The organism is Pseudomonas sp. NPDC089407, from assembly GCF_044900445.1.
Taxonomy (GTDB): domain Bacteria; phylum Pseudomonadota; class Gammaproteobacteria; order Pseudomonadales; family Pseudomonadaceae; genus Aquipseudomonas.
The window spans coordinates 113310-169555 of sequence record NZ_JBJDNB010000007.1 but is presented as its reverse complement, the minus strand read 5'-3'; the positions used below and the strand labels follow the sequence as shown (position 1 = coordinate 169555).

The window sequence follows — 56246 nt, the reverse complement described above, 5'->3', positions numbered from 1 at the left end:
ATGTGGCTGTCGAACGAAATGATGCGTTCTTGCAGGTCGTTGGCCTGGCGGGTCACCTCACGCGAGTAGCCGGCAGGGGTAGCGAAATAGTGCCAGGCGGCAAACCCGGCGCCAGCGGCAACCGCCGCGGCCAGGCTGATAAACAGGGCTTTCTTCCAGCGTGGAGTCGTCATCTTGGTCTCAGTAGGTTCACCGTCGAGGGATGGGCACAGAGGCCGCCGCTACCTGCAGTGAACGAACGTGCATGCAGGAAATTTACTGCAAGCAGGGGGCCGCTTTGCGACCCAATCGCCGGCAAGCCAGCTCCCACAGGGACTGCGCCAGACGAGGGCTAGCGCAATGCTGTGGGAGCTGGCTTGCCGGCGATTAGGCTGCAACGCAGCCCCGTTAAATTTCGCAGGGGGTGCAACGTTCTAGCCTTGGACGGGCCGTGCTCCATGGCCGCAATGAATGCACAGGTATGCAATGACGATTTCCCGACGCGGTTTCATCGCCGGTGTGGCATTGACGGGTGTGGTGGTACCTGGCGCCCTGGGTGCGCTGTATGTGAAGCGCCAGCAGGAGGCCGAGGCATTCCCGGAAACGCCAGGCGAAGCCGTGGTCGAGCTGGCCGATGCCCGGCTGCAGCAGTTGGGCGACACCCTGCGCGGCATCTGGCGCTTCACCTTGCAGGGCAAGGATGCCGGTTTGGCCGGTTTGCCCAGCGGCGAGCTGGAGCTGTTCCTCGATGTGGCCGCCAGCGGCCGTGCGTTGCGCGGTTATCTGGACACCCCGGCGCGCCTGCGCGGTGACGCTGAACCGCGCTACCGCGTAGTCGGCGACCTGTTGGCCGACAAGCCGGGCACCTTGCGCTGGCGGCTATTCTCCGAGCAGGCGCGCTATGAGTGCCATATTGTGCTCGATGAAGTCTGGGGCCGCTTCGGCAATGCCGGGCCGGCCACCCTCAATGGCAGCCTGGCACGCATGGACCGCGCGCTGAGCTTGCCCGTGGAAGACAACCGCTTCCTGGCCTTGAAACGCACCTTTCCCGAGGCGCGCGAGCGCACCCCGCTGAACCCGCAGCTGCTGGCCTGGCTGATCGCCCCGGAGCATCGTCTGTTCCACCAGCTGTGGCATTCGTCACGGGACAAATGGCACAAGCTGGACAAGCGCAAGCAGGGCGCCCTGCGTGGTCTGGGCTGGCAACCGGGGCCACGTGACCGCGAGCGTGATGCGCGTGGGCGGCACAAGGACCGCAACGGTTCGGGCGAGGATTTTTTCTTCATGCACCGGCACATGCTGGGCAGTGCCCGTGCCCTGCAGGACCTGCCTTCCTGGCCGCGCTTCCCGCTGCCGCAGCCCGAGCTTGAGCGTGACCGCGCAGGTTTTGCCCGTTACTTCGACAACCATGACGGCAACGCCCTGCCACCCACCTGGCTGGCCAGCGGTGACGACGAGTACACGCAATGGGTTCGCGACATCAAGACGCCGGACACGTTTCACGCCAACTTCCAGGTGTGGGAATCGCGTTATACCGACCCGGACTACCTGAGCACCTTGACCCTGGGCCAGTTCGGTTCGGAGGTGGAACTGGGCCTGCACGACTGGTTGCACATGCGCTGGGCATCGGTGCCGCGTGACCCTTCCAACGGCATGCCGGTGCCGACGGCGCGCACACCGGACGACTTTGCCGAGCGCTGGTTTGCGGCGCAGAACGATTTCCTCGGTGACCCGTTTTCCTCCCATGTAAACCCGGTGTTCTGGCACTTCCATGGCTGGATCGACGACCGCATCGAGGACTGGTTTCGTGCCCATGAGCGGCTGCACCCGGGTGAGGTGCGCCGCCTGGAGGTCAACGGCGTGCCGTGGTTCGCTCCGGGGCGCTGGGTGGAAGTGGCCGATCCGTGGCTGGGGCCGGACACCCATGGCTGCTCGACGGTGCCCGGGCTGCGGCCCGGGCGCAGCGTGGAGATGGACCCGGAGACCATGAAACTGGCGCTGCGCATCATCTACAGCGATGAAGACCTGTTCGACAAGCTGCGGCCCAAGGTGCCGCAGCGGCCGTGGTATGCGCGTAATCTGAAAGTGCGCAGGTAATCGTTGCCTGACCCGGCCCTATCGCCGGCAAGCCAGCTCCCACAGGTATCCCACTAATAATTGCAAGGTTTGTGGAATACCTGTGGGAGCTGGCTTGCCGGCGATAGGGCCAGGTCAGTCAGACTCTACTGCCCGACCTGCCACCCCCCACCCAATGCCTTGTACAACGCCACGCTGCCTTGCAACCGGGCCAGGCGCAATTGTGCCTGCTGGTCCTGTGCCACATACAAGGTGCGTTGGGTCTCCAAAACGCTCAACAAGGTCTCGGCCCCCGCGCCATATCGCTGCTGTGCCAGGTCGGCGGCCAGTCGCGCCTGCTGGACTTCTTCATCCTGCCACTGCCGTTGGCGGTCCACGCCGTGGATGGCGTTCAGTGCTTTCTCGACATCGGCAAAGCCGGCCAGGATGCTGCTGCGGTAAGTCTCCAGCAGCTCCCCCTGTTCCGCCTCGGCCAGCTCGCGGGCAGCGCGCAGCCGGCCGTTATTGAAAATCGGTGCGACCAGGCCGTTGGTGAGGGTGTAATAGGCGCTGTCGAACAAATGGGCAAAGGCGTTGGCACCCGCCCCCAGGTTGGCCCCCAGGGTCAGCTTGGGCAGCATGGCAGCACGGGCGACCTGCACGTTGGCACTGGCCGCGGCCAGCCGCGCTTCTGCTGCGGCAATGTCCGGGCGACGGGTGAGCAGCGCGCTGGGGACGCCGCTGCCAATGGCTGGCCATTGCAGGGCTGCGATCGTTTCCTGGCTGGCCGGCAACAACTGCACGGGGTCGCCGAGCAGGGTCGCCAGGGTGACGCGGGTGTCTTGCCACTTCTGCTCCAGCAGCGGTAGCTGGCGTTGCTGGGTGGCGACCAGGCTGCGCTGCTGGGCCAGCTCCAGGCGCGTGGCCGAGCCGCTGCGCTGGCGTGCCTCGACCAGGCCCAGCACGTCCTGGGCATTGCGCAGGTTGAGGCGGGCGATACGCAACTGCTCTTCCACGGCCAGGCCCTGCAGGTAACTGTCAGCCACCGCACTGACCAGGGTCAGCTCCACGGTCTGGCGGTCGAAACGGCTGGCGTCGAGGCTGCGCAGGGCGTTGTCGCGGGTCGCGCGTAGGCCGCCCCAGAAGTCGATCTCGTAGCTGGCGCTCAGCTGCATGTCGAACGAGGTGCTGGTGGGCTGGTTGCGGCTGACGTCGAGCTGGTCATTGCCGTCGCCATGCAACAAGCGCTGACGGCTGCCGTTCAGGCCCAGTTGCAGCTCGGGCAGCATGGGCGCACCGGCAATGACTGCGCGGGCCTGGGCCTGGCGTACGCGTGCGGTGGCGGCGGCCAGGTCGTGGGCGTTGTGCAGCGCGTGCTGCACCAGGCGATCGAGCTCACGGCTGGCGAAGGCGTGCCACCACTGGGCCGTTGGCGAGTGTGCCGAGGCCGCGGCAACTTGGCCTTGCCAGGCAGGGGGCGCGGCGATGCCGCTGGCGGGTGGGGGCGGCGTGCTGCAGGCAGCTAGGCCAATGCACAGGGTCAACAGGCTGATGCGGCTAGGCAATGTCATGGGTTATTCGCTGGTAAGGGCTTTGACCGGGTCGAGGCGGGCGGCCTTGCGCGCGGGCATGAAGCCGAACACGATGCCGGTGACGACGGCGCAGGCGAAGGCGCCGAGCATGGCAGGCAGGGCAAACGCCACGGCCACCTCGGCCAGCATCAGGCCGCCGCCGATGGCCAGGGCCAGAACAATGCCGGCCAGGCCGCCGACCATCGACAACATCACCGCCTCACTGAGGAACTGGCGCAGGATGTCGCGCTGGCGCGCACCGGTGGCCATGCGGATGCCGATTTCGCGGGTGCGTTCGCGCACGGTCATCAGCATGATGTTCATCACACCAATGCCGCCCACCAGCAGCGAGATCGCGGCAATGGCGCCGAGCATCAGCGACAGGCTGTTCTGCGTGCGCGCTTCGGCCTGAATCAGCGCCGCGTCATTGGTCAGCTCGTAGTCCTGGCGGCCGTTGTGGCGTTGGCGCAACAGCTGGTCGATGGCGGCTTCGGCCTGGTTGACCCGGGTGGAATCGAGGGCGGCGACGGCGATGTAGTCCGGGTCGCGCTGGCCGAACAGGCGTATCGCGGCGGCGGAGTAGGGCACGGCGATGCGCCCGTCGCTGTCCTGGTCACCGGAGCTGGCGCCTTTGCCGGCGAGGATGCCGACCACCTGGAACGGCACGTTGCCGATCAGCAGGTATTGCCCCAGCGGGTCGCGCCCGGGGTCGAGCATTTTTTCCCGCACTTTCTGGCCAATGACCGCCACGGCGGCGGCATTGGCTTCGTCGCTTTCGCTGTAGAAGCTGCCTTGCACCGCCGGCCAGTTGAAGATTTCCGGGAAGTCGGTGTTGTTGCCGCCTACGTAGAACTTCTGGCTGTTGTTGCCATGGCGCACCATCAGTTTTTCGCCGATCACCGGCATCACGTGCTTGACCTGCGGCAGTTGGCCAATGGCCGCCACATCGTCCAGGGTGATGGTGCCGGCGGGTTCGCCCAGTGTCGCCGGCTTGCCGTTGAGGTAGAGGATGTTCGAACCAAAGGCCGCCATCTGCGCCATGACCTGTCGCTTGCTGCCTTCGCCCACGGCCAGCATCACCACCACCGAAGCCACACCGATAACGATACCCAGCAAGGTCAGGGCGGTGCGAAAGCGGTTGACCCACATCACTCGCCAGGCGGCCTGCAGGGCTTCGAGCAATTCGCCTTTCCAGGCGCCGCGCAGGGTGGCACCGCGGTCCAGGCGCTGGCGCAGCTGGTCGGCTTGCAGGCCTTGTGTGCTGTTGGCCGGGGCATTCCCGGCAGCCGAGTCACTGATGATCAGGCCGTCGCGTATCTCGATCACCCGCTGCGCCCGCGCCGCCACTTCGCGGTCGTGAGTGATCAGAATGATCACGTGCCCCTGGCTGGCCAGTTCGTCGAGCAACGCCATCACCTCGGTGCCGCTGTGGCTGTCGAGGGCACCGGTGGGTTCGTCGGCAAGAATGATATGGCCGCCGTTCATCAAGGCGCGGGCAATCGATACCCGCTGCTGCTGGCCACCCGACAACTGGTGCGGGCGGTTGCCGGTGCGGCTGGCCAGGCCCAGGCGGCCGAGCAGGGCGCTGGCCCGGGCGTGGCGCTCGCTGGCATCGATGCCGGCATAGATGGCCGGCATTTCGACGTTTTCCTGGGCCGAGCCCGAGGGGATCAGGTGATAGCCCTGGAACACGAAGCCAAACGCTTCACGGCGCAACCAGGCCAGCTCGTCGCTGCCCAGGTCGGCCACGTCCTTGCCGGCAAAGCGGTAGCTGCCGGCGCTGGGGCGGTCGAGGCAGCCGAGGATGTTCATCAACGTCGACTTGCCGGAGCCGGAGGCGCCGACGATGGCGACGAACTCGCCGGGGTGGATGGCAAGGCTGATGCCGTGGAGGATGTCGACCCTGGGGGTGTCGACGCCGCCGTACGATTTGCGGATGTCGACCAGTTCGATCAGGGGTGTGCTCATTCAGCCTCCACTCACGGCAGGGGCGCCGATGACCAGGCGTTCGCCTTCGCTGAGGCCGTCCAGCACCTGCACTCGCAGGCGGTCGCTGAGGCCGGTGCGCACCTTGCGCGGTTCCACCTTGCCGTCGCCGGTCAGGACATGCGCCAGGCGCAGGCCGTCACCGTCCTCCAGCGCGGCCAGCGGCACGGTCAGCACCTGGCTGGCCTGGCCGGCGACGAAGAACACTTGCGTGGTCATTTCGGCCATCAACGCGCCGTCCGGGTTGTCGACATCCAGCAGTACGCTGTACTGCACCACCTGGCTACCGGCGCTGCCATTGCTGACGCTGGCCGGGCTGCCGCCCCCCTGGCTGGCCTGCTCCAGCGGCTTGGGCGGGATCGGCAGTACTTGGCGCACGGTGCTGGCCCAGCGGCGCTTGCCGCCGGCCAGCGTGGTGAAATAAGCGCTCATGCCTGGCTGGACCTTGCCGATGTCGGCTTCCGACACCTGCGCCCACACGGTCATCGGCGAAAGCCTGGCGATACGCAGGATCAGCGGGGTTTGCTGCTGGGCATTAAGGGTTTGCCCTTCGCGGGCATCCACGGCCACGACGGTACCGTCCATGGGGGCGTAGATGCGCGTGTAGCCCAGTTCGGCTTCGTCACTGCGCAGGCTGGCCTGGGCCTGGCGGATCTGTGCCTGGAACATGTCGATGCGTGCCTGGGTGACTTTCAGCTGCGCCGCGGCAGTTTGCACGTCCTCGTCGCGGGTGGCACCGGCGGCGGCCAGGTCGCGCTGGCGCTTGAGCTGCTGTTGGGCCAGCAGGTATTGCGCACGCTGCTCTGCCAGCTGGGCCTTGAGGTTGTCGATCGAGAAGCGCCCGGCATCCAGCCGGGCCTGCTGGGTCGAGGGGTCGATCTCGACCAGCAACTCACCCTTGCTCACCGTGTCGCCGACTTCGACGTGCAGCTTGTGGATCTGCCCGGATGCCTGTGCGCCGACATCCACGTAGCGCCGCGGTTGCAAGGTGCCCAGTGCTGTCACACTGCTTTCGATATCGGCGCGGGTCACGGCAACCGTGCTCAGAGGCTGCGCGCCGTAGGGCAGGGTCTTCCAGGCCAGCAGGCTGCCCAGGCCCAGCAGGCCAAGGCCAGTGAGCAGGGCACGGCGACGGGGGGTGGTTAAAGGTCTCATGCTGACATCCAGCCAAGGGGGTGCCAGATAGACGTAAGGGGGGGGGAGGGATTTAGCGGAGATTGGGTGGGGGCTGACTGGTGTATGGCTACAGGGTTGTGGCGCCTGGGAGATCGAGCGCCGCCCGCGCGGCGCTCGATCTCACAGGCAGCAAATATCTATAGACATACCCTTGTTGCTGAGAATAATTATAATTTGTAAGATCGCACGTTGACATCACTCGGTCCGCAGGACGATCTCAGGTAACGTCGTGGAACATTACTATCGCGAACTGGTGGGCTTCCTTTCCGCGCGTCTGGGTAGTCGCCAGGCCGCCGAGGACGTGGCGCACGATGCTTACCTGCGGGTGCTGGAACGCACTGACGCCGAGCGCATCGAGCATCCTCGCGCCTTCCTCTACCGTACCGCACTCAACCTGGTGGTCGACCGTCACCGGCGCCATCTGGTGCGTCAGGCCGAGCCACTGGAGGTGCTGGACAGCGATGAGCGCTGGCACACAGCCGCGCCTGCCCACGCCCTGCAGCTTGACCAGCGCCTGGCGCTGATGCAGCGTGCGCTGGACGAGCTAAGCAAGGTCTGCCGCGAGTGCTTTCTGTTGCGCAAGCTAGATGGCCTGTCGCACCAGCAAATTGCCCAGCACCTGGGCATCTCGCGCAGCCTGGTGGAAAAGCACATCGTCAATGCCATGAAGCACTGCCGGGTGCGCATGCGTGAGTGGGATTCCTGAGTGGCGAATTAAAGACGATTGCAAATTCCGTCACTCAATTACTTGATTTCTGCGCATTTCCCGACTTCTATCAAAGAAGACCGCTGTCAGGCGTGGCCTTGGCAGTAGCCGTTACTGGCGCAGTAGGTCATGGAATGCACCCATTACCCAACTGCCCAGGTCCGTCCATGGCAAACAAGACCCTGCGCATCCTCATCGCCGACGCACACCCGTGCCAGCGCCTGCAGTTGGAGCGGCTGCTCAATGGCCTGGGCTATTACCGGATAGCCCCGGTGGACAGCTTCGAGGAGTTGCAGCGCCTGGTGCAGTGCGCCTTACAGCCTTTCCACCTGTTGCTGGGCAATATCGAACTGGCCAGCCATGCCGGGGTCGACCTGGAGCGCTTTTGCCGTGTCAGTTCGCAGATCCAGCACGCCCTGCTTTACCACTCAGCCCAGTTGAAAGTACCTGCGGTGTCGCAGGTCGAGCGCCAGGCGGTCAGCCTGAGCCTGCCCCAGGCGCCCGATAGCGAGGCGCTCGAGTCATTCATGGCGATCATTGACGCGCCGCTGCTGGTCGGCAAGTTGCCGCTGCCGGGCACCCTGTCGGGCAATGCTGCGCGACCGCGGCCACGGGCCAACTTCGCCCATACGGTGTTCAACCGCTAGCGCTGCAACAGCGAAGCACGGCGGGGCCGCGTTGCGGCCCATCGCCGGCAAGCCAGCTCCCACAGGGATCGCGCAATTCCAGAAGTTTGCACGCTCCCTGTGGGAGCTGGCTTGCCGGCGATGGGCTGCAAAGCAGCCCCAATGTGCTGACTGATCGGCATTGGGGGCAACAGGGCGGCTATTTGATATGCTCTTGCCCTTTGCCGATTTGCGGATTCTGCCATGACTGCCATCGATACCGCTCGCCCGCCCCGGTTCAGCCGCGGCGACCACCGGACCTTGGGCCTGGCGGCGTTGGGCGGCGCGCTGGAAATTTACGACTTCATCATTTTCGTATTCTTTGCGCTGACCCTCAGCCAGCTATTCTTCCCGCCCGAAATGCCCGAATGGCTGCGCTTGCTGCAAAGCTTCGGCATTTTCGTCACCGGTTACCTGGCGCGGCCACTGGGCGGCATCCTGATGGCGCACTTTGCCGACCACCTGGGGCGCAAGCGGGTGTTCAGCCTGAGCATACTGATGATGGCCCTGCCGTGCCTGCTGATCGGGGTGATGCCGACCTACGCCGACATTGGCTACGCCGCGCCGCTTATCCTGCTGGCCCTAAGGATCCTTCAGGGTGCCGCCGTGGGCGGTGAAGTGCCAAGCGCCTGGACCTTCGTCGCCGAGCACGCGCCCAACGGGCGGCGCGGCTATGCCCTTGGCTTTCTGCAGGCCGGGCTGACCTTCGGCTACCTGCTGGGGGCGTTGACCGCGACCCTGCTGGCGCAACTGTTCAGCCCACAGGAAATCCTCGACTACGCCTGGCGCTACCCGTTCCTGCTGGGCGGCGTGTTTGGTGTGATGGGTGTGTGGTTGCGCCGCTGGCTGAGCGAAACCCCCGTGTTCCTGGCCCTACGCGCGCGCCAGGAGCAAACCGTGACGTTTCCGCTACGGCGTGTGCTGGGCGAGCACCGCCGGGCATTGATCCCGGCCGCGCTGCTGACCTGCGTGCTGACTTCGGCCGTGGTGGTGCTGGTGGTGATCACCCCGACAGTGATGCAACAGCGCTTCGGCATGACTGCCGGGCACACCTTCGCCCTCAGCAGCGTGGGCATCGTCTTCCTCAACATTGGCTGCGTGCTGGCTGGGCTGCTGGTCGACCGTGTGGGCGCCTGGCGTGCGCTGATGCTCTACAGCCTGTTGCTGCCGTTGGGTGTCGGCGTGTTGTACGCCAGCCTGGTGGGGCAGTGGGGCATGACCTGGCTGGCCTATGCACTGGCGGGGTTGAGCTGCGGCGTGGTGGGGGTAGTGCCGTCGGTGATGGTCGGCCTGTTCCCGGCGGAAATTCGCGTGTCTGGGATTTCCTTCACCTACAACATCGCTTACGCGCTATGGGCCAGCACCACACCGCTGGCACTGATTGCGCTGATGCCGTGGAGCCCGTGGGTGTGTGTCGGCTTTTGTCTGGTCATGGGGGCGGTGGGGCTGCTGACAGCCTTGTATTTCGGGCGTCGTGAGCCATTGGTGTTTGCGGCGGAGCCGATGCCGGTCATGTGTGGTGACAAATGAACATGTAGCGGTCTTGGGGGACTGAGGCAGACTCCATGCATCTGACGTGGCCTGCAGTTGATGATTTGCTCATCGTGTCCTTCAAGGAGTTGTATTCATGAGGTGTCCAATATGCGGCGGTTCGGAGCTTACGCCTGACATTCAGGGCATGCCCTTTAGCTACAAAGGCGAGACGACTGTAATCCCTGATGTAAGTGGCGATTACTGTTCTGCATGTGGCGAATGTGTACTGAGCCATGATGAAGCCATGCGTGTCAGTAATCTGATGACGGCATTCGAGCGTCAGATCAATGCAGCTGTTGTGGATCCTTCCTTCATTGCCTCCATGCGCAGGAAGTTTGACCTCGACCAGCGTGAAGCGGGGGAAATTTTCGGTGGTGGGGTCAATGCGTTCTCCCGTTACGAAAACGGCAAGACCACGCCGCCAGTGGCGCTAGTGAAACTGCTCAAACTGCTGGATCGCCACCCCGAGCTTTTCGAGGAAGTGCGCACGGCCTGATGCGGTCCCGGTTTCCGAACGATGCCACCTTTGTAGGAGCGGCCTTGTGTCGCGATCGGGCTGCGCAGCAGCCCCATGATCTCAGCATTGGCACAAATTGCTGGGGCCGCTACGCGGCCCGATCGCGACACGAGGCCGCTCCTACATGGGCCAACAAAAAGCCCCCGGCTCTCACGAACCGGGGGCTTTTTGTTGGCGCAAGGGCAGAGTGCCTTACATGTTCGGGTAGTTCGGCCCGCCAGCGCCTTCAGGGGTAACCCAGGTGATGTTCTGGGCCGGGTCCTTGATGTCGCAGGTCTTGCAGTGCACGCAGTTCTGCGCGTTGATCTGGAAGCGCTTGTTGCCGTCTTCCTGGGTGACCACTTCGTACACGCCCGCGGGGCAGTAACGCTGGGCCGGCTCGTCGTACAGCGGCAGGTTGCTGGCGATCGGCACGTTCGGGTCGGTCAGCTTCAGGTGGCAGGGTTGTTCCTCTTCGTGGTTGGTGCTGGAGAGGAATACCGAGCTGAGCTTGTCGAAGCTGAGCTTGCCGTCCGGTTTCGGGTAGTCGATCTTCTGCGAATCGGCGGCCAGCTTCAGGCAGGCGTAGTCCGGCTTGGTGTCGTGCAGGGTGAACGGCAGCTTGCCGCCGAACCAGTTCTGGTCAACATAGTTGAACGCACCACCAAGCAGTGGGCCGAACTTGTGGATGGCCGCGCCAAAGTTACGGCTGGCGAACAGTTCTTCATGCAACCAGCTGGCCTTGAATGCGCTGACATAGCCGTTCAGCTTGTCGCCGCCTTCGCTGCCGGCAGCCAGTGCGTCGGCGACGGCCTCGGCGGCGAGCATGCCGGACTTCATGGCGGTATGGCTGCCTTTGATCTTCGAGAAGTTCAGGGTGCCCAGGTCGCAACCGATCAGCGCACCGCCGTCGAAGACCATTTTCGGCAGCGAGTTCAGGCCACCTTTGGCAATTGCACGGGCACCGTAGCTGATGCGCTTGCCGCCTTCGAGGTACTGGCTGATCACCGGGTGGTGCTTGAGGCGTTGGAACTCGTCGAACGGCGACAGGTACGGGTTGGCATAGGAAAGGTCGACGATCAGGCCGACCACCACCTGGTTGTTTTCCAGGTGGTAGAGGAACGAACCACCGGTGTTGTCCTTGGCCATTACGTCGAGCGGCCAGCCAGCGGTGTGCACCACCAGGCCCTGCTCGTGCTTGGCCGGGTCGATTTCCCAGATTTCCTTCAGGCCGATGCCGTAATGCTGGACGTCGGACTCGTTGTCGAGGTTGAAGCGCTTGATCAGCTGCTTGCCGATATGGCCGCGGCAGCCTTCGGCGAACAGCGTGTACTTGGCGCGCAGTTCCATGCCCGGGGTGTACAGGCCGTCCTTCGGGTTGCCTTCACGGTCGACACCCAGGTCGCCGGTCACGATGCCGCGGACGACGCCGTTGTCGTCGAACAGCGCTTCCTGGGCAGCGAAGCCCGGGTAGATTTCCACGCCGAGGTTTTCGGCCTGCTGGGCCAGCCAGCGGCACAGGTTGCCCAGCGAAATGATGTAGTTGCCATGGTTGTGCATGGTCTTGGGCACGAACAGGTCAGGCACCTTGGTGGCACTGCCGGCATCCTTGAGCACGTAGATGTCGTCGCGCTTCACTTCGGTGTTCAGCGGGGCGCCGAGCGCTTTCCAGTCGGGGAACAGCTCGTTCAGCGCGCGCGGTTCGAACACCGCGCCGGAGAGGATGTGGGCGCCGACTTCAGAGCCTTTTTCCACCACGCAGACGCTGATTTCGCTACCGGCTTCGGCGGCCTTCTGCTTCAGGCGGCAGGCGGCGGACAGGCCCGCCGGGCCGGCGCCGACGATGACCACGTCGAATTCCATGTATTCGCGTTCCACAGGTTCTCTCCTACTCATCAAGGCTCGTGCTGTTGCTTTGTCTTATGGGTGCTTGCGCGCAGTGGCTCATCACGGGAGCGAAACTGTAGCTGCGCAAATGACGGACTACACCGTTTTGTCTTGGCCGCGCATTATATCTACACCACTTGGCGGGTCCAATACAAACGTTTGTTTGAATTTGCCGCAGGCCAGTAAAATCACAGGAACGCGGCTGGAGGGTGACCGATTTGCCGTATTGACCGGATTGGGTGTTACGGTCAAGATACGAGCGGTTTTACGTTCGCCGTAGGCTTGCAGCCGGGCGCAGGTACACCTCTAAAGACCAGGTGTGGAGCAGGGTTTTGCGGGCTTAGGCCGGTTTGTAGTGGAGTTTACACGCCACGACAGGAAATGACCCGTGAGTATTTGTCGCAAGAGTCCGGACAAGACTGTTCGGTCACAGTGAGGATACTGCCCCCGGTACGTTTTTAGAGGTGCCCTTGTACCCACGCGCATCGCTGGGCTCTGCCCCAGGCGACTATCTATTCACCGGAGAGTAACGAGGAATCCATGAAGGTTCTTGTAGCTGTCAAACGAGTGGTCGACTACAACGTCAAGGTTCGCGTCAAAGCGGACAACTCCGGCGTCGACCTTGCTAACGTCAAGATGTCCATGAACCCCTTCTGCGAAATCGCCGTCGAGGAAGCCGTCCGCCTGAAGGAAAAAGGCGTGGCCACCGAGATCGTCGTGGTTTCCGTCGGCCCGACCACTGCCCAGGAGCAACTGCGTACCGCCCTGGCCCTGGGTGCCGACCGTGCCATCCTGGTCGAAGCTGCCGATGAACTGAACTCCCTGGCCGTGGCCAAGGCGCTGAAAGCCGTTGTCGACAAGGAGCAGCCGCAGCTGGTCATCCTCGGCAAACAGGCCATCGACAGCGACAACAACCAGACCGGCCAGATGCTGGCTGCGCTGACCGGCTACGCCCAGGGCACGTTCGCCTCCAAGGTCGAAGTCGCCGGCGACAAGCTGAACGTCACCCGTGAAATCGACGGCGGCCTGCAGACGGTGGCACTGAACCTGCCTGCCATCGTCACCACCGACCTGCGCCTGAACGAGCCACGCTATGCGTCGCTGCCGAACATCATGAAGGCCAAGAAGAAGCCGCTGGAGACCGTCAAGCCTGACGATCTGGGCATTTCTCTCGTTTCGACCAACAAGACCGTCAAAGTTGAAGCGCCGGCTGCCCGCAGCGCTGGCATCAAGGTCAAATCGGTGGCCGAACTGGTCGAGAAGCTGAAGAACGAAGCGAAGGTAATCTAAATGACTATCCTGGTTGTCGCTGAATACGAGAACGGTGCCGTAGCCCCGGCCACCCTGAACACTGTCGCCGCTGCCGCCAAGATCGGTGGTGATGTGCACGTACTGGTCGCTGGCCAGAACGTCGGTGGCGTTGCCGAATCCGCCGCCAAGATCGCTGGCGTGGCCAAGGTGCTGGTTGCCGATAACGCTGCCTACGCCCATGTGCTGCCGGAAAACGTCGCGCCGCTGATCGTCGAGCTGGCTGCTGGTTACAGCCACGTGCTGGCCCCGGCCACCACCAACGGCAAGAACATCCTGCCGCGCGTTGCCGCGCTGCTGGACGTGGACCAGATCTCCGAGATCATCTCGGTCGAGTCCGCCGACACCTTCAAGCGCCCGATCTATGCCGGTAACGCCATTGCCACCGTGCAATCGAGCGCTGCGGTCAAGGTCATCACCGTGCGTACCACCGGTTTCGACCCGGTCGCTGCCGAAGGTGGTTCGGCTGCCGTTGAAGCGGTGGGCGCTGCCCACAACGCCGGCATTTCGGCCTTCGTCGGCGAAGAGCTGGCCAAGTCCGACCGCCCAGAGCTGACCGCTGCCAAGATCGTCGTGTCTGGCGGCCGTGGCATGGGCAACGGTGACAACTTCAAGCACCTGTACAGCCTGGCCGACAAGCTCGGTGCTGCCGTGGGAGCCTCGCGTGCCGCCGTCGACGCCGGTTTTGTGCCGAACGACATGCAGGTCGGTCAGACCGGCAAGATCGTTGCGCCACAGCTGTACATCGCCGTCGGTATCTCCGGCGCGATCCAGCACCTGGCTGGCATGAAGGACTCCAAGGTGATCGTTGCGATCAACAAGGATGAAGAAGCGCCGATCTTCCAGGTGGCCGACTACGGTCTGGTCGCTGACCTGTTCGAAGCGGTTCCGGAGCTGGAAAAGCTGGTCTGATCCGGCTGCTTCACTTATAAAGAACCCGGCCCTGCTACAGGGGGCCGGGTTTTTTTTGGCCTGTACCGGCCCTATCGCTGGCAAGCCAGCTCCTACAGGTACAGCACTGCCCTCGAGCGCTGCGCTGTAACTGTGGGGGCTGGCTTGCCGGCGATAGGGCCGGAGCAAGCATTAGAAGGAGTGACGGATGACGTTGTGCGGAATGGGCAAGGCGTTGGCATGTGTGGCGTTGCTGGTGTCACCCGTGGCGATGGCCGCAGGTAAATGCGAGCGCCTGGTGGCAACCGGCAGCCCTGATGCGCCGCCTTATTCGTGGCAAGACCCGAAAGACCCGAAACACTTGATCGGCGCCAACGTCGACCTGTTGCGCCAGGTGGCTGGCGAGCTGGGTGTAAAGGTTGAGGTGTTGAATGCCGGCCGCCGCGACCAGGCGCTGGAAGAAGTGCGCAGCGGGCGCATGGACCTGCTGCTCGACACGCCCATGCAGGTGGAGCAACTGACTGCGCTGGATTACATCCACCCGCCATTGCAGCTCAACGAGTACCTGGTGTGGACCCGCCACGATGCGCAACTGACCTTCGACGGCCCGGCCGATCTGGCCCGCTACCAGGGCAGTTTGTCCGAGCGCGCGCGGTTGACCCCGGCGTTTACCGCTTTCGCCAAGGCCCAGCTCAAGCTGGTGCCGGCGCAAAACCTGACCCAGGCGTTCCAGAAGCTGGTGCTCGGCCAGGTGGACTATGTGCTGGCAGGCCGCTACTCCGGCATGGCCATGGCGCAGAGCCTGGGCATGAGCAATGACCTGATCGCCCGCGGCCTGCCGGTGGATCGCCCGGGGCTGTACCTGGCGCTGTCGCACAACTCCGCCTGCAATGACAGCTGGTTGCGTGGGCAATTGGCGAAAAAACTGACAGAATTGCCGATCTCCGGTGCGTCAGAGGCGGTACTGCAACGTAATGTCGAGCGCTGGAAAGCGCAGTTGCAGGTACCGGCGGACGCCCCCAAACACTAGGAAGATTGCGTGAGAACCCAACCACTAATCCTTGCCCTGGCCGTGCTCGGCCTGGCTGGCTGCGCCAATGACCCTGCCCCTGTCGAGCAGATGCGCATCTCCGAGCAGGCGCTTGAGCAGGCCAGGGCCGTTGGCGCCACCGAGCAGGTCGAAACGCTGAAGCTGGCGGAAGACAAGCTGGCCCGGGCCAAGAGCAACATGCTGACTGAAGACTACCGCGATGCGCGCATGCGCGCCGAGCAGGCCGAGCTGGATGCACGCCTGGCAGAAGCCCAAGTACTGAACCAGAAGAGCGAAGAGCAATTGCAGTTGCTGCAGTCGCGGGTCAAGCGTTTGCGCAAGCAGCTGGAGGTGCAGCCATGAGCCGCCGTTCGCCATTGGCCGTAATGGCCTTGCTGATGCTGGCGGCGGGCGTGCAAGGTTGCGCCAGCCAGCGCAGCAGCGCTGCACTGGATGATGCCACTGCCGCCTTCCAGAAGGTCAAGGATGATTCTGACGTGTTGCGCAGTGCGCCGCGTGATGTGATTCGCGCAGGCGAGTCGCTGGCGCGCGCCGAACGCCTTTCCAGCTACATCGGCACCGGTTCTGATGTACGCCATTACGCCTACCTCAGCCAGCGTTACAGCGAGATTGCCAGCGAGCATGCCAAGCTGGCGCTGAGCCAGGAGCGCCAGGCCAAGCTCGATCTGGAGCGTCAGCGCCTGCAGTTGGCATTGCGCGAGGCCAAGTTGGCCAGCGTGCAGCAGCAGGGCAAGTGGGTCGAGTCGCAGATTGCTGCGCTGGCCTCGGAACAGGCCGACCGTGGCCTGGTAATGACCCTGGGAGACGTGCTGTTCGACACTGGCAGTGCCGACCTGAAGAGCTCCGCCAGCCGGACCGTGCTCAAGCTGGTGCAGTTCCTGCAACTGAACCCGCGCCGGGTGGTGCGTATCGAGGGCTATACCGACAGCACCGGTGCCCCCGAGGACAACGTCAAGTTGTCGCGCGATCGGGCCCAGTCCGTGGCCGACATGCTGGTGGACCTGGGCATCGACGAGAAGCGCCTGCAGGTGGAAGGTTATGGCGACCAGTACCCGATCGAGGCCAATGCTTCGGAGCGGGGCAGGGCGCAGAACCGCCGGGTCGAAATCGTGTTCTCGGATGAAAAAGGCAAGCTCGCGCCGGCGCGCTGAGAATGAGTGGTTCGCCTCGAATCCGTCAGCGCCTGTGAAATCGAGCGCCGCCCGCGCGGCGCTTCGCGGGGCAAGCCCGCTCCCACATTTGTTTCGGGCTAGTCCCTCCTGTGCCAGGCGCGCGCGACCGCCTTGTCTGTACGACGCGATATTGAGGCATGCGCTAAAGGGTTCGCGCGCAAATCGCACAGGAATAATTGGCCCGAAACAAATGTGGGAGCGGGCTTGCCCCGCGAAGCGCCGCGCGGGCGGCGCTCGATCTCACAGGCGCCTAAGATGTTGTGGCGACCCTGCCATCTGTCCCAGTACACTTTGCAACTGTTACGGTATCCTCTACCGTCAGTGAGTCGCACAAGAATAACGAGCCCGTCCGCGCGTCGAGATCCAGCCATGACCAACCTGCTGCTGTACCAGCGTATCGCCCAGCAACTGGCCGATGACATCCGTCGCGGTGTCTACCAGCCAGGCGAGCGGGTACCCTCCGTGCGCAAGATGAGCGCCCAGCTCAATGTCAGCCATGCCACGGTGTTGCAGGCCTATGCCAACCTCGAAGACCAAGGTTTGATCCGGGCGCGGCCGCAGTCGGGCTACTACGTACACCAGACCCCGGCCCTGACCGCGCAAACCCCGGACATCGCCAGGGTGGAGCGCCCTGGCCTGGTAACGCGGGCCAGCATCATCCAGCAGGTGTTGACTGAAGCACGCCGCGACGGCGTATTCCCGTTCGGTGCCGCAGTACCGCATGTCGATTACCTGCCAGTGCGCGCCCTGCACCAGCAGATTGCCAAAGTGACGCGCTTCCATAGCCCGCGTGCCTTCAGCTACATGTTCAGCCCAGGCTTCGAGCCGCTACGCCGGCAGATCGCCATTCGCATGCGCGATGCTGGCGTGCTGGTCGACCCGCGTGAAGTGATCGTGACCCATGGCTGTGTCGATGCGCTGCAGATGTCGCTGCGCGTGCTGACCCGCCCTGGCGACCTGATTGCCGCCGAGTCGCCCACCTACTATGGCTTGCTGCAGTTGGCGGACTTGCTGGGCCTGAAAGTGATCGAGATCCCCAGCGACCCGTCCACCGGCATCAGCCTCGAAGCCTTGCAGCTGGCGGCCAACCAGTGGTCGATCAAGGCCCTGGTGCTGACGGCGCGCCTGAGTAATCCGCTGGGAGGCACGGTGCCTGAGGAGCGGCAGAAACAGCTGCTGCGCCTGGCATCGGACTTCGATATCCAGATCATCGAAGACGACATCTACGGCGAATTGATGTTCGAACAGGGGAAGACTAAGGCGCTCAAGGCCTTCGACCGGCTCGACCGGGTGATCTACTGCTCGAGCTTCTCCAAGACCCTGTCTCCCGGTGTGCGGGTGGGCTGGATGATCGCCGGTCGATATCAGGACGAGATCCAGCGCCTGCAAACCTTCACTACCCACTCGGCCTGCAGCGTGACGCAGATGGGCGTGGCGGCCTACCTGGAAAATGGCGGCTACGATCGGCACCTGCGCTACATACGCCAGGAGTATCGCAAGAACCTCAGTGCCTATCAGCTGGCGGTGCAGCAGCACTTCCCCGAAGGTACCCAGATGACCCGGCCAACCGGCGGTTTCATCCTTTGGGTGAGCCTGCCCGGGCGGGTCAATACGCAAGAGCTGCATGTGCGCGCGCTGGAGCAGGGCATCAGCATTGCACCGGGGCTCATATTCAGTAACACAGAGCAGTTCAACCACTGTATCCGCCTTAATTGCGGCATTCCGTGGAACAAAGAGGCCGAGCGCGCTGTGATTACGCTGGGTTTGCTGGCACAACAGTTGTGCCGGGAGCCTGCACTCACACTTTTGTAAGGCTTGCCAGCAGCCTGTGGAACAGAGAGCATACGCACCTTTCCTGTCAGTCTGTCCATTTGCCATGAATGCCTTACGCCGTCTTGTTCTGATCCTGTGCCTTGCGCCGTTCTGCTATGCGGGCGGCGCGGCCTTGGCGGCGCCGCCGGCCAGCCAGGCGCAGCCAGCCCAGGGCAAGCCGGTGCAGAAAAAGCCGGCAACCAAGCCTGTGCAGAAACCGGCGGCAAAGCCGGCTGTCAAGAGCAAGGCCAAGCCTGTGCACAAGCCGGTCAGCAAGGCAGTTGCCAAGCCATTGCCCAAGGCAAAGCTCGACCTCAGCCTGCCAACCGATATGGTCGACAACCTTGAGCCGAATGTAGGTACACCTTCGCCCATCCAGCGTCGCAAACCTTTGCTGCCACCGATGTTTGCCGATAAGCCAGAGAGCAGCGACAGCCCGTTCCAGCTCAATGGCCGGCTTATCAACAACGAAATGCAGCTGCAGTTGCGCAATGACAGCCGTCATGACGTGGAAGGGGCGGCCATCGATTTCGAGTATCGCCAGTAGGCGCAAACTGACTGCAGGGTCACGGCACATTTCATCGTGCCAGCAATTTCAAACGCCTGTTTGAGCGGTTACTATCCAGGGACGTTCGTCCCGTTTTGTTCCAGGGAGTCCTGATTTTGGTGAATAACCATGAACTGCCGTGAGGGCTGCGGTGCCTGCTGCATTGCCCCGTCCATTACGTCTGCCATGCCGCGCATGCCTAATGGCAAGCCGGCGGGCGAGCGCTGCCTGCACCTGACTGCAGCCAACCTCTGCGACCTGTTCGGCAAGCCTGAGCGGCCGGCAGTGTGTGGCGGGTTCAAGGCGGATGCCGAGGTGTGCGGCAGTGACCGTGACGAGGCGATCAGGATTCTTGGCTGGTGGGAGCAGATGACGGCGGCGTAATCGGCTGGATCTTCGACAACAAGGATAAACATGATGAGATCGTTCAAGCGTATTGCACTGCTGTGTGGCGTGGGTGTTCTGCTGTCGCCTGCGGCCTGGGCCGAAAACTGGCAAGTGGCCAAGGACGAGGAGGGGATCAAGGTATCCCTCAGCGAAGTGGCCGGGTCCAAGTACAAGGCCTATCGCGGTGTGACCGTGATCAAGGCGCCGCTGGCCAAGGTCGAGGCGCTGCAGGAAGACGTATCCGGGGCCTGTGCATGGATTCACGAATGCAAGTCGCAGAAGCTGCTCAAGCATGAAGGTGACCAAAGCTGGACCTATACCCAGTTCAATACGCCATGGCCGGTGACGCCGCGTGATTCCGTGCTGCATATCACCACCGTCAAGGAGGCAGATGGCAGCCTGACCCGTAACCTGAAAGAAGAGCCGACTTATCTGCCGGAGGAAAAAGGCTTTGTGCGGGTGGCGAAAGTCGAAGGCTTCTGGAAGCTGGTGCCCAAGGGTAACAGTACTGAAGTGACCTACCAGGTGCACACCGAGCCAGGTGGCAGCGTGCCGGCGATGGTGGCCAACAAGTTTGTGGTGGATGCGCCGTTCAATACCCTGAAAGGGCTGCGTGAGCGGGCCGAGAAAAACTGAGGTTCGCCTGATGGAATGCTATCCCATGTAGGAGCGGCCTTGTGTCGCGATAGGGGCGCGAGCGGCCCCAAAATATCAGCTTCGCAACAGGTCTTGCCGGGGTCGCGGTGCGGCCCGTCGCGACACAAGGCCGCTCCTACAGGGATGTGCGACAGACGATCAATAAAAAGGCTGCCCGAGGGCAGCCTTTTTGCGTTCGGCCATGACAGCTTACTTGCGGTCCTTCAGCGCTACGATGTCGCGCTTCTGCTCGCCGGTGTACAGCTGGCGCGGGCGGCCGATCTTGTACGGGCTGGAGAGCATTTCTTTCCAGTGCGAGATCCAGCCAACGGTACGTGCCAGGGCGAAGATCACGGTGAACATGCTGGTCGGAATGCCGATTGCCTTGAGGATGATCCCCGAGTAGAAGTCGACGTTCGGGTACAGCGAGCGCTCGATGAAGTACGGATCGGTCAGGGCGATCTCTTCCAGGCGCATGGCCAGTTCCAGCTGCGGGTCGTTCTTGATGCCCAGCTCGCGCAGGACTTCGTCGCAGGTCTGCTTCATCACGGTGGCGCGCGGGTCGCGGTTCTTGTACACACGGTGACCGAAGCCCATCAGCTTGAACGGGTCGTTCTTGTCCTTGGCCTTGGCGATGAAGGTGTCGATGTTCGAGACATCGCCGATTTCATCGAGCATGGTCAGTACAGCTTCGTTCGCACCGCCGTGGGCCGGGCCCCACAGTGCAGCGATACCGGCGGCGATACAGGCGAACGGGTTGGCACCCGACGAGCCGGCCAGACGGACGGTGGAGGTGGAAGCGTTCTGCTCGTGGTCGGCATGGAGGATGAAGATCCGGTCCATTGCCTTGGCCAGCACCGGGCTGATCGGTTTGATCTCGCACGGGGTGTTGAACATCATGTGCAGGAAGTTTTCCGCGTACGACAGGTCGTTGCGCGGGTACATCATCGGCTGGCCCATGGAGTACTTGTAAACCATCGCGGCCAGGGTCGGCATCTTGGCGACCAGGCGCACCGCGGAAATTTCGCGGTGTTGCGGGTTATTGATGTCCAGGGAGTCGTGATAGAACGCCGACAGGGCGCCGACCACACCGCACATCACCGCCATCGGGTGAGCGTCGCGGCGGAAACCGTTGAAGAAGGACTTCAGCTGCTCGTGAACCATGGTGTGGTTCTTGACGGTGCTGACGAACTGGGCCTTCTGCTCGGCATTCGGCAGTTCGCCGTTGAGCAGCAGGTAGCAGGTTTCGAGGTAGTCGGACTGTTCGGCGAGTTGCTCGATCGGGTAGCCGCGGTGCAGCAGGATCCCTTTGTCGCCGTCAATATAGGTGATCTTCGACTCGCACGAGGCGGTCGCCATGAAACCGGGGTCGAAGGTGAAGTGACCAGTGGCCCCTAACCCGCGGACGTCGATTACATCAGGACCAACGGTGCCGGTTAAAATGGGCAGCTCGACGGGGGCAGCGCCCTCGATGACCAACTGCGCTTTTTTGTCAGCCATGTGGCCTCCTATTAATGCTTGAAATCATCAGACAGACCCCCCACGCAGGGCCCGCACCACTATAGAGGGATAAATTCAGATGTCAATTTGCCTAAAGGCTTGTTGAATCAGGCATTCAAGCCTGATTTTTCCCGAAATTCTCGCCCATTTACGCCTTTTGTTCGCTAAAGGCAATGCGCTATTTGGGCTACCCCGTCACGTTGTCATAAGCAGCCTAACTGTCTATACTCGGCACCCGACCGCCAGGGGCTTGCAAGCCCGAACTGCTGGGGGTCGCCGTTCCCTGGGTGGTGGGTACCTGACCAGTACACTTACCAACAACTTTGCCCTGATTCGCTAGGGGCTCTTCAGTGTGAAAAAAGCCGTGAAAAGCCAACGACCTGTAAACCTAGACCTAAGGACCATCAAGCTTCCTGTCACTGCGTACACGTCCATCCTGCACCGTATCTCCGGCGTCATCCTGTTCATCGGCCTTGCCATCATGCTTTATGCACTGGGCAAGTCGCTGGGTTCCGAGGAAGGCTTCGGTGAGGTGAAGGCGTGTCTGACCAGCCCGCTGGCCAAGTTCGTGACCTGGGGCCTGCTGTCCGCCCTGCTTTATCACCTCGTGGCAGGTGTTCGTCACCTGATCATGGACATGGGCATCGGTGAGACGCTGGAAGGCGGCAAGCTGGGCTCGAAAATCGTGATCGTCATCTCCGTGGTGCTGATCGTTCTGGTGGGAGTTTGGGTATGGTAACCAATGTCACGAACCTGTCGCGTTCGGGCCTCTATGACTGGATGGCGCAGCGCGTTTCTGCGGTCGTTCTCGCGGCTTACTTCATCTTCCTGATCGGCTACGTGGTCGCCCACCCAGGCATCGACTACACCCAGTGGCATGGTCTGTTCTCCAACAACGCGATGCGAATCTTCAGCTTGCTGGCTCTCGTTGCCCTGGGCGCTCACGCCTGGGTCGGCATGTGGACCATTGCAACCGACTACCTGACGCCTATGTCGTTCGGCAAGTCGGCAACTGCGATTCGTTTCCTGTTCCAGGCGGTATGCGGCGTTGCGATGTTCGCTTACTTCGTCTGGGGTGTGCAGATTCTCTGGGGTATCTGATCCATGGCTAGCATTCCAACCATTTCCTTCGACGCCATCATCATCGGTGGCGGCGGCGCCGGCATGCGCGCTGCGCTGCAACTGGCTCAAGGCGGCCACAAGACTGCCGTAGTCACCAAGGTCTTCCCGACCCGTTCGCACACTGTATCCGCCCAGGGCGGCATTACCTGCGCCATCGCTTCGGCCGACCCGAACGACGACTGGCGCTGGCACATGTACGATACCGTCAAGGGTTCCGACTACATCGGTGACCAGGACGCTATCGAATACATGTGTCAGGAAGGCCCGGCTGCGGTCTTCGAGCTGGACCACATGGGCCTGCCGTTCTCGCGCACCGAAACCGGCCGTATCTACCAGCGCCCCTTCGGTGGCCAGTCCAAGGACTTCGGTAAAGGTGGCCAGGCCGCCCGTACCTGTGCCGCATCCGACCGTACCGGTCACGCGCTGCTGCACACCCTGTACCAGGGCAACCTGAAAGCCGGTACCACCTTCCTCAACGAGTACTATGCCGTTGACCTGGTGAAGAACCAGGAAGGCGCCTTTGTCGGTGTGATCGCAATCTGCATCGAAACCGGCGAGACCATGTACATCAAGTCCAAGGCCACCGTTCTGGCCACTGGCGGTGCGGGCCGTATCTACGCCTCTACCACCAACGCCCTGATCAATACCGGTGACGGTATCGGCATGGCCCTGCGTGCCGGTGTACCGGTGCAGGACATCGAGATGTGGCAGTTCCACCCGACCGGCATCGCCGGCGCCGGTGTACTGGTTACCGAAGGTTGCCGCGGTGAAGGTGGTTACCTGATCAACGCCCACGGCGAGCGCTTCATGGAGCGTTACGCGCCGAACGCGAAAGACCTGGCCGGCCGCGACGTGGTTGCCCGTTCCATGGTCAAGGAAATCATCGCCGGCAACGGCGTGGGCCCGAACAAGGACCACGTACTGCTGAAGCTGGACCACCTGGGCGAGGAAGTGCTGCACAGCCGCCTGCCAGGTATCTGCGAACTGTCCAAGACCTTCGCCCACGTCGACCCAGTCGTCGCGCCGGTCCCGGTTGTTCCAACCTGCCACTACATGATGGGCGGCGTTGCCACCAACATTCATGGCCAGGCCATCACCATGGACGAAGAAGGCAAGGATCACATCATTCCTGGCCTGTTCGCCGTAGGTGAGGTGGCGTGCGTATCGGTTCACGGTGCCAACCGCCTGGGCGGCAACTCGCTGCTCGACCTGGTGGTGTTCGGCCGTGCTGCCGGCCTGCACCTGGAGAAGGCGCTGAGCGACGGCATCGAGCACCTCGACGCCAGCGACACCGACATCGACGTTGCCCTGAACCGCCTGAACAAGCTCAACGAGCGTTCCACTGGCGAAGACGTTGCCAGCCTGAAGCGCGAGCTGCAGAGCTGCATGCAGAACTACTTCGGTGTATTCCGTACTGGCGAATACATGCAGAAGGGTATCGAGCAACTGGCCGGTCTGCGTGACCGTATCGCCAACGTCAAGATCAACGACAAGTCTCAGGCCTTCAACACCGCGCGTATCGAAGCGCTGGAGCTGCAGAACCTGCTGGAAGTCGCCGAAGCTACCGCCATCGCGGCCGAAGCCCGTAAAGAGTCCCGCGGCGCCCACGCCCGTGAAGACTTCGAAGACCGTGACGACGAAAACTGGCTGTGCCACACCCTGTACTACCCGGGTGAGAAGCGCGTTGCCAAGCGCGGCGTCAACTTTGCGCCGAAGACCGTTCCGGCCTTTGAGCCAAAAATCCGGACTTACTAAGGGTGGCTGCTATGTTGAAAGTCGAAGTTTACCGTTACAACCCCGACACCGACTCGGCGCCCAAGATGGAGTCGTTCGACGTCGATACCGGCGGCAAGGACCTGATGGTTCTCGATGTATTGGCGCTGATCAAGGAAAAGGACGAGGGTTTCTCGTACCGTCGCTCCTGCCGTGAAGGCGTGTGCGGTTCCGATGGCATGAACATGAACGGCAAGAACGGCCTGGCCTGCATCACCCCGCTGTCGGGTGTGGTCAAAGGCAACAAGCTGGTTCTGCGTCCGCTGCCAGGCCTGCCGGTCATTCGTGACCTGGTGGTCGACATGAGCATCTTCTACAAGCAGTACGAGAAGGTGAAGCCGTTCCTGCAGAACGATACCCCGGCACCGGCCATCGAGCGCCTGCAGTCGCCGGAAGACCGCGACAAGCTGGACGGCCTGTACGAGTGCATCCTGTGCGCTTGCTGCTCGACTTCCTGCCCGTCGTTCTGGTGGAACCCGGACAAGTTCCTGGGCCCCGCTGCCTTGCTGCAGGCCTACCGCTTCCTGGCCGACAGCCGTGACACCAAGACTCAGGAGCGCCTGGCGTCCCTGGATGACCCGTTCAGCGTATTCCGCTGCCGCGGGATCATGAACTGCGTAAACGTTTGCCCGAAAGGTCTGAACCCGACCAAGGCAATCGGTCACGTACGTAACATGCTGCTGCAAAGCGGCACCTGATACAAAGTGTTGTACCTGCAGTAAGCCGAGGTGCGGGTGGTGAGCCCGCACTGAGGTAAACCCGGGCAAGGGCCCACAAAGCCCGCGCTCATTACCTATGAAGATATGAGACCAGCAGGGGCTTTCCGGGCTGGTACCCGGAAAATCAGCAGGATCCAGGTGGCGTGGTTCAGTCGCTAGTTTTCGGACTTTTCCAGGTTTGCTGTGGCTCTCGCCGATCAGTCCCCTAATCGAGGGTGACCAAGCATGCAAGAAAGCGTGATGCAGCGCATGTGGGATAGCGCCCACCTTTCAGGTGGTAACGCTGCATATGTGGAAGAGCTCTACGAGCTCTACCTGCACGACCCTAACGCTGTGCCAGAAGAGTGGCGCACTTACTTCCAGAAGTTGCCAGCCGACGGCAGCACCGCTACCGATGTATCGCACTCGACAATCCGCGACCATTTCGTACTGCTGGCAAAGAACCAGCGCCGCGCCCAACCGGTATCTGCCGGGAGCGTGAGCAGTGAACACGAGAAGAAGCAGGTTGAAGTTCTGCGACTGATCCAGGCCTATCGTATGCGCGGTCATCAGGCTGCCAAGCTCGACCCGTTGGGGTTGTGGCAGCGCCCTGCGCCCGTAGACCTGTCGATCAATCACTACGGCTTGACCAATGCCGATCTTGATACGACCTTCCGTGCCGGCGACCTGTTCATCGGCAAAGAGGAGGCGAGCCTACGCGACATCTTCGATGCACTCCAGAAGACATATTGTCGCACCATTGGCGCCGAATTTACCCACATCGTCGATTCCGAGCAGCGCAGCTGGTTCCAGCAGCGCCTGGAAAGCGTGCGCGGCCGCCCGGAGTTTTCCGCCGACGTGCAGGCCCACCTGCTCGAGCGCGTTACCGCCGGTGAAGGCCTGGAGAAGTACCTGGGCACCAAGTACCCGGGCACCAAGCGCTTCGGCCTTGAAGGTGGCGAGAGCCTGATCCCGATGCTGGACGAAATGATCCAGCGTTCCGGCTCCTACGGCACCAAGGAAGTTGTCATCGGCATGGCCCACCGTGGCCGTCTGAACGTGCTGGTGAACACCTTCGGCAAGAACCCGCGCGAGCTGTTCGACGAGTTCGAAGGCAAGAAGATGAACGAGCTGGGCTCCGGTGACGTGAAGTATCACCAGGGCTTCTCCTCGAACGTGATGACCACCGGTGGCGAAGTTCACCTGGCCATGGCGTTCAACCCGTCCCACCTGGAAATCGTTTCGCCAGTGGTCGAGGGTTCGGTGCGCGCCCGTCAGGACCGCCGCAACGACACCGTTGGCGACAAGGTGCTGCCGATCTCGATTCACGGCGACGCAGCATTTGCCGGCCAGGGCGTGGTCATGGAAACCTTCCAGATGTCGCAGACCCGCGGTTTCAAGACCGGCGGTACCGTGCACATCGTGATCAACAACCAGGTTGGTTTCACCATCAGCAACCCGCTGGACGCGCGCTCCACCGAGTACGCCACCGACGTGGCCAAGATGATCCAGGCGCCTATCCTGCATGTGAACGGCGATGACCCGGAAGCGGTGCTGTTCGTCACCCAGCTGGCCATCGATTACCGCATGCAGTTCAAGCGTGACGTGGTCATCGACCTGGTCTGCTACCGTCGTCGCGGCCACAACGAGGCCGACGAGCCGAACGGCACCCAGCCGCTCATGTACCAGCAGATCAGCAAGCAGCGCACCACTCGTGAGCTGTACGCCGAGGCGCTGATCCAGGCCGGTCGTATCGATGCCGATCGCGCCCAGGCCAAGGTCGACGAGTACCGCAACGCGCTGGACAACGGCCTGCACGTGGTGAAAAGCCTGGTCAAGGAGCCGAACCGCGAGCTGTTCGTCGACTGGCGCCCCTACCTGGGCCATGCCTGGACCGCGCGTCACGACACCCGTTTCGACCTCAAGACCCTGCAAGACCTGTCGGCCAAGCTGCTTGAGCTGCCGGAAGGTTTCGTCGTCCAGCGTCAGGTATCGAAGATCTACGAAGACCGTCAGAAGATGCAGGCCGGTGGCTTGCCGATCAACTGGGGTTATGCAGAGACCATGGCCTACGCCACCCTGCAGTTCGAAGGTCACCCGATCCGCATGACCGGCCAGGACATCGGCCGTGGCACCTTCTCGCACCGCCACGCGGTGTTGCACAATCAGAAGGACGCCAGCACCTACATCCCGCTGCAGAACCTGTTCCCGGGCCAGCCACGTTTCGACCTGTACGATTCGTTCCTGTCCGAAGAAGCGGTACTGGCGTTCGAATACGGCTACTCCACCACCACGCCGAACGCGCTGGTGATCTGGGAAGCCCAGTTCGGCGACTTCGCCAACGGTGCGCAAGTGGTGATCGACCAGTTCATCACCAGCGGCGAGCACAAGTGGGGCCGCCTGTGCGGTCTGACCATGCTGCTGCCACACGGTTATGAAGGGCAGGGGCCGGAGCACTCCTCCGCGCGTCTGGAGCGTTACCTGCAGCTGTGCGCCGAGCACAACATTCAGGTCTGCGTACCGACCACCCCGGCACAGATCTACCACCTGCTGCGTCGCCAGGTGATTCGCCCGCTGCGCAAGCCGCTGGTGGTCCTGACGCCGAAGTCGCTGCTGCGCCACAAGCTGGCCATCTCGACCCTGGAAGACCTGGCAGAAGGCTCGTTCCAGACCGTGATCCCGGAAATCGATGCAATCGATCCGGCCAAGGTCGAGCGTCTGGTGCTGTGCAGCGGCAAGGTCTACTACGACTTGCTGGAAAAACGCCGTGCCGAAGGCCGCGAAGACATCGCCATCCTGCGTCTCGAGCAGCTGTACCCGTTCCCGGAAGACGACCTGGTCGAAATCCTGGCGCAATACAGCAACCTCAAGCACGCCGTATGGTGCCAGGAAGAGCCGATGAACCAGGGCGCCTGGTACAGCAGCCAGCACCACATGCGCCGCATTCTGGGCCGCCACAACAAGGCACTGGTCCTGGAATACGCCGGCCGCGACGCTTCTGCCGCGCCAGCTTGTGGTTACGCTTCGAAGCACGCCGAACAGCAGGAAAAACTGCTGCAAGACGCCTTCACTGTCTAACGCCTTCGCGCACCTGAAACCGAATTTAAGGAAACACAGATAATGGCTATCGAGATCAAAGCCCCAACCTTCCCGGAATCGGTTGCCGATGGCACCGTTGCCACCTGGCACAAGAAGCCGGGCGAAGCCGTCAAGCGTGACGAGCTGATCGTCGACATCGAGACCGACAAGGTGGTCCTGGAAGTCCTGGCTACCGCTGACGGCGTACTGGGCGACATCGTCAAGGGTGAGGGCGACACTGTCCTGTCCGATGAAGTACTGGGTTCGATCGTTGAAGGCGGTGCTGCCGCCGCGCCTGCCGCTGCCGCCGCACCTGCTGCTGCTCCGGCCGCCGCTGCTGCCGACGCTGGCGAAGACGACCCGATTGCTGCCCCGGCTGCCCGTAAGCTGGCTGAAGAAAACGGCATCGACCTGGCTACCGTTGCCGGTACCGGCAAAGGCGGTCGCGTCACCAAGGAAGACGTGGTAGCTGCTGTTGCCAACAAGAAGTCGGCACCTGCCGCTGCACCGGCTGCCAAGCCTGCTGCGGCCGCTGCTGCTCCGGTGGTCACCGCTGCTGGCGACCGCACCGAGAAGCGCGTACCAATGACCCGCCTGCGTGCCAAGATCGCCGAGCGCCTGGTCGAAGCCCAGTCGAACATGGCCATGCTGACCACCTTCAACGAAGTCGACATGACCGAAGTCATGGCCCTGCGTTCGAAGTACAAGGACCTGTTCGAGAAGACCCACAACGGCGTACGCCTGGGCTTCATGTCGTTCTTCGTCAAGGCCGCCACCGAAGCCCTGAAGCGCTTCCCGGCTGTCAACGCCTCGATCGACGGCAACGACATCGTCTACCACGGCTTCGCCGACGTCGGTGTTGCGGTTTCCAGCGACCGTGGCCTGGTGGTTCCGGTACTGCGTAACGCCGAGTCGATGAGCCTGGCTGAAATCGAAAACGGCATCGCCACCTTCGGCAAGAAGGCCCGTGACGGCAAGCTGTCGATCGAAGAAATGACCGGTGGCACCTTCACCATCACCAACGGCGGTACCTTCGGTTCGATGATGTCGACCCCGATCGTCAACCCGCCGCAGGCTGCAATCCTGGGCATGCACAACATCATCCAGCGTCCGATGGCCATCAACGGCCAGGTTGTGATTCGCCCGATGATGTACCTCGCGCTGTCCTACGATCACCGCCTGATCGATGGCAAGGAAGCGGTAACCTTCCTGGTCACCATCAAGAACCTGCTGGAAGATCCGTCTCGCCTGCTGCTGGACATCTAATCGAGCAGCTGTAAGCTGCAAGCGGCAAGCTTCAAGTAGAAGCTTGTCTGTCTTGCGGCTTGCAGCTTGCCGCTTGAAGCTCACAAGGAATCTTTTATGACCCAGAAATTCGACGTAGTGGTAATTGGTGCTGGTCCTGGCGGCTATGTGGCTGCCATCAAGGCCGCCCAACTCGGTCTGAAGACTGCCTGTATCGAGAAGTACACCGACGCCGAGGGCAAGCTGGCCCTGGGCGGCACCTGCCTGAACGTAGGTTGCATTCCTTCCAAGGCGCTGCTGGACAGCTCCTGGAAGTACAAGGAAGCCAAAGAGAGCTTCAATGTTCACGGTATCTCCACGGGTGAAGTGAAGATGGACGTTGCCGCGATGGTTGGCCGCAAGGCTGGCATCGTCAAGAACCTGACCGGTGGCGTTGCCACCCTGTTCAAGGCCAACGGCGTGACCTCGATCCAGGGCCACGGCAAGCTGCTGGCTGGCAAGAAAGTCGAAGTCACCAAGGCTGACGGCACCACCGAAGTCATCGAAGCCGAGAACGTAATCCTGGCTTCCGGCTCGCGCCCGATCGACATTCCGCCGGCTCCGGTCGACCAGAACGTCATCGTCGACTCCACCGGCGCCCTGGAATTCCAGGCCGTACCGAAGCGCCTGGGCGTTATCGGTGCTGGCGTGATCGGCCTGGAGCTGGGCTCGGTATGGGCTCGCCTGGGTGCTGAAGTGACCGTCCTGGAAGCCCTGGACACCTTCCTGATGGCTGCCGACACTGCCGTGTCGAAAGAAGCCCAGAAGACCCTGACCAAGCAAGGCCTGGACATCAAGCTGGGCGCTCGCGTCACCGGCTCGAAAGTCAACGGCAATGAAGTTGAAGTGACCTACACCAATGCCGAAGGCGAGCAGAAGATCACCTTCGACAAACTGATCGTTGCGGTCGGCCGCCGCCCGGTGACCACTGATCTGCTGGCTGCCGACAGCGGCGTGACCATCGACGAGCGTGGCTATATCTTCGTTGACGATCACTGTGCCACCAGCGTACCGGGCGTATTCGCCATCGGTGACGTGGTACGCGGCATGATGCTGGCCCACAAGGCCTCGGAAGAGGGCATCATGGTGGTTGAGCGCATCAAGGGCCACAAGGCCCAGATGAACTACGACCTGATCCCGTCGGTCATCTACACCCACCCGGAAATCGCATGGGTCGGCAAGACCGAACAGTCCTTGAAGGCCGAGGGTGTTGAGGTTAACGTAGGCACCTTCCCGTTCGCGGCCAGCGGCCGTGCGATGGCTGCCAACGACACCGGTGGTTTCGTCAAGGTCATCGCCGATGCCAAGACCGACCGCGTTCTGGGTGTACACGTAATTGGCCCATCGGCTGCCGAACTGGTACAGCAGGGCGCAATCGCAATGGAATTCGGCACCAGTGCCGAGGATCTGGGCATGATGGTCTTCAGCCATCCAACCCTGTCCGAAGCGTTGCATGAAGCAGCGCTGGCAGTGAATGGCGGCGCCATTCACGTAGCCAACCGTAAGAAGCGTTAATCATAAGAAACCACGGCGGGCAGCCCGTCGTGAGTCTTGCGTGCATGACTCACCGCGGAACGTCCGCCGGACCGGATCACATGGGATAACCCGGGGTCAACGGTCACAGGTGGTGCGGCGCCAGTAATGGCGCAGCACCGAAGCGCAGTACCTAACGAAGACGGTAAAAAGCATGAATCTTCACGAGTATCAGGGTAAGCAGCTGTTCGCTGAGTACGGCCTGCCAGTTTCCAAGGGTTTCGCAGTCGACACCCCTGAAGCTGCAGCAGAAGCTTGCGACAAGATCGGCGGGAACGAGTGGGTCGTAAAAGCCCAGGTTCACGCAGGTGGTCGCGGTAAGGCGGGCGGCGTCAAGCTGGTTCGCAGCAAGGAAGACGCCAAGGCGTTCGCTGCGCAATGGTTGGGCAAGAATCTGGTTACCTACCAGACTGACGCCAACGGTCAGCCAGTCTCCAAGATCCTGGTCGAATCCTGCACTGACATCGCCAAAGAGCTGTACCTGGGCGCTGTAGTCGATCGTTCGAGCCGCCGTATCGTGTTCATGGCCTCCACCGAAGGTGGCGTGGACATCGAGAAAGTCGCGCACGACACTCCTGAGAAGATCCTCAAGGCTACCATCGACCCGCTGGTCGGCGCTCAGCCGTTCCAGGGTCGCGAGCTGGCATTCCAGCTGGGTCTGGAAGGCAAGCAAGTTACTCAGTTCGCCAAGATCTTCGTTGGCCTGGCCAAGCTGTTCAAGGATCACGACCTGGCACTGCTGGAAGTGAACCCGCTGGTGATCAAGGCCGATGGCGACCTGCACTGCCTCGATGCCAAGATCAACATCGACGCCAACGCCATGTACCGTCAGCCTAAGCTGAAAACCTTCCACGACCCGTCGCAGGACGACGCCCGTGAAGCCCACGCTGCCAAGTTCGAACTGAACTACGTTGCCCTTGAAGGCAACATCGGCTGCATGGTCAACGGTGCCGGCCTGGCCATGGGTACCATGGACATCGTCAACCTGCACGGCGGCAAGCCGGCCAACTTCCTCGACGTTGGCGGTGGTGCTACCAAAGAGCGCGTTACCGAAGCGTTCAAGATCATTCTGTCCGACAGCAATGTCGCGGCCGTTCTGGTCAACATCTTCGGCGGCATCGTTCGCTGCGACATGATTGCCGAAGGCATCATCGGTGCAGTGAAAGAAGTCGGCGTCAAGGTACCGGTTGTTGTTCGCCTTGAAGGTAACAACGCCGAACTGGGCGCTAAAGTACTGGCAGAAAGCGGTTTGAACATCATTGCGGCAACCAGCCTGACCGACGCTGCTCAACAAGTTGTCAAAGCTGCGGAGGGCAAGTAATGAGCGTCCTGATCAATAAAGACACCAAAGTCATCTGCCAGGGCTTCACTGGCTCGCAGGGTACTTTCCACTCCGAACAGGCCATCGCCTACGGCACCAAGATGGTCGGCGGCGTAACCCCAGGCAAGGGTGGCACCACCCACCTGGGCCTGCCGGTGTTCAACACCGTCAAGGAAGCCGTGGAAGCTACCGGCGCTGACGCCTCGGTTATCTACGTCCCGGCTCCGTTCTGCAAAGACTCGATCCTGGAAGCGGCCTTTGGCGGCATCAAGCTGATCGTTTGCATCACCGAAGGCATTCCTACCCTGGACATGCTGGATGCCAAGGTCAAGTGCGACGAGCTGGGTGTTACCCTGATCGGCCCTAACTGCCCAGGCGTCATCACTCCAGGCGAGTGCAAGATCGGCATCATGCCAGGTCACATTCACCTGCCAGGCAAGGTCGGTATCGTTTCGCGTTCCGGCACCCTGACCTACGAAGCTGTCAAGCAGACCACCGACGCCGGCTTCGGCCAGTCGACCTGCGTCGGCATCGGCGGTGACCCGATCCCGGGCTCCAACTTCATCGACATCCTGAAGCTGTTCCAGGAAGACCCGAAGACCGAAGCGATCGTCATGATCGGTGAGATCGGCGGTTCGGCTGAAGAAGAAGCCGCGGCCTACATCAAGGCCCACGTAACCAAGCCTGTCGTTTCCTACATCGCTGGTGTTACCGCACCTGCGGGCAAGCGCATGGGCCACGCTGGCGCCATCATTTCCGGCGGCAAGGGCACTGCGGACGAGAAGTTCGCCGCCCTGCAGGACGCAGGTGTAAAAACCGTGCGTTCCCTGGCTGACATCGGCAAGGCCCTGGCCGAGCTGACTGGCTGGGAAGCCAAGAAGTAATACGGCTACACCCCCCACGCGCACAGAGGCCACCTTCGGGTGGCCTTTGTCGTTTCAGAGGCCTGCTTGGCTCTTTGTAGGAGCGGCCTTGTGTCGCGAAAGGGCTGCAAAGCAGCCCCAGCAGTTGCTGCATCTACACCAAAATCCTGGGGCTGCTTTGCAGCCCTTTCGCGACACAAGGCCGCTCCTACAGGGTATATGCGTCAGTCGGCCAACTGGGGGAGGGCTGCGATAGGGATTTTTCGATGGGTTTGATAGGAATATTCACACAGACGAATGTTTCAATCCGAGGATAATTCCTACTGTCCTCGGTTGCACAGACGACAAACATGTACGCACATCGGACAAGCAGCACTGTGCCAGTGCGTTTAGCTGACAAAACAGTTACATTACGCGTTCACTCTGTGCCCGTACCCCAAAAGGGAACGACACGCTAAACGGGTCTGGCCTATCAAGCCGGGCAGCATTTCCCCTCATCCAAAGGGAAATCCCCTCTCGAATCCCGATTTCAGCAGTGTGGTACTACCTTAAATGAAAGTTCTCAAAGGCCAGGATATCCTGGCGCTTGGCTTTATGACGTTTGCGCTTTTCGTGGGTGCAGGCAATATCATCTTCCCGCCTATCGTCGGTCTGCAGTCTGGCCCGCACGTGTGGATGGCGGCCCTGGGCTTCCTGGTAACGGCCGTAGGCCTGCCGGTCATCACCGTGGTCGCCCTGGCCAAGGTCGGTGGCGGCATGGACGCCCTGAGCATCCCGATCGGCAAGTTCTTCGGTGGCCTGCTGGCGGCCGTGTGCTACCTGTCGGTTGGCCCGCTGTTCGCTACCCCGCGTACCGCGACCGTGTCGTTCGAAGTGGGCGTTGCACCGCTGACCGGTGAGAGCCCGCTGGCGCTGTTCATCTACAGCCTGGTGTACTTCGCCGTGGTGCTGGCCGTGTCCATGTACCCGGGTAAGTTGCTCGATACCGTGGGCCGCTTCCTGGCGCCGCTGAAGATCATCGCCCTGGCCGCGCTGGGTATTGCTGCCTTCGCGCTGCCAGCGGGCAGCATTGGTGAGGCGCAGCCGGCCTATGCCGCCGCAGCATTCTCCAAGGGCTTCTCCGATGGTTACCTGACCATGGATACCCTGGGTGCCCTGGTCTTCGGTATCGTCATCGTCAACGCCATCCGCTCGCGCGGCGTGGAGTCGCCGAAGCTGATCACCCGTTACGCCATCATTGCCGGCCTGATCGCCGGTGTCGGCCTGGCCCTGGTGTACATCAGCCTGTTCCGCCTGGGCGCCACCAGCCACGACATCGCGGCTGACGCCACCAACGGTGCGGCTGTTCTGCATGCCTATGTGCAGCACACCTTCGGCTCGCTGGGCAGCGGCTTCCTTGCCGTGCTGATCGCGCTGGCCTGCCTGGTGACTGCGGTTGGCCTGACCTGCGCTTGCGCCGAATACTTCAGCCAGATCCTGCCGCTGTCGTACCGCGCACTGGTGGTGATCCTGGCCGGCTTCTCGCTGCTGATCTCCAACCTTGGCCTGACCAAGCTGATCATGTTCTCGATCCCGGTGCTTACTGCCATCTACCCGCCCTGCATCGTGGTGGTCGGCCTGAGCTTCGTGAAAGACCTGTGGAACTCGCCGACCCGCATCCTGGCGCCGGTGATGCTGGTGTCGCTGGTGTTCGGCATGGTCGACGCGATCAAGGGCAGCAGCATTGCCCACGTGCTGCCCGAGTTCATGGCGCACCTGCCGCTGAGCGACCAGGGCCTGGCCTGGCTGGTGCCGTCGGTGGTGACCCTGGTTGGCGCCGTGGCCTGCGACCGCATGCTCGGCAAGCCGCGCGAGGCGCTGGCCTGACCTGGCACGTTGAAACCTGAGGGCGGCACCGGCCACAAGCCGAAGGGTGCGCGCCAAGGGTGGAAACTGGAAAGCCCCGTATCCGAGAGGATGCGGGGCTTTTTGTTGGCCTGTGCCGGCAGCCTGGCAGGGGGGCGCGGACAGGTGTAGGAGCGGCCTTGTGTCGCGATAGGGGTGCGAAGCGCCCCCAGGAATTCAGCTCCGCAGTACAGATTGCCGGGGCTGCTTTGCAGCCCTCTCGCGACACAAGGCCGCTCCTACACTTGACCGCGTCAGATCTAGAGCTGCTTTAGTGGTGCAGATTTCTCTTTGCAGGTGTGCCTTTTGCCACTTGCCAGCGTCGAAACCCGGTCCCTATCCTCTAGGCACCTGGCCCTTTCGGGAACCCTGCATGAACTTCATCCAAAGCAACCTCAACAACCTGCTGGCCATCGCCTGGTTCGCCCTGTGCTGGGGTGGCTACACCCGCTATGCGATCTGGAAGGGGCGCGACACTGCGTGCCTGGCCAGTGTGCTGCACCTGTACCGCGAAGACTGGATGCGCCGCATGCTGCTGCGCGACAACCGCATTGCCGACGCCAGTGTGATCGGCAACCTTGAACGTAACGCATCGTTTTTTGCCTCCAGTACCCTGATCATCCTTGCCGGCATCCTCACCGTGCTCGGTGCCACTGACCGGGCGCTGTCGCTGCTGGCCGACCTGCCACTGGTGCAGCAGGCCTCCCAGGGCATGTCGGAGATCAAGCTGTTGTGCCTGGCCATGGTCTTCGTCTATGCCTTTTTCACCTTCAGCTGGTGCATGCGCCAGTACAACTTTGCCGCAGTGCTGGTGGGCTCGGCTCCGATGATTGGCGAGCGGCTGGTCAACGAGCAGGAGCGCAAGGCATTCGCCTCGCGCGCAGCGCGGGTGTTATCGCTGGCGGCCAACCAGTTCAACTTCGGCCTGCGCGCCTATTACTTTGGCATGGCCATGCTCACCTGGTTCATCAGCCCGTGGTTGTTCATGATCGTCAGTGTGGGCGTTGTGCTGATTCTCTATCGTCGCGAGTTCCACTCCGATGTATTGGACGTCATGGTATTCACACCGACCGAACATGCGCAGACAGAGGCCGCAAGGGAAAGTTCAGCTATAAGCAACTGAAACGTTTAACTTATAAATGGCAGGCACAAAAAAACCCGACATTGTCGGGTTTTTTTGTTTCGGTCGATTACTGCTTGGCAGGTTCGGCCGGGGTGGCTGGCGCCGCTTCCGGAGCCGGAGTAGCCGGAGCGGCTTCTTCGGCAGCCTTCTGCTCGGCTTCGGCCTGATCTTTGGCAGCTTCGGCGTTTTCCTTGGCAGCGTCGTTCATCTTATCCTGAGCTTCACCCATCTTTTCCTGGGCTTGTTCAGCATGTTCTTGTGCGTCCTGGGCTTTGTCTTCGCTCGCTTTATCGCAAGCGGCCAGGCCCATGGCAGCAGCCAGCATCAGAGCAAAAGCAAAAGGTTTACGCATGGGGGTGTTTCTCCTTGGTGGAATAAGTGACTTGTTCCTTCGAGTGCCACTACGCGGAATAAGTTCAACAAAGATTACAGATATATAACGCCGTGTTCTATATAGACTTTTTAATGAATTTATGCCGTTTAGCGGCGGCAGGTGGTTCTAGCCAATGAGCGATTCAACCTTGATGGCCATGGCCGAGCGTTTCCTCTCGGCATTGAAACATTGCCAGTTGTTGCAGATGCGTGTGGCGCAAGCCGATGACGCTGGCATGACCCTGATCCTGCCGTGGTCGCCGGCTATTGTCGGCAACCCGCAAACCGGTGCCGTGCATGGCGGTGCGTTGACCACGCTGATGGACACCACCTGCGGCATGGCCACGTTATGCGTGCTGCCGCGGTTCGAGGTGTGCCCGACCCTGGACCTGCGTATCGACTACATGCACCCGGCCGAGGCTGGCAAAGACATCTACGGGCATGCCCAGTGCTACCGGGTGACCCGCGACGTGATCTTCACCCGTGGCACCGCCTACCAGGACGACCCCGAGCAGCCCATTTGCCAGGTCGTGGGCACGTTCATGCGGCTGGGCCAGGAGATCAAGGGCGGCATCCGCTTCGGCAACAGCCTAAAGGAGGGTAGGGCATGATTCCGCACGCCGTTCGTCAGCAGCTCAACGCCGCCCATGCGCTGGGTGACTACCGGCCCTTGCTGGCGCTGATCCCCTACGCCGGGCTGATCGGCATCGCGTGCGAGCGCCAGGGCGATGACCTGCTGTTCCGCCTGCCGGCCAACCCGGACAACATCGGCAACCCGCTGTTGCCCGCTATCCACGGCGGGGTGATTGCCGGCTTCATGGAGTTGTCGGCAGCGCTATACCTGCTGATCTACAGCGACAGCGCGAGCATTCCGAAGATCATCGATTTCTCCATCGACTACCTGCGCGCCGGGCATTTTCGCGATACCTACGCCCAGTGCCAGTTGTGGCGCCAGGGCCGGCGGGTGACCAACGTCGCCATCACTGCCTGGCAGGCTGACAGGCAGTCACCGATCGCCACGGCCCGCGCGCATTTCAAGATCGAGCCGGAAAAGCCCTTGAAATCATCCGGGCAGCCCCCATCTGAATGACATCCGCCAATAGCGCAGGCCGAACAGGCCGCCGGGCGCCACTGCCATCTGATCGGAGTTTCGAAGACCATGACTGTGGAAACACAAAAGGAAACGCTGGGCTTCCAGACCGAGGTAAAGCAACTGCTGCACCTCATGATTCACTCGCTGTACTCGAACAAGGAAATCTTCCTGCGGGAACTGATTTCCAACGCCTCCGACGCCGCCGACAAGCTGCGTTTCGAAGCCCTGGCCAAGCCAGAGCTGCTGGAAGGCGACGCTGACCTGAAGATTCGCCTGAGCTTCGACAAGGACGCCGGTACCGTGACCCTCGAGGACAACGGCATCGGCATGAGCCGCGAAGACGTCATCGCCCACCTGGGTACCATCGCCAAGTCCGGCACTGCCGACTTCATGAAGAACCTTACCGGTGACCAGAAGAAGGACTCGCACCTGATCGGTCAGTTCGGCGTGGGCTTCTACTCCGCCTTTATCGTTGCCGACAAAGTTGACGTGTATAGCCGTCGTGCCGGCCAGCCAGCTGCCGAGGGCGTGCACTGGTCGTCCAAGGGCGAGGGTGAGTTCGAAGTCGCCACCCTCGACAAGCCACAGCGCGGTACCCGCATCGTCCTGCACCTCAAGAAGGACGAGCAGGAGTTCGCTGATGGTTGGCGCCTGCGCAACGTGGTCAAGAAGTACTCCGACCACATTGCCCTGCCGATCCAGCTGCCAAAAGAGCAAGCTGCCGCCGAGGGCGAAGAGCAGCCGGCCGAAGAGTGGGAAACCGTCAACCGCGCCAGTGCCCTGTGGACCCGTTCGCGTACCGAGGTGAAGGACGAGGAATACCAGGAGTTCTACAAGCACATCGGTCACGACTTCGAAAACCCGCTGGCCTGGAGCCACAACAAGGTCGAAGGCAAGCTCGAATACAACTCGCTGCTGTACGTGCCGGCCCGCGCACCGTTCGACCTGTACCAGCGCGAAGCACCGCGCGGCCTGAAGCTGTACGTGCAGCGCGTGTTCATCATGGACCAGGCCGAATCGTTCCTGCCGCTGTACCTGCGCTTCATCAAGGGTGTGGTCGATTCCAACGACCTGTCGCTGAACGTCTCGCGTGAAATCCTTCAGAAAGACCCGATCATCGATTCGATGAAGACTGCGCTGACCAAGCGCGTGCTGGACATGCTGGAGAAGCTGGCGAAGAACGAGCCAGAGCAGTACAAGGGCTTCTGGAAAAACTTTGGCCAGGTGCTGAAGGAAGGCCCGGCCGAAGACTTCGCCAACAAGGAAAAGATCGCCGGCCTGCTGCGCTTTGCCTCCACCCAGGACGACAGCGGCGAGCAGAGCGTCGCCCTGGCCGACTACCTGGCTCGCGCCAAGGAAGGCCAGGACAAGATCTACTACCTCACCGGCGAGTCGTACGCGCAGGTCAAGAACAGCCCGCACCTGGAAGTCTTCCGCAAGAAAGGCATCGAAGTGCTGCTGCTGACCGACCGCATCGACGAGTGGCTGATGAGCTACCTCAACGAATTCGACGGCAAGTCGTTTGTCGACGTTGCCCGTGGCGACCTGGACCTGGGCAAGCTGGACTCGGAAGAGGACAAGAAAGCCCAGGAAGAAGTGGCCAAGGACAAGGAAGGCCTGGTCGAGCGCCTGAAAGGTGCGCTGGGTGACAGCGTGGCCGAAGTGCGCGTATCGCACCGCCTGACCGATTCGCCGGCGATCCTGGCGATTGGCGAGCAGGATCTCGGCCTGCAGATGCGCCAGATTCTCGAAGCCAGCGGGCAGAAGGTGCCGGAGTCGAAGCCGATCTTCGAGTTCAACCCAGGCCACCCGCTGATCGAGAAGCTGGACAACGAGCAGAGCGAAGACCGCTTCGCCGAGCTGTCGCACATCCTGTTCGATCAGGCGGCCCTGGCGGCCGGTGACAGCCTGAAGGACCCGGCGGCGTACGTTCGTCGCCTGAACAAGCTGTTGGTCGAGCTGTCTGCTTGAGTTGATGCAAAGGAAAGCCCGCTTCGGCGGGCTTTTTTATGACGAGTGCCAAAGGAGTGCTTGATGAGCAAAGTAATCGTCGAATCGCTGGTGTATCACCTGTCCGGCAAAACCTATGAAAGCCGCCTGGTCTATGAGCCAGGAGCCTTGGGCCGTCCTGGGTTGGTGATGGCGCCGAACTGGATGGGTATTGGCGAGGGTGCAGAGCGCATTGCCAAGGAAGTGGCCGAGAAGGGCTATGTGGTGTTGATTGCCGACCTGTACGGGCAATCGGTGCGCCCGTCCAATGCCGACGAGGCTGGTGCGGCGATGATGCCGCTGAAGAATGACCGTGGCGAACTGCGCAAGCGCATGCAGGAAGCCCTGGCGCAGCTGCTGGGGCAGTCCAAGGCGCTGCTGGAGCCGGGCAAGGTTGCCACCTTTGGTTTCTGCTTCGGTGGATGCTGTGCGCTGGAGCTGGCGCGGACGGGGGCCGACCTGCGTGCGGCGGTGTCGTTCCACGGTACCCTGGATACGCCGAACCCCGAGGATGCCAAGCGCATCAAGGGCTCTGTGCTGGTGCTGCACGGTGCTTCGGACCCGCTGGTGCCGAAAGAGCAGTTGCCGGCGTTTGAAGACGAAATGAATGCGGCCAAGGTCGACTGGCAGTTGCTGAGCTACGGCGGGGCAGTGCACTCGTTTACCGACCCCAATGCCAATGTGCCGGGCAAGATGCAATATGACCGGCGCACCTCGGAGCGGGCGTTCCGTTCGATGCATAACCTGCTGACTGAAGTGTTCCAGCGCTGATATCGCATAGGGCCGCTTCGCGGCCCATCGCCGGCAAGCCAGCTCCCACAGATACAGCGTACGTCTTGATTTGTGGGTGGTGCGGCGAGGCTCATCGCTGGTATGCCAACTTTCATTAAGAGCGGCATGCGCTGTACCTGTGGGAGCTGGCTTGCCGGCGATGGGCTGCAAAGCAGCCCCAAAATCACCTCGGCAACTCGATCCTTGAACTTTCCCCCGGCACAACCGGCCAATCCCCCGCAGCCCACCTGGCCCGGGCCTGCTCGATCAATTCCACATCGCTAGCGACAAAGTTCCAGTTCATCCGCCGCGGCCCATCCAGCGCCGCCCCGCCAATCAGCACCAGTTGGCACTCACCCTCTGCATACAGTCTCGCCTCTTCGCCCTCCGGCAGCACCACCAGGCTGCACGGCGCCACGTCCTCATCGTTCATCTGCAGTTCGCCATCCAGCAGGTACAGCGCCCGCTGCGCATGCTCGGTCGGCACCAGCAAGGTAGTCGCCGGCTGCATCTGAATATGCGCATACAGAGTAGGGGACAGTACCGGCACCGGTGACGCCAGGCAGAAGCCGCTGCCAGCAATCATGCAGATGCGCACCCCCAGGCTCTCACTGACCGGCAGGCTGGCAGCCGGGTGATGGCTATAGCTCGCCGCGCCTTGCTCATGCTCGCGCGGTGATGCCAGCCACACCTGCAGGCCGTGCAGGCGCGAACCGTGGGCGAGGGCGTCCGCAGGCGTACGCTCGACGTGGGCGACGCCGCTGCCCGCAGTCATCCAGCTGACATCGCCGGGCAACACACGCTGGTCCGAGCCCAGGCTGTCCTTGTGCAGGATCGCCCCTTCGAACAGGTAGGTCAGGGTCGACAGGCCGATATGCGGGTGCTGGCGGATGTCCATGCCATGCCCCGGGGCATAGTCGGTTTCGAGCATGTGGTCGAAAAACACGAATGGGCCAACACTGCGGCACTGTGCCGAAGGCAGCGGGCGCAGGATCGGCTGGCCCTCGACCGACTCGGCGCGGGGGCGGATGACCAGTGGGCTGCTCATGAAGTTGGCTCCAGGCGAGGTGGCGAAGCTTGAAGCATAACGGTTTGCCCGTTGCGGCTGAACCGTCTCGTTGGCCGGCCGGTCTACTCTTCTCGTACCTGGATAAGGAAGCTGCCCAATGATTGCCAGAGCGCTGGCTTGCGTACTGTTGTCCGCTTGTGTGTCCCAGGCGGCCCAGGCGCGCGACTACCGCTACAGCGATGCCCACCTGCACTACGTCGACTTCTTTCAGGAAAGCGAAGGCATGCCGGCATTGCTCAAGGCCATGGATGCCGCAGGCATTGAACAGTCGATGATTTCCGGCATCCCGGTGGCCAAGAAGTGGCACGAAGACGAGCCCAAGCGCCCGCGCTACTACGCCGGTGACGATGCCGATGCCTACTGGTACAGCGCCACTGACACTTATGTGGCTGCCGCCCTGCAGCAGTTGCCGGCGGATCAGCGTAAACGCTTTCACCCGTTCCTGACTGGCTTCAACCCGGTGGACAAGAATGCCGTCAGCCATATCGAACGCATGCTCGACATGTACCCGGGCATGTGGCAGGGCATCGGTGAGGTGTTCACCCGCCATGATGACCTGACCGCCTTGACCAGCGGTGACACGCCGCGCGCCAACAACGAGGCCATGACGCGCATCTACCATTTGGCCGCAGAGCGCGACCTGCCGGTGCTGCTGCATTCCAACATCACCTCCAAACGCGAGCGCAATCCGCTGTACCTGGCAGAGATCGAAGAGCCGCTGCGCAATCACCCGCATACGCGGTTCATCTGGGCGCATGCCGGCAGCAGCATGGAGATACACCGGCACCAGACGCAGATGGACTTTTTGCTGCCGGTGTTGACGCGGTTGTTGGAGGACTACCCGAACCTGTATATCGACCTGTCGTGGAGTGTGCTGCAGCCTTATCTGCTGGATGACAAGGGCGTGCCGCGCAAGGAATGGGTGGCGTTGGTCGAGAAGTATCCGGAACGGTTCATGCTAGGGTCGGATGTGGTGGGGCGGTTTGGCAGCCTGGGGGAGCAGTTGCACGGGTTCAGGCCGTTTCTTGATGCGTTGCCGGAGGTGGTGGCCCACAAAGTGGCCCGGACGAATTTTCTGGCTGTGCTGCCCAGGCAAAAATAAGGGTTGCCTTAACCGGCCCTATCGCCGGCAAGCCAGCTCCCACAGGTATCACACAGGTTCCGAAGTTTGTGCAGTACTTGTGGGAGCTGGCTTGCCGGCGATAGGGCCGGCCCAGGCAACACAAATAAAAACGCCCCGAACCAGTCGGGGCGTTTTGCTTACTGCAGCGGCGCCTTACTTGCCGTCCCAGCGCTTGAGCACCAGGGTGGCGTTGGTGCCGCCGAAGCCGAAGCTGTTGCTCATCACGGTGGTGAGTTTGGCGTTCTCTTCGGTTTTGGTCAGGATCGGCAGGTCGGCGACCTCTGGGTCCAGCTCGTCGATGTTGGCGGAGCCGGCGATGAAGTTGTTTTCCATCATCAGCAGGCAGTAGATCGCCTCGTGCACACCCGCGGCGCCCAGCGAGTGGCCCGACAGGCTCTTGGTCGAGCTGATCTTCGGTGCCTTGTCGCCGAACACGGCGCGAACACCTTTCATCTCGGCAACGTCACCGACCGGGGTCGAGGTACCGTGGGTGTTCAGGTAGTCGATCGGGGTGTCGACGGTGGACAGCGCCTGCTGCATGCAGCGGATGGCGCCTTCGCCGCTCGGGGCAACCATGTCGTAGCCGTCGGAAGTTGCACCGTAGCCAACGATTTCGGCGTAGATCTTGGCGCCACGGGCCAGGGCGTGTTCCAGCTCCTCGACCACCACCATGCCGCCACCGCCAGCGATGACGAAGCCATCACGGTCAGCGTCGTAGGCACGCGAGGCCAGCTCCGGGGTTTCGTTGCGCTTGGTCGACAGGGCGCCCATGGCATCGAACAGGAACGACTGGCTCCAGTGCTCTTCTTCACCGCCACCGGCGAAGACGATGTCCTGCTTGCCCCACTGGATCTGCTCCATCGCGGTACCGATGCAGTGAGCCGAGGTGGCGCAGGCCGACGAGATCGAGTAGTTGATACCCTTGATCTTGAACGGGGTGGCCAGGCAGGCCGAAACGGTGCTGCCCATGGTGCGGGTTACACGGTATGGGCCGACGCGCTTGACGCCTTTCTCGCGCAGGGTGTCCAGCGCTTCCATCTGGTTCAGGGTCGAGGCGCCGCCGGAGCCAGCCACCAGGCCGGTACGCGGGTTGGACACTTGCTCTTCGGTCAGGCCGGAATCCTTGATCGCGTCCTGCATCGCCAGGTAGGCGTAGGCAGCCGCGTGGCCGACGAAACGGTAGACCTTGCGATCGATCAGTTCTTCGAGGTTGAGGTCGATGGACCCGGAAACCTGGCTACGCAGCCCCATTTCCTTGTATTCCGGGTTGTAACGGATACCCGGACGGCTGTTGCGCAGGTTTTCGGTGACGGTAGCTTTGTCATTGCCCAGGCACGAAACGATGCCCAGACCAGTGATAACGACGCGGCGCATGCGAATAACCCTTAGAAATTGTCAGTGGAGGTGAACACGCCGACCCGCAGGCCTTCGGCAGTGTAGATCTCGCGGCCGTCGACGCTGACCGAGCCATCGGCGATGGCCATGTTCAGCTTGCCCTTCAGGACGCGCTTGATATGAATGTTGTAAGTGACTTTCTTGGCGGTAGGCAATACCTGGCCGAAGAACTTCACTTCGCCCGAACCCAGCGCACGGCCACGGCCCGGCAGGCCCTGCCAGCCGAGGAAGAAACCGACCAGCTGCCACATGGCGTCGAGGCCCAGGCAGCCCGGCATGACCGGGTCGCCTTCGAAGTGGCAGGCAAAGAACCACAGGTCCGGGGTGATATCCAGCTCGGCGACCAACTCACCTTTGCCGTACTTGCCGCCTTCTTCGCTGATATGGGTGATGCGATCGACCATCAGCATGTTCGGCGCGGGCAGTTGCGCATTACCTGGGCCGAACAGCTCACCGCGACTGCAGCGCAGCAGGTCTTCCCGAGTAAAGGCGTGTTGTTTGGTCATGCGAGCTCCTCAATAACCCCCTGTGGCAGGGGATGAATCTTCCCGACCGGCCCGAAAACCAAAGGCTTCGGGGCGGTAGCCTACAGGTAGACTATTGCGTTGTGGTGAAAGTCACAGCGCACCTGGCGAAAGAAGTACAGGTGTGCACTGAAACGTCTATTTTCAGGTCCGATGAAGGTCCTGTCCAGTGTTTAAGACTGCCGCACTTTAGCATTTATCGCCAGTCGCGGTTGTCTGAGCGGGTAACCAGCGTTGCAATACGCGCTGCAGTTCGGTGCGGCGCAAGGGTTTGCTCAGGTAGTCGTCCATGCCGGCGGCCATGCAGCGCTCGCGGTCACCGTCGAGCGCATTGGCAGTCAGGGCGATGATCGGTAAGCCGGCGCCGTTAGCCAGCTGGCGGATGCGTCGGGTGGCTTCATAGCCGTCCATGTGCGGCAGCCGGCAGTCCATCAGCACGGCGGCAAAGCGTTGCTGGCCGACCAGGTCAACCGCTTCAAGGCCGTCTTCGGCCGTGCAAACGGTCAGCCCCAGGCTGCGCAACATGGCCTCGATGACGCTCTGGTTGACCGGGTTGTCCTCTACCAGCAGTACCTGTTTATCGTTGGGAGTGGGTGAGGGCGCGTCCGTTGGCCGCGGCAGCGGCACAGGAGCAGGGCTGGCCAGGGCCAGGGGCATCTCCAGGGTAAAGGTCGAACCCAGACCTACACGGCTTTCGCCGCGCAGCTTGCCCCCCATGCGCTCGGCCAAGGTACGGGCGATAGACAGCCCCAGACCGGTGCCGCCATAACGCCGGGAAATCGAACTGTCGGCTTGCTGGAAGGCCACGAACATCATTTCCAGGCGGTCGCTGTCGATGCCAATCCCGCTGTCACGCACGCTGCAGGTCAGCCAGATCAGTTGCTGGTCGAGTACCTGCCAGCGGGCTTCGACCTGCACCTGGCCGCGTTCGGTGAACTTCAGTGCATTGCCGACCAGGTTCAACAGAATCTGGCGGATGCGTGTAGGGTCGCCGTTTACCTGCAACTGTTCGAGGCCGCTCGGCAGTTGCAGGTGCAGGCCCAGGCCGCGCTGCTGGGCGCTGTGCTGGAATGACAGAACACTGCTGGTGATCAGCTCGCCGAGGTTGAAGTCGATGTGTTCCAGCTGCAGCGCCGCCCGCTCGATGCGCGAGAAGTCGAGAATGTCGTTGATCACTTTCAGCAAGTGCCCGGTGGACTCGCTGGCTACCGCGGTGTAATCGGCCTGTTCATTGCTGAGCGTCGTGGTTTCCAGCAGTTGCAGCATGCCCAGCACGCCATTCATCGGGGTGCGCAGTTCGTGGCTCATCATTGCCAAAAAGTCCGATTTGGCGCGGTTGGCCTGCTCGGCCTCTTCACGGGCCTGGACCAGTTCGGCAATGGCCTGCTTCTGTTCATCGCTGGCTTGCTCCAAGGCGCTGGCCAGGTTGTTGATATGCCGTGCCAGGTGGCCCAGCTCGCTGTCGTCGACCACCGGCAAGGGGGTGTTGTACTCGCCTTGCTGAATGGCCTTGACCGCATGGCCCATGTCGCTGATCGGCTTGGCCAGGCTCAGGGCCAGGCGGCGCGCCAGCAAGAAGGTGAACAGCAGGGCAAACAGCGCGAGGATGCCGGCCTTGATCACGATTTCCTGTTGACGCTGGCTGAAGGCGTCATCGGACATGCCGACGATCACCCGGCCCAGGTAGTCGTCACCGATGGCTGGGGTGCTGGCCTTGCCCTGTTGCAGGAAGTCGTTGTCCAGGCGGATCTGTTGCAGGCGGATGGGCGCCTGGAACACTTCGACCTGCTGGGCACGGTTGGTGCTTTCATCGGACTGCTCGACGTAGACCAGGATGTGGTTGCGGCTGTCCTGCACCTCAAGGAAGCGCACGTGCGGGATGCTGAGGGTGGCGCGCATCAGCCCTTCGAGGACTTCATTGTTGCCGGAAATCACCCCGTATTCCGAAGCGGGTGCCAGCTGGTTGGCGATCAGTTGCCCCGTGTGGTTGAGCTCCTGGCGCAAGTCCTGGATACGCACGAAGGTAAAGAAGCTGATCAGCAGCAAGGTTAGCAGCAGGGCCGGGCCCAGGCTGATGATCTGGGTGCGGGTGTGAATGTCCCAGCTCAGGCGCTTGCTCATGGGGTGGGTTCTCCTTCGGCCAGGACCTTGGCGGCGGCGTTCGGATCGATCGGTTCAAGGCCCAGGGCGCGGGCCACCTGCTGGTTGCCACTGACACCGTAGTGCGCCGGATACAAGCTGCGTGGCCAGCGCGCGGGCGGCTGGTCGAGCAACTGGTCGAGTTCTGCCAGCCAGTCGTCCTGGTCGCTGTAACTGCTGGCCAGGGCGCCGGCGCGAACGAAGCCTGCGTTCGGGCCGATCAGGGCCATTTGCCGGCTATAGCTGCTCAGCAGCAGGTTCTTTGCGGTCTTGGAGTTGTACAGGTCGGGGTCGTCCAGGCCAAGCAGCACGTCACTGTTGCCCAGCAGGTGCTGCAGCGGCCGGTTGTCACGCGGGTCGGACCAGTCCTGGGCAACGATTTCCAGGCCCAGGGGGCGGGCGGCATGGCGCAATTCGTCGAGCAGGAAGCTGCTGTGCTCACCGTACAGCACACCCACGCGCTGGGCCTGCGGCAGCAGGTAGCGCGCCAGGCGCAATTGCCGGCCGGGCGGTGCGTCACTCCACAGCAAGGTGAGGAACGCGGGGCGCGACTTTCCCAGGCGTTGTTCAGCCTGTACCCGGCTGACGCGCATGGCCAGGGCCGGAGGGCCGGCGGTTTCGCCCAGGCGCCACTCCAGCGCGGCATTATCGAGCAGGATCAGGCGCTGGTCGCTCTTGAGCTTGCCTGGGCGCGGCAGGTCGGCGGTGGCCTGGAAATGCACATGGTCATGGGGCCGGCGGCTTTCCAGTGCGGCGACGAAATTGCGGATGCCGGGCTGGTCTTCGGCACCGATCAGGAGGATTTCGGCAGCCGACAACGGCCCCAGCGGCCACAGGCACAGCAGCAACAGGCGCAGCAGCAAGGCCATCAGAATTCCAGCTCCGCACTGACGCTCAGGCGGTGGCGGCTGTCATAGCGGTTCTGCGCCGCCGTGGTCGGTTCATCGTCCAGGCGCTGTTGCCACAGCGCCGCCAGTTCAAGGTTGCTGCCATACACCCGAAAGCGCTTGGCCAGGCGCAGGTCCAGGCGCTCGTAACGGTATTCGTTGAGTGCATCGTCGCCGTAATAGAACAGTGCGCTCGACCAGCCGGCGCCCCATTCATGCATCCAGCCGGCCGAGCCGCTGTTGCGGGCGCTGAGGCGGCGGTCGTCTGTGTTGCTGGCCCACGCGTCGACGTAGGCGTAGGTCAGGCGCAGGCGGTCGTGCAGGGTGGGGCGCCAGTCCAGTTGCGCCTCGCTGCCGGTGAACCGGGCCTTGTTCGCATTGCTGGCGATGTACTGGTTGTTCTTCAGTGGCTCGCTGATCATGCCAGTGATCTCGTCATAGAACAGCTTCACGTCCATGCTCAGGTCGATGTCGCTGAAGTAGCCGTTGTAGCCCAGCTCGCGCGAGCGCATGCGCTCCTGTTCGAGGTCGCCGGGGCCGCGGGTCTTGACAAAGTATTCGCCGTTTTGCAAACCGAATGCATTGGGGGAGAGGTTCTTGACCGTGTAGCTCCAGTTGACGTTGTTCTCGAACATGTCGGGGGAGCGCACGGCCTCGGAATACACCGCGCGCAGGCCGTGGCGCGGCGTGATCAGGTAGTTGACCGCGACGCGTGGGGTCAGCGAGCTGCCGGACAGGCGCGAGTCCTCGAACATGGCGCCGCCCTGCAGGATCCAGTGTTCGTCGGCGCGCCATTCCAGCTGGCCGAACAGGCGCCAGGTCTGGTCGTCGAGGCTGCCGTTGAAGTAGGTCTTCGAGTCGGCACGATCATAGCGGTAGTTCATGCCGCTGAGCAGGCGCAGGCTGTCGGTCAGGCTCAAGGTGTCCTGGATTTCCAGGTCGTAGCGGGTTTCGCGCGTGCTCTGGTCGACATCGCCGCAGACCGGCTGGCTACCGCCGGCCTTCCATTGTTCCTGCACCTTGTTCGACAGCGCACTGAGCACCGGGTCGCTGGTGGCAGGCAGGTCACCCAGGGCAACGCCACGTGCCACTTTTTCGGCGAAATCGGGGTTCATCTGCCAAAGCTGGGTCAGCTCGCTGCTGAATGACTGCAAGGCATCACAGGCACGCCAGACCTGTTGGCGGTCAAAGTGCTGCGCCGAGCCCTGGATGTACAGGCTGTGTTCGGCGCTGAAATCCTTGGTCCAGCGTATTGAGCCGGCGTAGTCCTTGGCATTGACGTCAGCGTTGTCGCCGGCTTCGTAGCGGGCAAACACCGGCTGGTAGGTATAAGGCCGCTGGTTGCTGCCTTCCTTCGCCGCCACTTGCCATTCCAGGGTCTGGTCGACGGCCAGGTTGTGGCTGGCGCTGAGGTTGAAGCGGTTCAGGCGGCGGCTGTCACGGTAGTCCTGGCCGAACTGGTTTTCGTCAAAGCCGTCGTCCTGCTGGCCCGAGACCGACAGGCGCATGTCGCCGCCCTCCCAGCCGAAGCCGTGGCTGAGGTAGTAATCGTTGATACCGTTCTGGCCGCGGGTCAGCTTCATGCGCGTGCCATGGCTGTCGGCCGGGTTGCGGGTGAGGATGTTGACCACGGCCATCAGCGCGTTGGCGCCATAACTGACCGTGTTCGGGCCGCGGAACACCTCGATGCGCTCGATATCCTCCATGGCCAGGGGGATGTCGCTCCAGTCCACCGTGGCCAGGCCGGCGCGGTACACCGAGCGGCCATCGATCAGTACTTGCATGCGCCGGGCGTCGTTGACGTTACTGCCGTGGTAGTTGACCGTCGGCTGGTTGCCGGCACCGTAGCCGATCATCATGCCTGGCACCAGGCGCAACAGTTCGGGGATATCGCGTGCGCCGCTGGCGCGGATCAGCTCGCTGTCGAGCACGGTCATGCTGCCCGGCACCGCTGCCGGGGACTGTTTAAGGCGCGTGGCGGTCAGAACCTGTGGCAGGTCGGTGTTGTCGATGAACAGGTCGTCGGCCACGGCCGGGCCGCCGAGCAGGGCAGTCAATATGAGCAGGCGTGGGTATGGGGGCGTGCCAGGGAACACAGAGCAGCCTTGTATCAGGGTTGAAACAGGCATGGTAACTGACCTTGGAGGTTTTGCCAGTGGGGCTTCGGGTGTAGGGCTTGAATTGTGCAGCGCGGCGGAAATCGAGCGCCGCCCGCGCGGCGCTTCGCGGGGCAAGCCCGCTCCCACATCTGTTTCGGGCCAGTTACTCCTGTGAGTTCACCGCTGTCCGCCTTGGTGCTTGTCTCGATATCGCGTCGAACAAACAAGGCGGACAAAGGTAATTTCACAGGAATGATTGGCCCGAAACAGACTGTGGGAGCGGGCTTGCCCCGCGAAGCGCCGCGCGGGCGGCGCTCGATTTCCGCCGCGCTGCACATTTCAAGCCCTAAACCACAAACACCCTGACACTGGTTCTGTCGCAGACGAGCCGTATAATGGCGGGGTCGCCACTTAATTTTTGGCTTTAACGGATTGAATATGACTGAACAGCAACCTGTTGCAGTTCTGGGCGGCGGCAGCTTCGGCACCGCCGTGGCGAACCTGCTGGCGGAAAACGGTGTGCCGGTGCGCCAATGGATGCGCGACCCGGCGCAGGCCGAGGCCATGCGCCTCAATCGTGAGAACCCGCGTTACCTCAAAGGTATCCGCTTGCACGATGGCGTCGAGCCAGTCAACGACCTGCTGGCCACCCTGCAAGCCTGCGAGCTGGTGTTCGTTGCCCTGCCATCGAGCGCCTTGCGCAGCGTGCTGGCACCGCACGCCGAGTTCTTGCGTGGCAAGGGCCTGGTCAGCCTGACCAAGGGTATCGAGGCGCAGAGCTTCAAGCTGATGAGCCAGATTCTCGAAGAAATCGCCCCCGAGGCGCGCATTGGCGTGCTGTCCGGGCCCAACCTGGCACGCGAAATCGCCGAGCACGCGCTGACCGCCACGGTGGTCGCCAGCGAAGACGAAGCGCTGTGCCAGCACGTGCAAGAGGTGCTGCACGGGCGCACCTTCCGCGTTTACGCCAGTGCCGACCGCTTTGGCGTCGAACTCGGTGGGGCGCTTAAAAACGTCTATGCGATCATCGCCGGCATGGCCGTGGCGCTGGGCATGGGCGAGAACACCAAGAGCATGCTGATTACCCGGGCCTTGGCCGAGATGACCCGCTTTGCCGTCAGCCAGGGCGCCAACCCCATGACCTTCCTCGGCCTGGCCGGTGTCGGTGACCTGATCGTCACCTGCTCCTCGCCCAAGAGCCGCAACTACCAGGTGGGTTACGCGCTGGGCCAGGGCCAAAGCCTGGAGGAGGCGGTCAATCGCCTGGGCGAAGTGGCCGAAGGCGTCAACACCCTCAAGGTGCTAAAGGCCAAGGCCCACGAGGTACAGGTGTACATGCCGCTGGTGGCGGGCCTGCATGCCATCCTCTTCGAAGGCCGCACGCTGAACCAGGTGATCGAGCACCTGATGCGCGCCGAACCCAAGACCGACGTCGATTTCATTTCCATCAGCGGTTTCAACTGAGCCGAACAGAGCAAGGAGCGGTACATGAACGATACCCCGGAGCGCGCCCAGCGCGAGTCGATCATCCTGCGGGTGCTGTGGATGCTGGTGTTCCTGGTGGTCTGGCAACTGGCCGAACTGCTGCTGGGAGGCCTGGTGCTGGTGCAACTGATCTACCGCCTGGTATATGGCGCACCCAGCGCTAGCCTGATGAACTTCGGCGACAGCCTGAGCCAGTACCTGGCGCAGATCGGCCGTTTCGGCAGTTTCCACACGGACCAGAAGCCTTGGCCGTTCGCGGACTGGCCGGCAGCGCGTGCGCCGGAAGGTGAGGCTGCACACGCCGTGGCGCCGGCCCCGCACCCGGTGCGTGACGAGGAACCCAAGCTGTGAAGCTGTGGGTGCTGCGCCACGGTGAGGCAGAGCCACGGGCCAACACCGATGCCGAGCGCCGCCTGACTGCACATGGTCGCGAGCAGGTGCTGCACAGCGCTGCTCGTCTGCTGGGGCAGCCGCTGCAGGCGATCATCGCCAGCCCGTACGTACGCGCCCAGCAGACGGCGGCGCTGGTGCATGACACCCTGGGCTTTGCCGAGCCGGTGCGCACCGTGCCGTGGCTGACCCCGGAGAGTGACGTGCAACAGGCCATCGGCGAAATCGAGCAGCTGGGGCTGGAGCATGTACTGCTGGTCAGCCACCAGCCGTTGGTGGGCACCTTGGTCGGCGCGCTGGAACATGGCCACAAGCAGCAGCCGGCGGCCATGAGTACTGCCAGCCTGGCCGAGCTGGAAGGGGAGTGGCCGCTGGCTGGGTTGATGACTCTGCGAGCGCTCAATTTTCCTGATTGAGCCTATGGGGCCGCTGTGCGGCCCATCGCCGGCAAGCCAGCTCCCACAGGGACCGCATCAGGCCTGAGGGCTGCACCGTACCTGTGGGAGCTGGCTTGCCGGCGATAGGCTGCGCAGCAGCCTCGACATTCAAAAGGCAACTGGCATTTTTGTCAGTTGTCGCGTCCTCTGCCGACTTGCTAGCGTTGCCTCAAAGCAAGTAGTCAGGGAGCGACGAATGAGCGGTGTGATGTTGGAGATGTTGTGCTCCCTGGACCTGCAATCCACCATTGAAAAGGTTGATCAGGGCGCTTCGCTGGATTTTGCCCAGTACAGCCTGCTGCGTGAGTCAGCCGATGCCAAACTTTATCAGTTGATGCACAAGGTCGCGGCCAATACCGAACTGGAGCCCGCCGTCAGGCAACAGAGCGAGCACGACCTGCTTACCCTCCAGGACGCCTGCCAGCGCGTAACCCACTTGCTGCAAACCAGCTGCCTGGCCTTGCGCCGGCTGCAACTGGGCTACCCGGACCAGCACCTGGCCCGTGAAGCGCTGCAGAGCCAGCTGGCTTACATGCAAGCGTGTCTGCGGCGGTCGCTGGACAGTTTCGACCGCTCCTCATGGCCTGATCGCCACCGCCGATGACCTTTCCGGACATTGCCGAAAGCCCCTTCGGTACCGACAATGGGCCATCATCCCCGTCCGGACCTGGCGCCATGTCGCAGCAGATTTTCTTCGCCCATGCCAACGGTTTTCCTTCGGCCACCTACGGCAAGTTGTTTGCCGCGCTGGCGCCGGACTATCAAGTGCAGCACCTGGCCCAGCACGCGCACGATCCACGCTTTCCGGTGGACGACAACTGGCAGGGCCTGGTCGATGAGCTGTTGCATCACCTGGCGCAGCAGGACCAGCCGGTCTGGGGCGTCGGCCATTCGCTGGGTGGGGTACTGCACCTGCACGCGGCGTTGCGCTGCCCCGAGTATTACCGTGGGGTGGTCATGCTCGACTCGCCGGTGCTGACCCGTGCGGACCAGTGGTTGCTGCGCACTGCCAAGCGCTTTGGCTTTATCGACCGCATTACCCCGGCCGGGCGCACCCTGGGCCGTCGTGAAACCTTCAATGACCGCGACAGTGCCCGGGACTATTTCGCCGGCAAGTCATTGTTCCGCCACTTCGACCCCGACTGCCTCGATGCTTACGTAGAACACGGCCTGCAAACGATGGAGCAAGGCCTGCAGTTGCGCTTCGACCCGGCGACTGAAATCAGCATTTACCGCAGCATCCCGCATACCAGCCCCGCCCCTGCGCGCCAGTTGCAGGTGCCGCTGGCCATGGTGCGCGGCGACCGGAGCAATGTCATTCGCCGCCACCATACTCTGGCCGTGCGTGGCATGCCCATGGGGGAGTACCACCGCGTGCCAGGCGGGCACATGTTCCCGTTGGAGCGGCCGGCTGACACTGCCAGCCTGATCAAGGGCCTGTTCGACCGCTGGAGCCAGGCATGAGCGCGCAGGTCGAGGAAATCCGCCTGAGCCTGGGCCATATCGAACTGGCCGCGCACCTGTTCGGCCCCGAAGACGGGCTACCGGTGATCGCCCTGCATGGCTGGCTGGACAACGCCAACAGTTTCGCCCGCCTGGCGCCGCAACTGAAGGGGCTGCGCATCGTTGCCCTGGACCTGGCCGGGCATGGCTACTCGGAGCACCGCCCGCTTGGCGCCGGCTATGCGCTGGCGGACTATGCCCATGACGTGCTGCGGGTCGCCGAGCAACTGGGCTGGCAGCGTTTCGCCCTGCTGGGCCATTCGCTGGGGGCAATTATTTCGGTGCAACTGGCCGGCGCGTTGCCGGAGCGGGTCAGCCACCTGGCCTTGATCGACGGTGTCATCCCGCCGACCGGTGCCGAGCAGGATGCCGGTGAGCGCCTGGGCATGGCGTTGCAAGCCCAGCTGCGGCTGGATGGCAAGCGCAAATCGGTGTACACGACGCTGGAACAGGGCGTGCAGGCGCGCATGAAAGGCATGGTCGCGGTCAGCCGCGAGGCCGCCGAACTGTTGGCCCGGCGTGGCCTGATGCCAGTGCCAGGTGGCTACAGCTGGCGCAGCGACAGCCGGCTGACCCTGCCGTCGCCGGTACGCCTGAGCGAAGCCCAGGCCATGGCCTATGTGCGCCGGGTGAACTGCCCGGCGCGGCTGGTGGTGGCCGCTGATGGCATGCTGGCGCGCCACACCCGTCTGTTGGAACAGCTACCCTTTGAGCAGGTGACACTGCCGGGCGGGCATCACCTGCACCTGAATGATGAACAGGGCGCGGCCCTTGTCGCAGACTGTTTCAATCGCTTCTTTGGCTTTGCTTGACTTGCACCGGACAAGTGTCGAGGCTTGGCGGGTTGAAAGGGAGACAACCATGCAACTGCCAGACATCCTGGAGCTTCACTTCGGCGCAGGGCGCCGCCTGGTTCGCCAATGAGCGCGCCTTCAGCCATCCGTACTGCCGTCGTCGCCTGCCTGGCGTTCGCCAGCCCCATGCTGTGGGCCGGCAGCCTGCCGGTGCCTCAAGACGCCAAGGTGGTCGACCAGCGTCCGGCCGTGGAGCAGGAGCGCGTCTATCCGCTGGGCCCGTTACGCAAGATCAGCGGCCGCCTGCGGGTCGAGGACAAGGTCGAAAGCCGCGGCCAGGTCAGTTCGGTCACCTACGAGCTGCCGGTCGAACGCAGCGCTCGTGAAGCCTTCACCAGCGCCCGCGAAGCGCTGCAGCGCGACGGTGGCTACCCGTTGTTCTGGTGTCAGGGCCGCGATTGCGGCGAGGCCAGCCTGTGGGCCAACGATGTGTTTGCCAATGCCCGCCTCAACGGTGGTGACGAACAGCAGGCGTTCATTCTGCTGCGCCGCTCGGCAGAAGAGGCCGACACGCTGGTCGCGCTGTACAGCGTTACCCGTGGCAACCGCCGCGCCTACCTGCATGTGGAGGAATTCGTCGCCGGCAGCCCGCTGGGCGACTTGCTGCCGACCGCCGCCACGGTGCTGCGCGAAATGCGCGACACCGGCAAGCTCGACTACCCTGACCTGGCTGCACCGCAAGACACCTGGGTGAGCCTGCTGGCCCGCAGCCTGAACCTCGACAGCACCTTGCGCGCCAGCCTCAGTGGCGCCCAGGCCGAGGCCTGGCGCGAGGCGTTGACCAAGGCTGGCGTGCGTAATGGCCGCCTCGAAGTTGGCACTGCGCCCACCGACGGCCTGCACCTTGAACTGATCCGTTGAACGAGCGCCCCCATGGTTAACAATGATCGCCTGCTGGTCCAGATTCTGCTGTTGGCGTTGCTGGGCGCTGGCCTGTGGGTGATGGCGCCGTTCATTTCGGCGCTGTTGTGGGGGGCCATCCTGGCCTTTGCCAGCTGGCCGTTGATGCGCTTGCTGACGCGTGTGCTGGGCGGGCGCGAGACGCTCGCGGCCAGCTTGCTGACCACTGCCTGGATCCTGATCGTGGCCCTGCCGCTGGTGTGGTTGGGGTTCAACCTGGCCGACCACATTCGTGATGCCACGGCGTTCGTGCGTGACGTGCAGGTTGACGGCCTGCCGGATGCGCCGGCCTGGTTGGGTGGCATCCCGTTCGTGGGCGAGCGCCTGGTCAGTGGGTGGCAGTCGCTGGACCAGCAGGGCGCGGCCTTGCTGGCCTCGGTCAAGCCGTACCTGGGGCAGGTGGGCAACTGGCTGCTGGCGCGCAGTGCGCAGATCGGCAGCGGTGTGCTGGAGCTGACCCTGAGCCTGGTGTTCGTGTTCTTCTTCTACCGTGACGGGCCGCGCTTGTCAGCGTTTGTACTGCGCTTGCTGCACCGTTTGATGGGTGAGCGTGCCGAGTATTACCTGGACCTGGTGGCCGGTACCGTACAACGGGTGGTCAACGGGGTGATCGGCACGGCGGCGGCGCAGGGCCTGCTGGCGTTGATCGGCTTCCTGATTGCCGGCGTGCCGGGGGCTATCGTGCTGGGCCTGGTGACCTTCATGCTCAGCCTGATCCCCATGGGCCCGCCACTGGCCTGGATCCCGGCCACTGCCTGGCTGGTGTGGAAGGGCGAGTACGGCATGGCGGTGTTCCTGGGCATCTGGGGCACGTTCGTCATCAGCGGGGTGGACAACGTACTCAAGCCGTACCTGATCAGCCGCGGCGGTAACCTGCCGCTGGTGATCGTGTTGTTGGGGGTGTTTGGTGGCTTGCTGGCGTTTGGCTTTATCGGCCTGTTCATCGGGCCGACCTTGCTGGCGGTGGGTTACAGCCTGTTGCTGGACTGGAGCCGTAACGCTGAACAGCCGCCACTTCAGCGGTAGCCTGTTGAGGCTTCTTTGCGGCTAGGTGTTCGCCTTGGCTTTGGCAGTGCCTGTGAGATCGAGCGCCGCCCGCGCGGCGCTTCGCGGGGCAAGCCCGCTCCCACATTTGTTTCGGGCCAATCACTCCTGTGACTTCATCACTGGCCGCCTTGT

The 56246-nt window shown here is 62.5% G+C and carries 51 protein-coding genes (1 of these 51 only partly in view); 38 read left to right on the top strand and 13 right to left on the bottom strand.

The window, feature by feature from the left end:
- Positions 1-173 carry the 5' end (the start) of a dipeptidase gene (locus ACI2KG_RS08155; protein WP_404661513.1) on the bottom strand. 1174 nt of this gene lie to the left of the window's left edge, so 173 of the gene's 1347 nt are visible here — the first part of the coding sequence; it begins with the start codon at positions 171-173; the stop codon falls past the left edge of the window.
- Positions 174-465: 292 nt separating this feature from the next.
- Between ACI2KG_RS08155 and ACI2KG_RS08150 the strand changes: the two genes are divergently transcribed.
- Positions 466-2076: a PvdJ/PvdD/PvdP-like protein gene (locus ACI2KG_RS08150; protein WP_404661512.1), complete on the top strand. Its 1611-nt coding sequence runs from the start codon at positions 466-468 to the stop codon at positions 2074-2076.
- 125 nt (positions 2077-2201) lie between these two features.
- On the opposite strand, the gene ACI2KG_RS08145 is transcribed toward ACI2KG_RS08150, so the two are convergent.
- The 3 genes from ACI2KG_RS08145 to ACI2KG_RS08135 are packed head-to-tail and all read right to left on the bottom strand — an operon-like array spanning position 2202 to position 6746.
- Positions 2202-3605, bottom strand: coding sequence for an efflux transporter outer membrane subunit (locus tag ACI2KG_RS08145; RefSeq protein WP_404661511.1), 1404 nt, complete (start codon positions 3603-3605; stop codon positions 2202-2204).
- Positions 3606-3608: 3 nt separating this feature from the next.
- Complete coding sequence (locus ACI2KG_RS08140) at positions 3609-5573, bottom strand: MacB family efflux pump subunit (protein WP_404661510.1); 1965 nt, start codon at positions 5571-5573, stop codon at positions 3609-3611.
- Positions 5574-6746, bottom strand: a complete 1173-nt coding sequence (locus ACI2KG_RS08135; protein WP_404661509.1) for an efflux RND transporter periplasmic adaptor subunit — start codon at positions 6744-6746, stop codon at positions 5574-5576.
- Positions 6747-6996: 250 nt separating this feature from the next.
- Between ACI2KG_RS08135 and ACI2KG_RS08130 the strand changes: the two genes are divergently transcribed.
- The 4 genes from ACI2KG_RS08130 to ACI2KG_RS08115 all read left to right on the top strand — a co-directional run bounded on the left by ACI2KG_RS08130 (position 6997) and on the right by ACI2KG_RS08115 (position 10167).
- Entirely contained in the window at positions 6997-7473 is a 477-nt protein-coding gene (locus ACI2KG_RS08130; protein ID WP_404661508.1) for a sigma-70 family RNA polymerase sigma factor, read from the top strand.
- Between the two features lie 167 nt (positions 7474-7640).
- The gene (locus ACI2KG_RS08125) at positions 7641-8120 is read left to right on the top strand and encodes a histidine kinase (RefSeq protein ID WP_404661507.1); all 480 of its coding nucleotides are present in this window, start codon (positions 7641-7643) and stop codon (positions 8118-8120) included.
- 222 nt (positions 8121-8342) lie between these two features.
- Positions 8343-9668 carry an MFS transporter gene (locus ACI2KG_RS08120; protein WP_404661506.1) on the top strand — a complete coding sequence of 442 codons (1326 nt, stop codon included), beginning with the start codon at positions 8343-8345 and terminating at the stop codon, positions 9666-9668.
- Between the two features lie 97 nt (positions 9669-9765).
- Entirely contained in the window at positions 9766-10167 is a 402-nt protein-coding gene (locus ACI2KG_RS08115) for a type II TA system antitoxin MqsA family protein (protein ID WP_404661505.1), read from the top strand.
- Positions 10168-10380: 213 nt separating this feature from the next.
- Here the strand turns inward: ACI2KG_RS08115 and ACI2KG_RS08110 are convergent, their stop codons facing one another.
- Positions 10381-12063, bottom strand: a complete 1683-nt coding sequence (locus ACI2KG_RS08110; RefSeq protein WP_404661504.1) for an electron transfer flavoprotein-ubiquinone oxidoreductase — start codon at positions 12061-12063, stop codon at positions 10381-10383.
- Positions 12064-12594: 531 nt separating this feature from the next.
- Here ACI2KG_RS08110 and ACI2KG_RS08105 point away from each other — a divergent pair.
- From ACI2KG_RS08105 to ACI2KG_RS08065, 9 genes are all read left to right on the top strand, one after another.
- Positions 12595-13344: an electron transfer flavoprotein subunit beta/FixA family protein gene (locus ACI2KG_RS08105; RefSeq protein ID WP_404661503.1), complete on the top strand. Its 750-nt coding sequence runs from the start codon at positions 12595-12597 to the stop codon at positions 13342-13344.
- Positions 13345-14274, top strand: coding sequence for an electron transfer flavoprotein subunit alpha/FixB family protein (locus ACI2KG_RS08100; RefSeq protein ID WP_404661502.1), 930 nt, complete (start codon positions 13345-13347; stop codon positions 14272-14274). It abuts the gene before it with no gap.
- Positions 14275-14461: 187 nt separating this feature from the next.
- The gene (locus tag ACI2KG_RS08095; protein ID WP_404661501.1) at positions 14462-15283 is read left to right on the top strand and encodes a substrate-binding periplasmic protein; all 822 of its coding nucleotides are present in this window, start codon (positions 14462-14464) and stop codon (positions 15281-15283) included.
- A gap of 9 nt (positions 15284-15292) precedes the next feature.
- Positions 15293-15646, top strand: a complete 354-nt coding sequence (locus tag ACI2KG_RS08090) for a DUF4398 domain-containing protein (RefSeq protein WP_400614124.1) — start codon at positions 15293-15295, stop codon at positions 15644-15646.
- Positions 15643-16455, top strand: coding sequence for an OmpA family protein (locus tag ACI2KG_RS08085; protein ID WP_404661500.1), 813 nt, complete (start codon positions 15643-15645; stop codon positions 16453-16455). The genes ACI2KG_RS08090 and ACI2KG_RS08085 overlap by 4 nt, the downstream gene beginning before the upstream one ends.
- A 390-nt stretch (positions 16456-16845) precedes the next feature.
- Entirely contained in the window at positions 16846-18288 is a 1443-nt protein-coding gene (locus ACI2KG_RS08080) for a PLP-dependent aminotransferase family protein (protein ID WP_012273358.1), read from the top strand.
- A gap of 64 nt (positions 18289-18352) precedes the next feature.
- Positions 18353-18835: a hypothetical protein gene (locus ACI2KG_RS08075; protein WP_404661499.1), complete on the top strand. Its 483-nt coding sequence runs from the start codon at positions 18353-18355 to the stop codon at positions 18833-18835.
- A 129-nt stretch (positions 18836-18964) separates the two neighbouring features.
- Positions 18965-19219: a YkgJ family cysteine cluster protein gene (locus ACI2KG_RS08070; protein WP_400614131.1), complete on the top strand. Its 255-nt coding sequence runs from the start codon at positions 18965-18967 to the stop codon at positions 19217-19219.
- 33 nt (positions 19220-19252) lie between these two features.
- On the top strand, positions 19253-19858 hold the full coding sequence (locus ACI2KG_RS08065) for an START domain-containing protein (protein WP_404661531.1): 606 nt from the start codon (positions 19253-19255) through the stop codon (positions 19856-19858).
- A 210-nt stretch (positions 19859-20068) separates the two neighbouring features.
- Here the strand turns inward: ACI2KG_RS08065 and gltA are convergent, their stop codons facing one another.
- Positions 20069-21358: a citrate synthase gene (gene gltA, locus ACI2KG_RS08060; protein WP_400619754.1), complete on the bottom strand. Its 1290-nt coding sequence runs from the start codon at positions 21356-21358 to the stop codon at positions 20069-20071.
- Positions 21359-21710: 352 nt separating this feature from the next.
- On the opposite strand from gltA, the gene sdhC reads away from it, so the two are divergent.
- The 11 genes from sdhC to ACI2KG_RS08005 all read left to right on the top strand — a co-directional run bounded on the left by sdhC (position 21711) and on the right by ACI2KG_RS08005 (position 36037).
- A complete protein-coding gene (gene sdhC / locus ACI2KG_RS08055) occupies positions 21711-22097 on the top strand; it encodes a succinate dehydrogenase, cytochrome b556 subunit (RefSeq protein WP_008091902.1) in 387 nt (128 codons plus the stop codon).
- The gene (gene sdhD / locus ACI2KG_RS08050) at positions 22091-22459 is read left to right on the top strand and encodes a succinate dehydrogenase, hydrophobic membrane anchor protein (RefSeq protein ID WP_008091903.1); all 369 of its coding nucleotides are present in this window, start codon (positions 22091-22093) and stop codon (positions 22457-22459) included. Before sdhC ends, sdhD begins: the two co-directional genes overlap by 7 nt.
- Before the next feature lie 3 nt (positions 22460-22462).
- Positions 22463-24235, top strand: coding sequence for a succinate dehydrogenase flavoprotein subunit (gene sdhA, locus ACI2KG_RS08045; protein ID WP_172287553.1), 1773 nt, complete (start codon positions 22463-22465; stop codon positions 24233-24235).
- Positions 24236-24246: 11 nt separating this feature from the next.
- Positions 24247-24951: a succinate dehydrogenase iron-sulfur subunit gene (locus ACI2KG_RS08040; protein ID WP_012315348.1), complete on the top strand. Its 705-nt coding sequence runs from the start codon at positions 24247-24249 to the stop codon at positions 24949-24951.
- Between the two features lie 246 nt (positions 24952-25197).
- Positions 25198-28029, top strand: coding sequence for a 2-oxoglutarate dehydrogenase E1 component (locus ACI2KG_RS08035; protein WP_400619760.1), 2832 nt, complete (start codon positions 25198-25200; stop codon positions 28027-28029).
- Positions 28030-28071: 42 nt separating this feature from the next.
- Complete coding sequence (gene odhB / locus ACI2KG_RS08030) at positions 28072-29295, top strand: 2-oxoglutarate dehydrogenase complex dihydrolipoyllysine-residue succinyltransferase (protein ID WP_400619763.1); 1224 nt, start codon at positions 28072-28074, stop codon at positions 29293-29295.
- Positions 29296-29391: 96 nt separating this feature from the next.
- Positions 29392-30828, top strand: coding sequence for a dihydrolipoyl dehydrogenase (gene lpdA, locus ACI2KG_RS08025; RefSeq protein WP_284356601.1), 1437 nt, complete (start codon positions 29392-29394; stop codon positions 30826-30828).
- A gap of 172 nt (positions 30829-31000) precedes the next feature.
- Positions 31001-32167 (top strand): ADP-forming succinate--CoA ligase subunit beta, encoded by a 1167-nt coding sequence (gene sucC / locus ACI2KG_RS08020; RefSeq protein WP_201207068.1) that lies wholly within the window; start codon positions 31001-31003, stop codon positions 32165-32167.
- The gene (gene sucD, locus ACI2KG_RS08015) at positions 32167-33051 is read left to right on the top strand and encodes a succinate--CoA ligase subunit alpha (protein ID WP_003254203.1); all 885 of its coding nucleotides are present in this window, start codon (positions 32167-32169) and stop codon (positions 33049-33051) included. Before sucC ends, sucD begins: the two co-directional genes overlap by 1 nt.
- A gap of 531 nt (positions 33052-33582) precedes the next feature.
- The gene (gene brnQ, locus ACI2KG_RS08010) at positions 33583-34896 is read left to right on the top strand and encodes a branched-chain amino acid transport system II carrier protein (RefSeq protein WP_404661498.1); all 1314 of its coding nucleotides are present in this window, start codon (positions 33583-33585) and stop codon (positions 34894-34896) included.
- A 391-nt stretch (positions 34897-35287) separates the two neighbouring features.
- Positions 35288-36037: a DUF599 domain-containing protein gene (locus ACI2KG_RS08005; protein WP_404661497.1), complete on the top strand. Its 750-nt coding sequence runs from the start codon at positions 35288-35290 to the stop codon at positions 36035-36037.
- Positions 36038-36104: 67 nt separating this feature from the next.
- Here ACI2KG_RS08005 and ACI2KG_RS08000 read toward each other — a convergent pair whose 3' ends face one another.
- Positions 36105-36389, bottom strand: coding sequence for a hypothetical protein (locus ACI2KG_RS08000; protein ID WP_019472034.1), 285 nt, complete (start codon positions 36387-36389; stop codon positions 36105-36107).
- Between the two features lie 154 nt (positions 36390-36543).
- On the opposite strand from ACI2KG_RS08000, the gene ACI2KG_RS07995 reads away from it, so the two are divergent.
- From ACI2KG_RS07995 to ACI2KG_RS07980, 4 genes are all read left to right on the top strand, one after another.
- On the top strand, positions 36544-37020 hold the full coding sequence (locus ACI2KG_RS07995; RefSeq protein WP_400619775.1) for a PaaI family thioesterase: 477 nt from the start codon (positions 36544-36546) through the stop codon (positions 37018-37020).
- On the top strand, positions 37017-37499 hold the full coding sequence (locus ACI2KG_RS07990; RefSeq protein WP_404661496.1) for a PaaI family thioesterase: 483 nt from the start codon (positions 37017-37019) through the stop codon (positions 37497-37499). Before ACI2KG_RS07995 ends, ACI2KG_RS07990 begins: the two co-directional genes overlap by 4 nt.
- 69 nt (positions 37500-37568) lie before the next feature.
- Positions 37569-39473: a molecular chaperone HtpG gene (gene htpG / locus ACI2KG_RS07985; protein ID WP_404661495.1), complete on the top strand. Its 1905-nt coding sequence runs from the start codon at positions 37569-37571 to the stop codon at positions 39471-39473.
- 63 nt (positions 39474-39536) lie between these two features.
- The gene (locus ACI2KG_RS07980) at positions 39537-40262 is read left to right on the top strand and encodes a dienelactone hydrolase family protein (RefSeq protein ID WP_325976245.1); all 726 of its coding nucleotides are present in this window, start codon (positions 39537-39539) and stop codon (positions 40260-40262) included.
- 184 nt (positions 40263-40446) lie between these two features.
- On the opposite strand, the gene ACI2KG_RS07975 is transcribed toward ACI2KG_RS07980, so the two are convergent.
- Positions 40447-41310, bottom strand: coding sequence for a pirin family protein (locus ACI2KG_RS07975; RefSeq protein ID WP_404661494.1), 864 nt, complete (start codon positions 41308-41310; stop codon positions 40447-40449).
- Positions 41311-41428: 118 nt separating this feature from the next.
- Here ACI2KG_RS07975 and ACI2KG_RS07970 point away from each other — a divergent pair, with 118 nt between their 5' ends.
- On the top strand, positions 41429-42433 hold the full coding sequence (locus ACI2KG_RS07970; protein ID WP_404661493.1) for an amidohydrolase family protein: 1005 nt from the start codon (positions 41429-41431) through the stop codon (positions 42431-42433).
- Between the two features lie 174 nt (positions 42434-42607).
- Here ACI2KG_RS07970 and fabB read toward each other — a convergent pair whose 3' ends face one another.
- The 5 genes from fabB to ACI2KG_RS07945 form a co-directional block, all read right to left on the bottom strand.
- The gene (gene fabB / locus ACI2KG_RS07965) at positions 42608-43828 is read right to left on the bottom strand and encodes a beta-ketoacyl-ACP synthase I (protein WP_404661492.1); all 1221 of its coding nucleotides are present in this window, start codon (positions 43826-43828) and stop codon (positions 42608-42610) included.
- Between the two features lie 11 nt (positions 43829-43839).
- Entirely contained in the window at positions 43840-44355 is a 516-nt protein-coding gene (gene fabA, locus ACI2KG_RS07960; RefSeq protein WP_008089108.1) for a 3-hydroxyacyl-[acyl-carrier-protein] dehydratase FabA, read from the bottom strand.
- A 207-nt stretch (positions 44356-44562) separates the two neighbouring features.
- On the bottom strand, positions 44563-46494 hold the full coding sequence (locus ACI2KG_RS07955; RefSeq protein ID WP_404661491.1) for a response regulator: 1932 nt from the start codon (positions 46492-46494) through the stop codon (positions 44563-44565).
- Positions 46491-47381, bottom strand: coding sequence for an ABC transporter substrate-binding protein (locus tag ACI2KG_RS07950; RefSeq protein ID WP_404661490.1), 891 nt, complete (start codon positions 47379-47381; stop codon positions 46491-46493). Before ACI2KG_RS07950 ends, ACI2KG_RS07955 begins: the two co-directional genes overlap by 4 nt.
- The gene (locus ACI2KG_RS07945; protein ID WP_404661489.1) at positions 47381-49528 is read right to left on the bottom strand and encodes a TonB-dependent receptor plug domain-containing protein; all 2148 of its coding nucleotides are present in this window, start codon (positions 49526-49528) and stop codon (positions 47381-47383) included. Before ACI2KG_RS07945 ends, ACI2KG_RS07950 begins: the two co-directional genes overlap by 1 nt.
- Before the next feature lie 408 nt (positions 49529-49936).
- On the opposite strand from ACI2KG_RS07945, the gene ACI2KG_RS07940 reads away from it, so the two are divergent.
- The 8 genes from ACI2KG_RS07940 (at position 49937) to ACI2KG_RS07905 (ending at position 56093) form a co-directional block, all read left to right on the top strand.
- On the top strand, positions 49937-50962 hold the full coding sequence (locus ACI2KG_RS07940) for an NAD(P)H-dependent glycerol-3-phosphate dehydrogenase (RefSeq protein ID WP_404661488.1): 1026 nt from the start codon (positions 49937-49939) through the stop codon (positions 50960-50962).
- 24 nt (positions 50963-50986) lie between these two features.
- On the top strand, positions 50987-51334 hold the full coding sequence (locus ACI2KG_RS07935) for a DUF4389 domain-containing protein (RefSeq protein WP_400619802.1): 348 nt from the start codon (positions 50987-50989) through the stop codon (positions 51332-51334).
- A complete protein-coding gene (sixA, locus tag ACI2KG_RS07930; protein ID WP_404661487.1) occupies positions 51331-51789 on the top strand; it encodes a phosphohistidine phosphatase SixA in 459 nt (152 codons plus the stop codon). The genes ACI2KG_RS07935 and sixA overlap by 4 nt, the downstream gene beginning before the upstream one ends.
- A gap of 229 nt (positions 51790-52018) precedes the next feature.
- Complete coding sequence (locus ACI2KG_RS07925; RefSeq protein ID WP_404661486.1) at positions 52019-52414, top strand: hypothetical protein; 396 nt, start codon at positions 52019-52021, stop codon at positions 52412-52414.
- 71 nt (positions 52415-52485) lie between these two features.
- Complete coding sequence (locus ACI2KG_RS07920; protein WP_404661485.1) at positions 52486-53274, top strand: alpha/beta fold hydrolase; 789 nt, start codon at positions 52486-52488, stop codon at positions 53272-53274.
- Positions 53271-54125: an alpha/beta hydrolase gene (locus ACI2KG_RS07915; RefSeq protein WP_404661484.1), complete on the top strand. Its 855-nt coding sequence runs from the start codon at positions 53271-53273 to the stop codon at positions 54123-54125. Before ACI2KG_RS07920 ends, ACI2KG_RS07915 begins: the two co-directional genes overlap by 4 nt.
- 108 nt (positions 54126-54233) lie before the next feature.
- A complete protein-coding gene (locus ACI2KG_RS07910; protein ID WP_404661483.1) occupies positions 54234-55028 on the top strand; it encodes a DUF4892 domain-containing protein in 795 nt (264 codons plus the stop codon).
- A 12-nt stretch (positions 55029-55040) separates the two neighbouring features.
- On the top strand, positions 55041-56093 hold the full coding sequence (locus ACI2KG_RS07905; RefSeq protein ID WP_404661482.1) for an AI-2E family transporter: 1053 nt from the start codon (positions 55041-55043) through the stop codon (positions 56091-56093).
- Positions 56094-56246 lie beyond the last annotated feature (153 nt).

Coding starts and splice junctions, on each gene's coding strand:
- ACI2KG_RS08150 (WP_404661512.1), top strand. CDS start 466: ATGACGATTTCCCGACGCGGTTTCATCGCCGGTGTGGCATTGACGGGT.
- ACI2KG_RS08145 (WP_404661511.1), bottom strand. CDS start 3,605: ATGACATTGCCTAGCCGCATCAGCCTGTTGACCCTGTGCATTGGCCTA.
- ACI2KG_RS08140 (WP_404661510.1), bottom strand. CDS start 5,573: ATGAGCACACCCCTGATCGAACTGGTCGACATCCGCAAATCGTACGGC.
- ACI2KG_RS08135 (WP_404661509.1), bottom strand. CDS start 6,746: ATGAGACCTTTAACCACCCCCCGTCGCCGTGCCCTGCTCACTGGCCTT.
- ACI2KG_RS08125 (WP_404661507.1), top strand. CDS start 7,641: ATGGCAAACAAGACCCTGCGCATCCTCATCGCCGACGCACACCCGTGC.
- ACI2KG_RS08120 (WP_404661506.1), top strand. CDS start 8,343: ATGACTGCCATCGATACCGCTCGCCCGCCCCGGTTCAGCCGCGGCGAC.
- ACI2KG_RS08115 (WP_404661505.1), top strand. CDS start 9,766: ATGAGGTGTCCAATATGCGGCGGTTCGGAGCTTACGCCTGACATTCAG.
- ACI2KG_RS08110 (WP_404661504.1), bottom strand. CDS start 12,063: ATGAGTAGGAGAGAACCTGTGGAACGCGAATACATGGAATTCGACGTG.
- ACI2KG_RS08105 (WP_404661503.1), top strand. CDS start 12,595: ATGAAGGTTCTTGTAGCTGTCAAACGAGTGGTCGACTACAACGTCAAG.
- ACI2KG_RS08100 (WP_404661502.1), top strand. CDS start 13,345: ATGACTATCCTGGTTGTCGCTGAATACGAGAACGGTGCCGTAGCCCCG.
- ACI2KG_RS08095 (WP_404661501.1), top strand. CDS start 14,462: ATGACGTTGTGCGGAATGGGCAAGGCGTTGGCATGTGTGGCGTTGCTG.
- ACI2KG_RS08085 (WP_404661500.1), top strand. CDS start 15,643: ATGAGCCGCCGTTCGCCATTGGCCGTAATGGCCTTGCTGATGCTGGCG.
- ACI2KG_RS08080 (WP_012273358.1), top strand. CDS start 16,846: ATGACCAACCTGCTGCTGTACCAGCGTATCGCCCAGCAACTGGCCGAT.
- ACI2KG_RS08075 (WP_404661499.1), top strand. CDS start 18,353: ATGAATGCCTTACGCCGTCTTGTTCTGATCCTGTGCCTTGCGCCGTTC.
- ACI2KG_RS08070 (WP_400614131.1), top strand. CDS start 18,965: ATGAACTGCCGTGAGGGCTGCGGTGCCTGCTGCATTGCCCCGTCCATT.
- ACI2KG_RS08065 (WP_404661531.1), top strand. CDS start 19,253: ATGAGATCGTTCAAGCGTATTGCACTGCTGTGTGGCGTGGGTGTTCTG.
- gltA (WP_400619754.1), bottom strand. CDS start 21,358: ATGGCTGACAAAAAAGCGCAGTTGGTCATCGAGGGCGCTGCCCCCGTC.
- sdhD (WP_008091903.1), top strand. CDS start 22,091: ATGGTAACCAATGTCACGAACCTGTCGCGTTCGGGCCTCTATGACTGG.
- sdhA (WP_172287553.1), top strand. CDS start 22,463: ATGGCTAGCATTCCAACCATTTCCTTCGACGCCATCATCATCGGTGGC.
- ACI2KG_RS08040 (WP_012315348.1), top strand. CDS start 24,247: ATGTTGAAAGTCGAAGTTTACCGTTACAACCCCGACACCGACTCGGCG.
- ACI2KG_RS08035 (WP_400619760.1), top strand. CDS start 25,198: ATGCAAGAAAGCGTGATGCAGCGCATGTGGGATAGCGCCCACCTTTCA.
- odhB (WP_400619763.1), top strand. CDS start 28,072: ATGGCTATCGAGATCAAAGCCCCAACCTTCCCGGAATCGGTTGCCGAT.
- lpdA (WP_284356601.1), top strand. CDS start 29,392: ATGACCCAGAAATTCGACGTAGTGGTAATTGGTGCTGGTCCTGGCGGC.
- sucC (WP_201207068.1), top strand. CDS start 31,001: ATGAATCTTCACGAGTATCAGGGTAAGCAGCTGTTCGCTGAGTACGGC.
- sucD (WP_003254203.1), top strand. CDS start 32,167: ATGAGCGTCCTGATCAATAAAGACACCAAAGTCATCTGCCAGGGCTTC.
- brnQ (WP_404661498.1), top strand. CDS start 33,583: ATGAAAGTTCTCAAAGGCCAGGATATCCTGGCGCTTGGCTTTATGACG.
- ACI2KG_RS08005 (WP_404661497.1), top strand. CDS start 35,288: ATGAACTTCATCCAAAGCAACCTCAACAACCTGCTGGCCATCGCCTGG.
- ACI2KG_RS08000 (WP_019472034.1), bottom strand. CDS start 36,389: ATGCGTAAACCTTTTGCTTTTGCTCTGATGCTGGCTGCTGCCATGGGC.
- ACI2KG_RS07995 (WP_400619775.1), top strand. CDS start 36,544: ATGAGCGATTCAACCTTGATGGCCATGGCCGAGCGTTTCCTCTCGGCA.
- ACI2KG_RS07990 (WP_404661496.1), top strand. CDS start 37,017: ATGATTCCGCACGCCGTTCGTCAGCAGCTCAACGCCGCCCATGCGCTG.
- htpG (WP_404661495.1), top strand. CDS start 37,569: ATGACTGTGGAAACACAAAAGGAAACGCTGGGCTTCCAGACCGAGGTA.
- ACI2KG_RS07980 (WP_325976245.1), top strand. CDS start 39,537: ATGAGCAAAGTAATCGTCGAATCGCTGGTGTATCACCTGTCCGGCAAA.
- ACI2KG_RS07975 (WP_404661494.1), bottom strand. CDS start 41,310: ATGAGCAGCCCACTGGTCATCCGCCCCCGCGCCGAGTCGGTCGAGGGC.
- ACI2KG_RS07970 (WP_404661493.1), top strand. CDS start 41,429: ATGATTGCCAGAGCGCTGGCTTGCGTACTGTTGTCCGCTTGTGTGTCC.
- fabB (WP_404661492.1), bottom strand. CDS start 43,828: ATGCGCCGCGTCGTTATCACTGGTCTGGGCATCGTTTCGTGCCTGGGC.
- fabA (WP_008089108.1), bottom strand. CDS start 44,355: ATGACCAAACAACACGCCTTTACTCGGGAAGACCTGCTGCGCTGCAGT.
- ACI2KG_RS07955 (WP_404661491.1), bottom strand. CDS start 46,494: ATGAGCAAGCGCCTGAGCTGGGACATTCACACCCGCACCCAGATCATC.
- ACI2KG_RS07950 (WP_404661490.1), bottom strand. CDS start 47,381: ATGGCCTTGCTGCTGCGCCTGTTGCTGCTGTGCCTGTGGCCGCTGGGG.
- ACI2KG_RS07945 (WP_404661489.1), bottom strand. CDS start 49,528: ATGCCTGTTTCAACCCTGATACAAGGCTGCTCTGTGTTCCCTGGCACG.
- ACI2KG_RS07940 (WP_404661488.1), top strand. CDS start 49,937: ATGACTGAACAGCAACCTGTTGCAGTTCTGGGCGGCGGCAGCTTCGGC.
- ACI2KG_RS07935 (WP_400619802.1), top strand. CDS start 50,987: ATGAACGATACCCCGGAGCGCGCCCAGCGCGAGTCGATCATCCTGCGG.
- ACI2KG_RS07925 (WP_404661486.1), top strand. CDS start 52,019: ATGTTGGAGATGTTGTGCTCCCTGGACCTGCAATCCACCATTGAAAAG.
- ACI2KG_RS07920 (WP_404661485.1), top strand. CDS start 52,486: ATGTCGCAGCAGATTTTCTTCGCCCATGCCAACGGTTTTCCTTCGGCC.
- ACI2KG_RS07915 (WP_404661484.1), top strand. CDS start 53,271: ATGAGCGCGCAGGTCGAGGAAATCCGCCTGAGCCTGGGCCATATCGAA.
- ACI2KG_RS07910 (WP_404661483.1), top strand. CDS start 54,234: ATGAGCGCGCCTTCAGCCATCCGTACTGCCGTCGTCGCCTGCCTGGCG.
- ACI2KG_RS07905 (WP_404661482.1), top strand. CDS start 55,041: ATGGTTAACAATGATCGCCTGCTGGTCCAGATTCTGCTGTTGGCGTTG.